Source organism: Kitasatospora sp. NPDC023118, assembly GCF_055560875.1.
In genome coordinates this window covers 1-57,671 of sequence record NZ_JBVHHW010000007.1, presented here as the reverse complement: position 1 = coordinate 57,671, position 57,671 = coordinate 1, and the positions used below count along the sequence as shown (strand labels likewise).

Genomic DNA, 57,671 nt, shown 5'->3' with positions numbered 1-57,671 from the left:
TGCCGCCCGAGGGCTGGACGACCAGCCTCGGCACCCGCCCGTACCGGCTGGAGCCCGGCGGCCACCTGCGCTTCCCGGTCACCCTCACCCCGCCGTCGAACGCTGAACCCGGCCTGCACTTCGCCGCCGTCCGGATCGAGCACGACGGCCAGCAGATCGAGGACGTGGTCACGATCGCCGTCGGCGACCTGCCCGACCTGCTGCCCGTCGCGGGGGACACCCCCGAGGACTGGACCGCCGCCCAGGGCACCAAGGCCACCATCAGCCGCGACACCGGCCTGTCCGTCGACGTCTCCCACGAGACCCTCCGTGTCACCGCCGGCGGCCGCGCCACGCTGAGCCTCACCCTCACCAACCGCACCCGCGGCGAGATCCGGGGCGAACTTCAGCTGGTCTCCCCGTGGGGCACTTGGGAAGCCATCGCCCAGCCGGTCCGGGGCTTCACCGCCCCGGCTGACTCGACCGTGACCGTCGACTTCGACATCACCGCCCCCGAATCCATCGACCCGGGCTCGTACTGGGCCCTCGCCAAGGTGATGTGGTTCGGCCGCTGCCAGTACGCCCCGACCGTCGCCCTGGTGGTGGAAGCATGACTCTCGGCCTGCTCGACGGGCACCCTCTCCCACGGACGGCCCTCGACGACCGCCTCGCCGCCCTCCGGAACGGTCCACGCTCCACCGCGCTTCCCCGGCCCGGCAGTTCGGAGGACCGCCAACTCACCCGCTGGGTCACTCAGGTGCTCCTAACCGAAGCCCTCTGCGAAGCAGTCGCCGCCGAACGCAAGCTGCCCATCGGCCCCGGCGGGCCCGCCCACCTCGACCAGCAAGCCGCTGTAGAACTCGGCTCCATCACGGCGGCCGCCTACGAGGGCAGCGCCGCCGTCCGAGCCGTCTACGACGCCGTGACCGCCGACATCGAGCCCTCACCCGCCGACATCGCCCACTACCGCGCCCTGACCACCCACCCACCGGCCACCCGCTGGCACATCGCGACCCCTGACGGCGGCTTCGAGGTCGACCCCGACACCCTCCCCACAGCCCTCGCCGAAGCCCTCCGTGAAGCACCACCCGGAGAGTGGGTCACCGTGGGCCCCTGGAAGGCCAGCATCCTGGCCACCCTGACCATCCCCCAGAGCCCCGACCCCACCCCCACCCTCCGCGAAGCCGCTCGCCGAGCCGCCTTCGTCCGCTGGATCGACCACGAACGTGCCCAACGCCTCACCCTGGTCGAGGGATTGGAACACCCTGGCGACCCCGCCCAACCCGACAACCACCACCGCCACTGAGCAGCCCGGCAGTTCGCCTGCCGCGCCCCGGATGCCGGGCATGGCAGACCGGTCGGCGCCGCGGGTGTCTCCTCCCAGGACCATGAAGGCCTCCGCCGGCCGACACGCGGGGGCGAATGTGGGTGTGGCCACTCTGCTGGCCGGCCCCCTGCGGATCAGGCGGGGCAGGAGCCGGACGATCACTCGTGCGGCGCCGCCTTCGCCGTCCTCCTGGCGCTCGCGTTCGCTACCGTCGCCCTGGGCGTCATCGCGGCCCTCCGGATGCGGCCCAGGCCCGACGACCGCTCCGACCCGGAACGTCAGGACCACCACCCGACCCGGGGCACACCCGCCTGACCGCGACGCCGCGCGGCCGAGTCGAGTCCCCCGACTCGGCTCGGCGGCAGGGAATCCGCGCCCGCCTGGCCGTACGAGCTCCCGCATCCGCAGTCGACCGAGCAACGAGGGCTTGAGGTGCGGCGGACTCCCGGGGGCGAAGCACCGAGCGAGCAGCGGCATCGATCCTGCTGATGCGCAGTGAAGCAGACCGCATTGGACGTGATCGCGGCCGCGACTCCAGGATGGCCGCATGACCGTTTCCTCTGCCATCGCCTCCTTCGCCGTCGTGGCAGGCATGCTGACCATCATGCCGGGACTGGACACCGCTCTGGTGCTACGCTCCGCCATCACCCTGGGCAGGCGCCGGGCCTTCGCAACGGCGCTGGGGATCCTCTGCGGCGTGCTCGTGTGGGGCGTGGCCGCCGCGGTCGGTGCCTCGGCGGTGCTCACGGCATCCCATCTGCTGTACGACGCACTGCGCTTGGCCGGTGCCGGGTACCTGGCATGGCTGGGGATCGGCATGCTCCGCCGGACGCTCAAGGAGCGCGGCCGGCCCGTGCCGGGGGATGCGGCGGGCGGAGCGGGAGCCACGACCGCGGAGGCGACGTGGGTGCGGTCCTGGGCGCGCGGGCTGGGCACCAGCCTGCTGAACCCGAAGAACGGCGTCTTCTACATGGCGATGCTGCCCCAGTTCATCCCCAGCGGCGCCCCGCATCTTCTGATGGGGGTCGTCCTGGCGACTGTGCATGATCTGGAGGGGCTGGTCTGGTTCAGCGCGCTGATATTCGGCACCCAGCTCGTCCGCCGGTGGCTGAACCGCGGCTCGGTGCAGCGGGTCATCGACGCGATCACCGGCACGGTACTCGTCGGCTTCGGCATCAAGCTGGCACTCGGGGACAGCTGACCGCCGTCAACTCGCCGGGCGGCGTCAGAACTTGGATGTCGGGCCGCGCCGAGCGGGGTAGTGTGACCGAATGAATCTCAGCGGCTTCCCCTTCACCGCGACCGACTGGAGCCAGGTCCGCGAGGAGCGCAAACCGGGTGAGAGCGGGGAGGTGACCAGCCGCGTGCAGCACTTCGGCGGGGTTCGGGTCCGCCGGGTGGACTACAGCCCCGGATACGTCGCAGACCACTGGTGCCACAAGGGGCACGTGCTGTACGTCCTGGAGGGCGAGCTCGTCACAACGCTCGACGACGGCCGCGTCGTGGTCACCGGCCGGGGCGGCAGCTACCAGGTGGCCGACGATGCCGAGGCGCACCGCTCCAGCGCGCCGAACGGAGCTAGCCTGCTGATCGTTGACTGACGAACGGATGGCCTTCTGGCAACTTGTTTGGAATGTGGCAGATCTGCTGAGAAGCCACGCTTTTGAGCGGCCCCTCGCTCCGTGGAACGAGGGACCGCCGAGTCAGTTGGCGTGGTGGTGGTCGAACTCCCCGGCTTGGCGGCTTCGAGGAACCTGGGGAATCTAGCAGGGGAGGTACCTCGCGAGCTCCCGTAGCGCCGAGTGACCGTGGCGGTATCGTCGACCGCATGACTGAACTGAGCGACTGGACGTACGTGGTGACCGACATCGAGGTCGACGGTCCATGGGCGGGCCCGAACTCGATGCGGTCCTTCGCCTCTGTTGCCGCGACGATGGACGGTCGGACGTTCGGCGAGTTCGAGGCCGTCCTCGAACCGCTCCCCGGGTCGGCGCCGAACCCGCGCACGAAGGAATGGTTCGATTCCGAGCCGGGCACGTGGGAGGCCGCGACCGCGAACCCGGAGCCCATCGTCGACGTGATGAGCAGGTACGTGGAGTGGATCCAGTCGCTGCCCGGCCAACGGGCATTCGCCGCGGCACCGCTGTCGTTCGACGGCATATGGATCGACTACTACCTGCGCCGGTTCACCCCGTACGGGCTGCACCAGGGCCCGTACGAGCGGGATCGCCTCTTCCACGGACCGGCGCTGTGTCTGCGCTCGTACACGGCGGCATTGACAGGGCGGCCGGCTGCTGACCTTCCGGCGCCGAAGCTGCCCCCGCACTGGCTCGGCGATGTGGAACACACCCACAAGGCGATCGACGACGCACGCGGCTTCGCCAACCTGCTGCACTTCCTCACCCGGAACGCCGGGACACCCGGGATCACGTTCGACGCGTGAGCAGGCATGCCGCACGGAGTGGTCCTCGAATTGAGCGAGGACCGAGCCGCGTAGCGGAGCTAGGCTGGGACTTGTCCGCCCGATCATGTGGGGAGCCAGATGACGAGGGCTGCTGCGGCGATGGTGCCGAGGTAGACGTAGCCGCGCTTGTCGTATCCGGGGGCGACAGCTCCGGCGTGCTTGAGCTTGTTGATGGCCTGTTCGACGGTGTTTGCGTTTCCGTTCCTCGTTGAAGCCCGGAGGCCGTCCGTCGCGTGAGCCCTTGCGTAGGCGGACGACCCGGCTGTCGGTCTTCTCCGGGATCGTTTGCCGGATGCCCCGCCTGCGCAGATAGGCGCGCCGGCTCCTCCGGTTCCCCGGAGTCCGCCGAAACCCCGCCCCGCCAACTGACCGGCCCGGCTGCGGATCACCCCGGTTCCTGCCATGATGCGCGGTGGAACGACAACGAATTGGGGAGCATGGCAAGTTGACTGACATTCAGATACGTCTCTCCAGCGGTGACGCGATCGGCGAGACCGCCGCCCTGTGGGAGTGGCTGCGCGAGGAGGAACAGCTCCGGGGGCGGGTCAGGGCGGTGACGGCGCCGCCCGGAGCGGGGGAACTCGGCGGCGCCGTGGAAGTCCTGCAAGTGGCGCTGGGGGCGACCGGCGCCGCAGGGGTTCTGGCCCGGTCGCTCACGGTTTGGCTGAGGACCCGTCGCTCGGACGTGAAGGTCACCGTGAGCCGCTCGGCCGAGGGTGACACGACCGCGGTGGAGGTGACCAACGTCGACCCCGGCAGGCTGGAGGAGGTCCTCCGCCGGGCACTCGACGGGACGCCCGACGGCAGGACTGGCGAGAGGCCCGACGGGACGCCCGACCACAGGATCGACGAGGACAGAAGCGACGACGATGCCTAGCCTGCCCGGCCTGCCCCCCGGTCTGACCTCCCGGGCCATCCTCATCGGGACCACCACCTACCGCGACCCCGGATTCACCAAGCTGCCCGCCGTCGCCAAGAGCCTCGACCGGATGAAGACCATCCTCACCGACGAGAAGCTGTGCGGCTGGTCCGAGGACGAAGTGACGGTGATCCAGGACCCGGAGAACATCCAGGAACTCGCCCCCCGACTCCGTCAGCTGATCGAGAGCACCGACGGCGCCCTGCTGCTGTACTACGCGGGACACGGCCTGCTCCGGCCGAATGCCCAGCTGTGCCTGACGCTCACCGACACCAACCCGGCCGAACCCGACGTCAGCAGCCTGACGTACGAGAAGGTCCGCGACAACCTGCTCGGCTGCCCCGCCCGCGTCCGGATCGTCATCCTGGACTGCTGCCACGCGGGCCGCGCCACCCGGTCGCTCTCCGGCCCCGGCGGCGCGGGCATCGGCGCCCTCGGCGACGCCCACCTCGACATCGAGGGCACGTACACCCTGGCCGCCGCCGAAGGCGCGGCCGACGTCGTGCCGCTGGAGGAACAGGACACCACCCCGACCTCCTTCACCCAGCACCTCGCCGAACTCGTCGAGGAAGGCGTCCTCGGCGGCCCCGAACTGCTCAGCCTCGGCTTCCTGTTCCCCCACCTGAAGTCCCGGCTGGCCCGGCACAACCTGCCGCTGCCCACCCAGGGCAACACCAAGTCCTCCTACCTCCTCCCCTTTACCAAGAACGCCGCCTGGGAGGCCGCCACCCGGGCCCTCGACGAATACCGCTCGACCATGGCGGAAACCCTCGCCCACAGCGAACGCCGCGGGCTCGGCCCCGACCAGCTCGCCGACGCCCTCGCCCTCTCCGCCGACGCGGCCCGCGCCTACCTCAGCGGCCACTGGATCGCCTCTCAGGACCTCCTGTGGGACTACTTCGCCATCCTCGAAGCCCACGGCTGCGCCCCGTACGACCACACGAGGGACCGTCTCGCCGAACTCCGCGCCATCGCCGAGGGTGCCACCGCGAACGACCCCCGTGAACTGCCCGCGCTGCTGGAGCGCAACCACGCCCAGGCCCGCGAGATCAGGGAGCTGCGCGGCACCCTGGCCCGCGAGCGCGCACACTCCGCCGAAGTGGTGATCGCGAGGGAGGAGGCGGACCGGGCACGGGCGGAGGCCGACCGGGTCCGGGAGGCCGCGGCCCTGGCCAGGGCCGCGGCCGACGAGGAAGCGGAACGCCGGTCGCGGCTCGCCGACGAGGAACTGGACCGCCTGCGCGAGCAGGTCGACGAGCAGCGCCGACAGCTCGTCCACGCCTCCCGGTACACCCGGGAGCTGGAATCGGAACTGGCCGGAATCCAGCGGGAAGCCGAGCGGATCGAGCACGAACTACGGGTGCTGCGCCGGCAGGTGGGCGCGATGATGAACGCGCCCGTGGCGCCGCCGCGCCGCGTCGCCGGGGATGCCGCGACCGCCGTGACTGCCGAGCCGGTGACCGTGCCGGAACCCGTGCCCGCGCCCGTGCCGGAGCCGGTGGGGGTACCCGTCGGAGCCGGGGTGACCACGGAGGCGGAGACGGCCACGGCGCCCGCGCCGCCGAGCCGACCCCAGCCCGCACCTCGGCCGGTCGAGCCGCCCCGGCGCGTCACCACCACCCCGCGCCCGTCCTGGCGCAACCGGTCCGGGCGCTCTCCGTCCTGGCACTCCCGCAGGAGGTGGGCCCCCGGCCTCCGGTCGGGCTGGTCCTCGGACTGGAGCAGGCCCGCCCAAGTCGTGATCGTCCTCCTCGGGCTGGCCGTCGTGGGGAGCGGAGTCTTCTGGGGCTTCCTCCTGCGGGCCGAAGCGATCGGCGACCTGAGTGCCAAGCCGTGCGTCACCGCGGCCACCCGCGCCTCCGACTGCATCGCGACGGAGACCGGCCGGGTCACGAAAAAGGAACACACCTCATCCGACGACAGAGACTTCTGGACTCTGACGGTCGCCCGCGAAACGGCGGGCAGTGACAGCTACGACGTCAGCGACGCGCTCTACGGCTCGGTCGAGACCGGCGGCACCGTGGACGTCAAGGTCTGGAAGGGGGAGGTGGTCCGGATCGAGCACGCCGGTCACTCCAACCGGGTCAGGGAATCCAGCATCGGGGACCAGCTCCTGGCCGTCCTGGTGGTCACGACGGGAATCGTGCTCACGGTCGCGCTGCTGAAGCGAGCCGGAGTGGGTGAAACGGCGTTCATGATCGTGTGGTTCTCGATGTGGGAGGTCGTACCGGGCCTGCTGTTCATCGACAGCACCTCCTGGTGGGCCCTTCTCGGGCTGGTGTGGGCCGCCATCGGCTTCTTCGGCCTGGAAATGCTCGGCTAGGGTCCGTCTTCAAATCCGATCAAGTGGTGAGAGATCATGTCGGCCGCGGTGCGTCGTCATGAGCTTTCAGATGCCGAGTGGGCTGTGCTGTCGCGGTTCCTGCCCAGTTCGGGGACTGCGGGCCGGCCACCCGGCTTCGACCGGCGCGTCTACCGCCTCCGCAACGTCGTCGAACGCCGATTCAACCGACTCAAGCAATGGCGCGGCCCGCACTCGGCGCTGCGGCCAGCGACACGACCCGCCCGGTCGACATCCAGGCCGTCATCGCCTGGATCCGGAAGCCCGAGCACCGCAGTCACACCGACCACGGCCTGGAAGGCTCGATCCACAGATCCTGACAAATCTGTCGGCCGGCGGGGCTGCCGCTGGATTTCGCGGGTCGGTGCACCGGCCGCCCGTTCAGTGCCAGAGCTGGTCGAAGGTGTGGATCGCCTGTTGGGCGGCGGGGGCGAGGGGGGCGAGGGGGGCGAGGGGGGCGGCCCTCAGGGTGTGCCGGTCGGCCGGTCCGCTCGGGTGAGGGCCTGTTGCCGGAGGGAACGGAGCTGGTCGAGCAGTGGTCCGTCACCGCCGAGGACGGTCTTCTCGACGTCGCTCTGCGCCTGGCTGACGGCGGTGGCGAGTCCGGCCTGCTCCTGGCACCGGGCCGAGGTCTTGGCCAACGAGAGTTCGTCGCCGATCAGTTCGTGGGTCTTCGCCGGGTCGCCGCCGTCCTGCTGCACCCGCTGGTCGATCACGGCGATCGGGTCGCCCAGGTGGCTGGCATGCTGGTGTGCGGCGGACATGCAGTCGCGCCAGCGGCCCTCGGCGGCGGTGAACCGGCCGTCGGCCTGGACGGCGGCGACGACCTTGCCGCTGAGCACCTGGAAGGTGTTGTACAGGCGCAGGTAGTCGGGGCCGTAGAGCGTGGTGTCGGCCTGGATGAGGCAGGAGTCGCTGTTGTAGAAGAACTGCTGGTGGTCGGGCAGGTCGACGGTGACCCGGTGGGCTTCCGTCCCCGACAGCGCGGCCTTCCAGGCCCGGTCGGCGGCGTGGTCCTGGTTGGGGTCGGCGGCCTGCTTCAGGTTCAGCGCCGTGCTGATGACGCCGAAGCCGTCGTCGGCGGCCTGGTCGCCGCTGAGCAGCCCGTACGGGTTGGCGTCGACGCGGTGGTCGCCGGTGCTGAGGCTCTGGGGGCGGTACTCGAAGCCGCGCTCGCGCATGCAGGAGGCGACGAGACCCTCCTCGGCGTCGTGCAGGGCGACGCGCTGCGGCTCGTCGTAGTGGGTGACGCCGCCGAAGGGGCGTGGCTGGGCCCCGGGCGGGGTGGTGCCGCCGGACGAGGAGCATCCGGCGGCACCGAGGCCCAGGAGGACCGCCGCGAGGGCGAGGGTGGTCCTGGTCTTCATCGCTCGATCAGACCGTGCACCAGCGGTTGGAGAGGATCTGCGGCAGGTTGCTCTCGATCGTGGTCCAGCCCGTGCCGCGGTAGAGGATCCAGCCCTGGCCCACGGCGTTCTTCTGGGCGTAGACGACGACGTTGCAGCTGTTGCCGTTGTTGAACGCCGAGCCGCCGAGGCTGTCGTTGAAGTTGGCGTACATGCTCAGGTCGTTGTTGTCCTGGTAGACGGTCTGGACGCTGCCGCTGTAGTTCGATCCCCAGTACACGCACAGGCCGCCCGCGTTGCAGCGGGCCGGCGCGGCCTCGGCGGCCGGGGCGACGACGCCCGCGCCGACGACGACGCCCGCGGCGACGGCGAGCGCGGCGATGGTCTTCTTGAACATGGTGGCTCCTCGAATCGAGTGAAGGTGCCTTACGCCGACCGGATCTGACGTTCCGTCGGCGATCGCCAGCCTGCGTCAGGACCGGGGGCGATCGCCATCGGCGCGGACCGCCTGGGGACGGTGGGACGCCGTCCCGCGCCCTGGCCTGCGGCGTCCCCGGGCGTCCCGGACGAACTGCGGGACGGTGCGCCGGGCGTCGGGGCGCGGAACGCCGACCGGCCCGCCGGGCGAGGGGCTCGGCGGGCCGGGGTGAGGCGGTGGCGGGCCGGTGTGGGGCGGTGGTGGGTCAGGCCCAGGGGTCGGTGAAGGACCGGCCGGGGACGGGCTTGGCGATGAGTGCGATGGCGGTGAAGAAGTTCACCTGGCCGATGGCGAGGGCGAGCGTGGCGAGCGCCTTCTCGTCGTAGTGGGAGGCGACTTCGGCGTACAGCTCGTCGCAGACGCGCTCGCCGTGCGGGTTGGGCTGGAGCGTGGCCTCGACCAGGGCGAGGGCGGCGCGCTCGGGGGCGGTGAAGTACGGGGAGTCCTGCCACGCGGCGACCGAGGCGATGCGCTCCTCGGACTCGCCGGCCTTGCGCAGGAACCCGGTGTGCAGGACGGTCAGGTAGGTGCTGCCGGCGATCTGGCCGGCCCGCAGCTGGACCAGGCCGATGGTGGCGCGCGGGATCGAGCGGTTGCCGACGGCCTTGAACAACGCGGCCGACACCTCGGCGAGTTCGGGGACGAGCTCGCCCGGGTCGGTGGCGAGGCGGGGGTGCAGCGGGATCTCGGCGGTGATCGAGCGGCCAGTGGTCGAACGGGTGGTCATCGCGGTGTTCCTCTCGGGGCGGGTGGTGCTCTCACTGCTCCGACGGATCCCGGCGCGGGTGTGTGACAGCGGGGCGCGAAGTGTTCTGATCGCGTCCCGCGCGCATGCTCGGAGCGGCACCTGTGAGCAGCAGTCCGACCATCGCGGGTAGTCGGCGGCGTCGTCCTGGTGCCCGACGGTTCAGCGCAGGACCGCCGGAGTCGGGCCGTCCGGGCGCACCGTGATGCTGTAGGCGGCCCCGGACGGCCGGGAGCGGAACTCCAACGTCCCCATCGGCAGCAGCAGTTCCAGCAGCGCCGTGGTCTCCCGCACGGCGAACTGGGTGCCCAGGCAGGCGCGGGCGCCCAGGCCGAAGGGCAGGTAGGCGCCGAGCTGGCCGGGGCGGTCCGCTCCGGGGGCGAACCGCGCCGGGTCGAAGCGCGCCGGGTCGGGCCACAGGGCCGGGTCGCGGTGGGTGAGGTACGGGCAGACCAGCACGTCCGTACCGGCGGCGATCCGGTGCCCGGCGATCACGTCGTCCTCGACGGCGTGCCGGGGGAGCAGCCAGGCGGCGGGGTAGAGCCGGAGGGTCTCGCTGACCAGCGCCTGCGGGTCGGCGCCGCGGGCGCCCGGGTTGTCGTCGAGCAGCAGGAACAGCCAGGTGAGTGTGGTGGCGGTGGTCTCGTGGCCGGCCACCAGCAGGGTGACCAGCTCGTCGCGGATCAACCGGTCGGTGTATTCGGGGTGGTGGTCGGCCGCGTCGAGCAGGACGCGGAGTACACCCGGTTCCGCGGAGTCCGCGGTGCGCGCCGTCTCGATCGCGGCCTGCGCGACGGCGTCGATCCGGGCGAGGTCCCGGGCGACCGCGTCCCGGGCGTCCGCCGCGTTGGTCGGCAAGGTCGGCATCGCGGCCACCACCCGTTCCACCGAGCGCAGTTCGCCATCCGTCCGGTCGTCCAGCGGCAGTCCGGTGAGCGCCCGCCAGACGGTGTCCAGGGCGAAGCCGCGCATCTCCTCGCCCACGTCGAAGGTCTCCCCGCTGCGCCGGTAGCCCTCCCAGCGGGCGGCGGTGCGGCGCGCCGCGGCGGCGATCCGCTGTTCGTAGCGGCGCATGCCCGTCCCGGTGAACTGTGACTGCAGCAGCCGCCGTTGGCGCTTCCAGGCGTCGCCGGTGGCGGAGAGCACGCCGTCGCCGACCAGCATCCGGGCCCGGTGCGAGCGCTTGACGTACCGGTCGGGGTGGCGGCCGAGGACGTGCTGCACCGCGGCCGGGTCGGTGACCAGTACGGTCGGGGTCGGGCCGAGCCGGAAGGCGGCGATGCCGCCGATGCCGCGCTGGGCGCGGGCCAGCAGGTCGACCAGCTGGGCCTCTTCGGCCCGCCACTGCTCGACGGCCTCGGGGGCCAGTTCCGGCACGGGGACGGTGTCCGTGGTCACCAGGGTTCTCCTCGGCTCGGTCGACGTCAGACGAAAGGCGGGGCAAGCCCGAGGCCGACTCTACGTCAGACGCGCAGCGGCTCAGGTGGGTCGGCTACCAGTGGTGGATCACACTCGGCCTGCTCGGCCCGACCCAGCTGCCGTCCAGCCGACTGCTGTTCACCGTCCGGGGGGGCCGACTGCCCCGCCTGCGCGCCCGCCTCGCGGCCTACGCGCCGCAGGCCGCCCACCAGTTGGCGGAACTGGCGGGATCGTGAAGCCGGCGGGATCGTGAAGCCGGCGGGATCTTGATGAACGGCGGCGATCACGCCGCTCGCGAGCCAGGTGCGGGGCGTGGAGCAGCGCCCGATCGACGACCTGACCGCACCGCGCTCCGGTATCTCGTGCGCCTGCTGACGAATGCGCCCCCTTCGCGCCGATCTGACGTCAACTTCGTACACTAATGTTCCTCAGATCGGGTCATTTGTGGCGTTAACACGTCGAATGACTGCCCTGACCTACGGCTCCCGCTAGAGTCTCTGATGTTTCCAGTCGTTAGTCCGCGACGAACGAGGGGGGAGCGTGCTGTCCGCCATCGCATGCCGGCTCGCCCGTCCACTTCGGCTCTCAGGGGGGAATTTCCTGATGTCTTTGCCGCGGGGTCCGGGATGTAGCTGACCTCGGGTCCGATTGGCTTATCGGCATATTCAGTGTTCGCAGTCGGAATACCAATTTCGGCGCGGGGGTATTCGGTTCACGCCGCCATCGACGTCCGCCGCGGCCGGCTCGGCCGCGTTCCCGCCCGCCGGTGAGCTCACCGCCGCCCTGCCGCACCCCTGACGCCGGATGAGGGCCACCGGACAGTCCGCCTGACCCCGGCCCGCGAAGCCGCCCCTCCCGCGCCCGCGTCGTCCCGCCACCGACCCCGGATTGGATCATGACCACCTCGCCCTTCGCCGTGCCCTGCGACCGGATCGCGATCACCGGGATCGGCTGCCGCCTGCCGGGACACGCCAACGACCACCGGACCTACTGGCGCAACCTGATCGAGGGTCGGGACTGCCTCACCGACACCCCCGCCGACCGGTACGACACCGGCACCCTGGGCAGCCGGGACCGCGCCAAGCCGGGGCGGCTGATCGGCGGCCGGGGCGGCTACATCGACGGCTTCGACACCTTCGACCCGGACTTCTTCGGCATCAGCCCGCGCGAGGCCGAGCACATGGACCCGCAGCAGCGCAAGCTCCTGGAGGTCAGCTGGGAGGCGTTGGAGGACGGCGGGCTGCTCCCCGGCGAGCTGGCCGGGCGGGACGTCGGCGTCTACATGGGCGCCTTCACCCTGGACTGGAAGATCCTGCAGTTCGCCGACCTCGACTTCGGCACCATCGCCGCGCACACCGCCACCGGCACGATGATGACGATGGTGTCCAACCGGATCTCGCACTGCTTCGACTTCCGCGGCCCCAGCGTCTCGATCGACACCGCCTGCAGCTCCTCGCTGGTCGCGGTCCACCTGGCCTGCCAGAGCCTGCTCCGCGGCGAATCCGAACTCGCCCTGGCCGGCGGCGCGTTGCTGCACATGGCGCCGCAGTACACGATCGCCGAGACCAAGGGCGGCTTCCTCTCCGCGGACGGCCGCTCGCGGGCCTTCGACGCCTCCGCCGACGGCTACGTCCGGGCCGAGGGCGTCGGCGTGGTGGTGCTCAAGCGGCTCTCCGACGCGCTGCGCGACGGCGACCCGGTGCACGCCGTCATCCTCGGCAGCGGCGTCAACCAGGACGGCCGCACCAGCGGCATCACCGTCCCCAGCGCGGACGCCCAGGTCGCCCTGATCGAGCGGGTCTGCGCCGAGGCCGGGGTGCTGCCCGGCAGCCTGCAGTACGTCGAGGCGCACGGCACCTCCACCCCGGTCGGCGACCCGATCGAGGCGGCCGCGCTCGGCCGGGTGCTAGGCATCGGCCGCCGTCCCGGGGACCGCTGCTACGTCGGCTCGGTGAAGACCAACATCGGGCACACCGAGGCCGCCGCCGGCGTCGCCGGGCTGATCAAGACCGCACTGGCCCTCAAGCACCGCCGCATCCCGCCGCACCTCAACCTGGAGCGGCCCAACCCCGGCATCGACCTGGCCGCGCTGCCCTTCGAGATCCCCACCGCCCCCGTCGACTGGCCCGAACACCAGGGCCCGGCCCGCGCGGGCGTCAACTCCTTCGGCTTCGGCGGCACCAACGCGCACGTCCTGCTGGAGGAGCCGCCGCTCCCCGCCCCGGCCCGGCCAGCGCCGCAGCCGGCCCGTACGGTGCTGCCGCTGAGCACCCGGGACCCCGCCGGACTGCCCGAGCTGGCCGGCGCCGTCCGCACCGAGCTGGCCGCCGGGACGGCGCTCGCCGACCTCGGCCACACCCTGGCCCACCGCCGCCAGCACCTGCCCGAGCGGCTCGCCGTGGTCTACTCCGGGCGGCAGGACCTGGACGAGGCGCTGGCCGCCCACGAGCGCGGCGAGGCGCACCCGAGGGTGGTCCAGGGGCGTGCCCGGGAGCGCCGACAGCGGCGGCTGGCCTGGGTGTTCACCGGCATGGGCCCGCAGTGGTGGGGGATGGGCCGGGGACTGTACGAGAGCGAGCCGGTCTACCGGGAGGCCGTGCGGGCCGTCGACCGGGAGATCCGCGAGCAGGCCGGCTGGTCGCTGCTGGAGGAGTCGGGCCGCGACGAGGCGGACTCCCGGATGGCCGAGACCTGGCTCGCCCAGCCCGCCAACTTCGCGGTCCAGGTGGGTCTTTCGGCACTCTGGCGGAGCCACGGCCTGGTGCCGGACGCGGTGGTCGGGCACAGCACCGGCGAGGTCGCCGCCTTCCACGAGGCCGGGGTCTACGACCTGGCCGACGCCGTCCGGGTGGTGCTCGCGCGCAGCGGGCTGCAACAGCGCCTGGCCGGGACGGGCTCGATGCTCGCCGTCGGTCTGCCGGAGGCCGAGGCGGAGCGGCGGATCCGTCCGTACCGTACCCGGGTATCGCTCGGCGCCGTCAACAGCCCCTCCGCGGTGACCCTCGCGGGGGACACCGAGGCGCTGCGCGAACTGGCCGAGGAGGTCAGGCGGCAGGGCGTGTTCGCCCGCTTCCTGGACGTCGAAATCCCGTACCACAGCGTGCGGATGGACCCGATCCGGGACGAGCTGCTCGCCGCGCTGGTCGGGATCAAGCCGCGCGAGGCGCAGCTGCCGCTCTACCTGACCGCCGACGAGGGGCTCGCCCGGGGGCCGGAACTGGACGGCGAGTACTGGTGGCGCAACGTCCGCAACCCGGTGCGCTTCCGGGCCGCCGTCGAGCGGATGGCCGAGGACGGCCACCGGCTGTTCCTGGAGCTCGGCCCGCACCCGGTGCTCGGGCACGCGATCCGCGAGTGCACCGAGCAGGCGCACACCCTGCCCTCGATCCGCCGGCACGAGGACGAGCCCGAGTGCTTCGCCCGTGCGCTGGCCGAACTGCACACCCTGGGCGTCGAGTTGAGCTGGGACGCGATGCAGCCGGCTGGGCGCCCGGTGCCGCTGCCGACCTACCCGTGGCGGCGCGACCGGTACTGGGTCGAGCCGAAGCCGGTGGAGCAGGTCCGGCTCGGGCGGGTCGACCACCCGCTGCTCGGCCGCCGCACCGCGAGCGCCCAGCCCTGCTGGACCACCGCGCTGGACCCGGAGCGGCTGCCGTACCTGGACGACCACCGGATCGAGGGCCAGGTGGTCTTCCCGGCCGCCGGGTACCTGGAGATGGCCGCCCAGGCCGTCCGGGCGCTCACCGGCGGCACCGAGGTGGTGCTGGCCGAGGTCGAGCTGAACCGGGCGCTGTTCCTCTCCGAGAGCGAGCCGGTCCCCGTCCAGCTCGGCTACGCGCCCGAGGACGCCCGCTTCACCATCGCCTCCACCCCGGCCGGCGGCGAACCCGCCGTGCACGCGAGCGGCCGGGTCCGCACCGGCCAGCGCCGCGCCCACCGGCCCGCACCGGACTTCGACGCACTGCGCTCCCGAGTCCGGCACGTCGACGGCCCCGACTGCTACCGGCGCCTCGCCGAGCGCGGCTACCACTACGGTCCCGCCTTCCAGGCCATCGCCGAGGCGTGGACCGGTCCCGACGAGGCGCTCGCCCTGATCCGGCCCACCCCGCGGTTCGGCCCCGGGGCCGCCGACCACCACCTGCACCCGGTGCTGCTGGACGCCTGCTTCCAGACCCTGCTGACCACCCGGCTGCACGCACCCGAGGGCGGCAGCGTCCGGCTGCCGGTCTCGATCGAGGAGGTCCGACTCGACCAGGTCGGCGACCGGCCGCTGTGGGCGCACGCCACCGTCACCCGGGACAGCGGCGAGGAACTCGTCGGCGACCTCGCCCTCTACGCCGAGGACGGCACCCCGCTCGGCCGGATCACCGGCTTCAAGGTCGCCGACGTCGCCCAGGCCTCCGCCTCGGTGGGCCTGGCCACCATCGACGGCTGGCTCACCGAGCTCGCCTGGACGCCGGCTCCGGCGGCGCCGCTCGACCAGCCGACCGGGGACCTGCTGCTGTTCGCCGACGGCGGCGGCCTCGCCGAGCGGCTGGCCGCCCTGGCCACCGAGCGCGGCGCCCGCTGCCACCTGGTCCGACCCGGCAGCTCGTACGCCGTCGCGGACGGGGAGACGACGGTGCGGCCCGGCTCCGCCGAGGACCTCCGGCGGCTGTTCGCCGACCTGGACCCGGCGTACCGGACCGTCGTCCACCTGTGGAACCTCGACCTGCCCGCCCTCGACGCCACCGACACCGGGCAGCTCGACCGGCTCGCCACCCTCGGCGCCTACTCGCTGATCGCCCTCGCCCAGGCGCTGCCCGCCGCCCGCCCGGACGGCCGGCTCCACATCGTCACCCGGGGCACCCAGGCCACCGGGCCCGGCGACCGGGTCGAACCGCTCGGCGCCTCCGCCTGGGGCATCGGGCGGGTGCTGTGGCAGCAGGAACTCGTCGCCCAGCGCGGCAGCCTGGTCGACCTCGACCCCGCGCTCGACGCCGGGGAGCAGGCCGAGGCGCTGCTCGCCGAACTCGGAGCCGGGGACGAGCAGGAGATCGCCCTGCGGGGCGGCGGCCGGCTCACCAGCCGGCTGCGCCGGGCGGAGGGCCTCACCCGGCCGCTGCCGCCGGTCCTGCGCCCCGACGGCAGCTATCTGGTCACCGGCGCCTTCGGCGCGCTCGGCCGACTGCTCTGCCGCACCCTGGTCAAACGCGGCGCCCGGCGGCTGATCCTGGTCGGCCGCACCGCCCTGCCGGAACGCGCCGAGTGGCGGGGGGCCGACCCGGAGAGCCCCGCCGGGGAGCGGATCGACTTCCTGCGCGAACTGGAGGCGCTCGGCGCCGAACCGCTGCTCGCCCCGGTGGACGTCACCGACGAGACCGCCCTGGCCGACTGGCTCGCCGACTACCGGCAGCGCCAACTCCCGCCGATCCGCGGGGTGTTCCACCTCGCCGGGCAGGTCCGGGACACCCTGCTGGCGCAGATGGACCGCGCGGCCTTCGACGCCGGGTACAGCCCCAAGGTGGTCGGCGGCCACCTGCTGCACCGACTGCTGCGGGCCGAACCGCTCGACCACTTCGTGCTGTTCGCCTCGGTCGCCTCACTGCTCACCACTGCCGGCCAGACCAACTACGCGGCCGGGAACGCCTTCCTGGACGCCCTGGCCCACCACCGCCGCTCCGCGGGCCTGCCCGCGCTCAGCCTGGACTGGGGCCCCTGGGCCACCGGCATGATCGAGGAACTGGGCCTGGTCGCCCACTACCGCGACGCGCGCGGCATGAGCTCGCTGCCGCCGGAGGCCGGAACCGCCGTGCTGGAGCGCGTCCTCGGGCAGGACCGGGCCCAGCTGCTGGTCGCCACCGTGGTCGACTGGCCGACCTTCCTCGCCTGGTACCCGGCCCCGCCGCCGCTCGTCGCCGACCTCGCGGCGAGTGCCGCCGAGCAGGCCCCGGCCGAGACCGGCGGCTTCCTGGACGCCTACCGCACCGCCGACCGGCAGGCCCGGCGGGAGCTGGTCACCGAGCGCTTCACCGCCGCCGCGGCGGCCGTCCTGCGGATCGGCGCCGAGCGGATCTGCCCGGACACCAGGCTCGGCGCGCACGGCCTGGACTCGCTGCTCGCGATGGAGCTGCGGGCCCGGGCGCACGGCGAACTCGGCGTCGCCCTGCCGGTGGTGGCGCTGCTCAGCAACGGCACCGTCGGCGACCTGGTCGACCTGCTCACCGAGGGCCTGGCCGAGCGGCTCGCCGCCGAGGGCGGCCCGGAGCAGACCGAGGTCGAGCTCCACACCGACGAGTCCCGCTACCCGCTCACCCACAACCAGCAGGCGCTGTGGTTCCTGCGCCAGCTGCACCCGGACGGCTTCGCGTACAACATCGGCGGCGCGGTCGAGGTGCGCGCCGAACTCGACCCGGAGCTGGTGTTCGCCGCCTTCGCCGTCCTGGTCGCCCGCCACCCCGGGCTGCGCGCCGCCTTCACCGCCGAACAGGGCCGCCCGGTCCAGCGCATCCGCGCCGAAGTCAACGCCGACACCGGGCTGTTCGATGTCGAGGGCCGCCCCTGGGAGGAGATCCACGAGCTGATCGTCCGCGAGTACCGGCGGCCGTACGACCTGGCCGAGGACCCGCTGGTGCGGCTGCGGCTGTTCCGGCGCGGGCCGGACCGCTGGGTGCTGATGAAGGCCGTCCACCACATCGTCTCGGACGCGATCTCCACCTTCACCTTCATCGAGGAGCTGTTCGAGGTCTACGAGGCACTGCGCCGGGGCCGCACCCCCGAACTGCCCCCGGTGGCCGCCCGCTACCTGGACTTCCTCAACCACCAGAACCGCTTCCTGGCCGGGCCGCAGGCGCAGCGGATGCTCGACTACTGGCGCGGCCACCTGCCGGCCGGGATGCCGGTGCTGGCACTGCCCACCGACAAGCCGCGCCCGGCGGTGCAGACCCACAACGGCGCCTCCGAGTTCTTCCGGCTGGACGCCGAACTCTCCGCACGGGTGCACGAGTTGGCCCGCACGCACAATGCCACCCCGTTCATGGTGCTGCTCGGCGCCTACTACCTGCTGCTGCACCGCTGGTCCGGGCAGCCGGACATCGTGGTCGGCAGCCCGGTCACCGGCCGCACCCAGGAGGAGTTCGCCTCCGTGTACGGCTACTTCGTCAACCCGCTGCCGCTGCACGTGAGTCTGGCCGGGGAGCCGACGGTGGCCGAGCTGCTGGCCCGGGTGCGGGAGACTGTGCTCGGCGGCCTGGACAACCAGGAGTACCCGTTCCCGCTGCTGGTCGAGCAGTTGGGGCTGCAGCACGACCCGAGCCGATCCGCGGTGTTCCAGGCGATGTTCATCCTGCTCACCCACAAGGTCGCCGTGGAACGCTTCGGATACCGCCTGGAGTACATCGAACTCCCGGAGGAGGAAGGTCAGTTCGACCTCACCCTGTCCGCCTACGAGGACCGGTCGGACGGTTGCTTCCACTGCGTGTTCAAGTACAACTCCGACCTCTTCGAGCCCGCCACCGTCCAGCGGCTGGCCGCGCACTACCGCAACCTGCTGGACGCCATGACCAGGGCCGCCGAGGGTGAGCCGGTCGGCCGGCTGCGGATGCTGGACCCGGCCGAACGCCGTCGGATCCTCGACGAGTTCAGCGGCGCCGAGCGGCGGATCGACGACGCGGTGCCGGTGCCCGAGCTGATCGCCAAGGTCGCCGCCGAGCACCCGGAGGCCGTCGCGGTGGTGGCCCCCGGCCGGGACGCCGTCCGGCGGGTCACCTACGGCGAGCTCGACCGGCGCGCCCGGCGCACCGCCGTACGGCTGCGCGAACTGGGTGTCGGCGAGGGCTCGGTGGTCGCGGTCTGCCTGGACAAGTCACCCGAGCTGATCACCACCCTGCTGGCGATCTGGCGGGCCGGCGCCGCCTACCTGCCGCTCGACCCCGGACACCCGGCCGACCGGCTGGCGTACCAGGTGGCCGACGCCGGGGCGGCCCTGGTCGTGGTGGACGAGCGGCGCCCGCTCCCGGCCGAACTGCCCGCGCCGCTGATCACCCTGGAGGAGCTGGACCGACCGGCCACCGCTGCCGGGCCGCTGCCCGCCGCGGACCCGGACCGGGCCGCGTACGTGATCCACACCTCCGGCTCCACCGGGCGCCCCAAGGGCGTGCGGGTCGACCACCGCAACCTGGCCGCGGTCACGGCCGGCTGGCGCGAGCAGTACCGGCTGGACACCGAGGCCCGGGTGCACCTGCAGATGGCCGGGACCGCCTTCGACGTGTTCTCCGGCGACCTCGCCCGGGCGCTCGGCACCGGCGGCACCCTCGTCCTGGTCGATCGCGAACTGCTCTTCGACACCGCCCGGCTGCACCGGGTGATGCGCCAGGAGGCCGTCGACTGCGGCGAGTTCGTCCCCGCCGTGGCCCGCGCCCTGCTCGCCCACTGCGAACGCGAGGGCCTGCGGCTGGACTTCCTGCGGCTGCTGATCGTCGGCTCCGACTCCTGGAAGGCCGCCGAGCACCGGCGGCTGCGCGCCCTGTGCGGGCCGGACACCAGGCTGGTCAATTCCTACGGCCTGACCGAGGCCACCGTCGACTCCAGCTACTACGAGGGCACCGCCGAGGAGCTGGAACCGGGCCGGATGGTCCCGATCGGCCGGCCCTTCCCGAACAGCGCGCTCTACATCCTCGACCGCTACGGCGAGCCCGTCCCGGCCGGGGTGCCCGGCGAGCTGTGGATCGGCGGCGCGGGCGTCGCCGCCGGCTACCCGAACGACCCGGAGCAGACCGAACGGCGCTTCACCACCCTGGAGTTCGACGGCACACCGCTGCGGCTCTACCGCACCGGCGACCTCGGCCACTGGGACACCGAGGGCACCGCGCACCTGCTCGGCCGGATCGACAACCAGGTCAAGGTGCGCGGCCACCGGATCGAGCTCGGAGAGATCGAGGCCCACCTCACCGCCCGGCCCGAACTCGCCCAGGCCTGCGTCGCCGTCCGGCAGGACTCCTCGGGCGAAGCCGTGCTGGCCGCCTACCTGGTGGCCGCCGAGGGCGTCGAGCTGGACCGCCGCGAACTGCGCCGCCACCTCGCCGAACACCTGCCCACCGTGATGATCCCCGCCTACCTCACCGAACTGCCCGCCCTGCCGCTCACCCCGAACGGCAAGGTCGACGTCGCCGCCCTGCCGGAGCCCAGGGCCGACATCGGCGCCGAGCGGCACGAACCGCCCGTCACCCTCTACGAGATCAGGGTCGCCGAGCACTGGAGGAACCTGCTCGGCCTGGACGAAGTCGGCCTCCAGCACGACTTCTTCGAGCTCGGCGGCAGCTCCATCCGGCTGATCGAGCTGATCCACCACCTGCAGACCGAGTTCAACATCAGCATCCCGGTCGGCCTGCTGTTCAAGGTCACCACCCTGCACGGCATGGCCCGCACCGTCGAGCAGATCATCACCGGAGAGGTGGCCGGCGGCGAATCGCACCTCTGGTTCAACTCCGAGGCGCCCGAGGCCCGTACGGTCTTCTGCTTTCCGCCGGCCGGCGGCCACGGGCTGGTCTACCGGCAGCTCGCCGCGCACCTGCCCGAGCACCGGATCGCCGCCTTCAACTACCTGACCGGCGACGACAAGACCGCCCGCTACGCCGACCTGGTCGAGGCGCTGCACGAGCCGGGCCCCTACGTCCTGCTCGGCTACTCACTCGGCGGCAACCTCGCCTTCGAGGTGGCCAAGGAACTGGAACGGCGCGGCCGCACCGTCGGCTCGGTGCTGCTGGTGGACGCCTACCGGAGCCTGGCAGCCTTCGACCTGGGCGAGGAGCACGTGGCCGTCTTCGAACGGGAGCTGCGCGAGCACCTGCACCGGCACACCGGCTCGCGGATCGTCGCCCAGGAGACCCTGGAACAGGCCCGGGACTACCTGGAGTTCTGCAGTCGCACCCCCAACACGGGCACCGTGAACGCCCGGCTCGACGTGGTCTGCGAGCGCGAGCGCCTCGCCGTGCACGAGGGCGGCGAGCCCGGCTCCTGGCACGGCGCCTCCACCACCGGCACCGCCGTGTACACCGGCCACGGCGACCACGCCGAGATGCTCGACGGCGAGTTCGCGGCCCGCAACGCCGAACTGGCGGGCGCCATCCTCGCCGGAGGCACCGTCGATGGCCGCGGCTGACCGCGGGCCGGACTGGTCCGCCAGGGAGCGGGCCGACGGCGGCCCGCCCCGGGTGATCGTGATCGGGGCCGGCCTGGCCGGCCTCGCCACCGGCTGCTACGCGCAGATGAGCGGCCTGGAGACCCGGATCTTCGAGAAGCACGTGCTGCCCGGCGGCTGCTGCACCGCCTGGTCCCGGCACGGCTACCTGTTCGACTACTGCATCGACTGGCTGATCGGCACCGCCGAAGGCACCGGCGCCCACCAGGTCTGGCGCGAACTCGGCGCCCTGGACGGCAAGTCGGTGACCCACTTCGACACCTTCAACCGGGTCGTCGACGAGCACGGCCGGGCCGTCACCTTCCACACCGACCCGGACCGACTGGAGGCCCACCTGCTGGCCCTCGCCCCCGGCGACGCCGCGCCGATCCGCGCCTTCTGCAAGGACCTGCGCCGCTTCGTCGCGATCGACCTGCCCTGGGACCTCACCCCGCCGCCGCTGCGCACCCCGGCCGAACGGCTGCGCACCCTGCGCACCGTGCTGCCCGCCTTCCGGCTGTTCTGGCGCACCGCGACCACCCCGATGAGCGGCTTCGCCGAGCGCTTCCAGGACCCGCTGCTGCGGCGGGCCTTCCCCGCCATGTTCCTGCAGGAGCCGGCCGGCTTCCCGCTGCTGCCGTACCTGTACACCCTGGCCGCCGCGCACACCGGCAACGCGGGCTTCCCGCAGGGCGGTTCGCTCGGACTGGCCCGCTCGGTGGAGGAGCGGTACACCTCGCTCGGCGGGGTGATCGGCTACCGCTGCCGGGTGGACCGGATCCTGGTCGAGGACGGCCGCGCCGTCGGCGTCGAACTGCGGGACGGCTCACGGCACTTCGCCGACCACGTGGTGGCCGCCTGCGACGGGCCGACGGTGCTCGACCGGCTGCTGGCGGGCCGCTACTCCAGCCCGGCCACCGACCGGCTGTACGGCGAACTGCTGGACAAGCCCGGCAACCTCTACCCGGCCGTGGTCTCCGCCTTCGTCGGCGTCGACGGACCGCTGCCCGCGGGCGAGCCGCACAGCACCACCTACCTGCTCCCGCCCGAGCAGGGCGCCCGGCTGCCCGGCTCGCTCCAGCACAGCCTGGTGGTGCAGCTGCGCTCCGACTACGCCGAGGGCTTCGCCCCGCCCGGCAAGTCGGTGCTGCACTGCACCTACTTCAGCGACTACCGCTCCTGGAAGGAGCTGCGGGTGCGCGACCGCCGGGCCTACCGGGCGCGCAAGCAGGAAGTCGCCGCGTTCGTCCGGGAGTTCCTGGCCCGGACCCACCCCGGCCTCGGCGGGCGGATCGAACTCGTCGACGTGGCCTCGCCGGTGACGACCGAGCGCTTCACCGGCAACACCTACGGCAGCATCCTCGCCTGGCAGGCCTTCTCCGAGGCCGAGGACGCCGCCAACCGCCTGGTCAACCGGGACCGGATGCGCCTGCCGGGTCTCAACGGCTTCTCCATGGCCGGGCAGTGGACCTCGCTCGGCGGACTGATCCGGGCGGCTACCAGCGGCCGGTACGCCGCCCAGTACCTCTGCCGGGAACTCGGCCGACCGTTCCGGGCCTGGCCCAGCGACAACCGGGAACCCTGGCACGCGGGCAAGTGGGGCCGCCTGCCGCAACTCGACCGGGCCACCGTGGGCCGGATGACCGTCGGAGGGCCGGAATGACGGGGATGAGCAGCGGCCGGCGGAGCATGGTGATCATCGGCGGCGGGCTCGGTGGCCTGTCCACCGGCTGCTACGCGCAGATGAACGGCTACCGCACCCGGATCCTGGAGATGCACGAGCTGCCCGGCGGCTGCTGCACCGCCTGGGACCGCGGCGAGTTCACCTTCGACTGCTGCGTCAGCTGGCTGCTGGGCAGCGGGCCGGGCAACGAGATGCACCGGATCTGGCTCGAACTCGGCGCCCTGCAGGGCAAGCGGATGCGCAACTTCGACGTCTTCAACGTGGTGCGCACCCGGGACGGGCGGGCCGTCTACTTCTACTCCGACCCGGACCGGCTGGAGGCCCACCTGCTGGACCTCGCCCCGGAGGACGCCCGGCAGATCCGGCAGTTCTGCGCCGGCCTGCGCAAGTTCCGTCTGGCACTGGCCCGTTACCCGTTCCTCAAGCCGGTCGGGCTGATGGGCCGGTGGGAGCGCTGGCGGATGCTCGCCTCCTTCCTGCCGTACGTCAACGTGATCCGGCGCTCGATCACGGTGCTGATGAGCGACTACTCGGCGCGGTTCCGCAGCCCGCTGCTGCGCGAGGCCTTCAACTTCGTGCTGTACGAGAAGCACCCCAACTTCCCGGTGCTGCCGACCTACTTTCAACTCGCGTCGCACGCCGGGCAGTCGGCCGGAGTGCCGGAGGGCGGCTCGCTCGGCCTGGCCCGCTCGGTCGAGCAGCGCTACCGGCGGCTCGGCGGCGAGATCACCTACAACGCCAAGGTGACCGAGATCCTGGTCGAACGGGACGCGGCGGTCGGGGTGCGGCTGAGCGACGGCCGGGAGGTGCGCGCCGACATCGTGGTGGCGGCCTGCGACGGGCGGACCACCGTGATGGACCTGCTCAAGGGCCGCTACCTGAACGACACCTACCGCCGGCTGTACACCGAGACGCTCACCGAGCCGGGCATGGTCTTCCCCGGCTACCTGACCGTCTTCCTCGGCCTGCGCCGGCCCTTCCCGGCGGGCGACCCGTGCACCACGTACCTGCTGGAGGAGGAGTTCGCGGCGCGGCTCACCGGCATCCGGCACCCCAGCATCAACATCCAGTTCCGCAGCCGCCACTACCCGGAGCTGTCGCCCGAATCGACCACCGTCGTCTACGCCAGCTACTTCTGCGACATCGCCCCCTGGCGGCGGTTGAGCACCGGCCCCGAGCAGGCGCCCCGGCTGCGGCGCGGCGAGGAGCTGCACACCCTGCCGGTCGGCCGGGGCCGGGAGTACCAGCGGGAGAAGCGCCGGGTGCGCGACGCCGTCATCGAGTTCCTGGACGGGCACCACCCGGGGCTGAGGGACGCGGTGGCCGTCAAGGACGTCTCCACCCCGCTCACCCAGGTCCGCTACACCGGCAACTACGACGGCACGGTGCTCGGTTGGCAGCCGTTCGTGGAGAGCGGCGAGACCCTGGAGGAGGAGGTCAAGCGCAACGGCCCGGGGCTGCCGGGCCTGGCCGACTTCTACCTCTCCGGGGTCTGGGCGACCACCGGCGGCCTGATCCGCGCGGCCGCCGCCGGCCGGCACGTCGTCCAGTTCATCTGCCGCGACGACCGCAGGCCGTTCACCGCTGAGGTGGACGACAGCGCGCCGCCGCCCACCCTGATCACCGAACCGGTCGGACCCGACGACCGGGAGTTTGGAGTCACTTCGTGAGGATCGAGAAGTGGGTCGTCCGGGAGCACCTGGACGGCGTGCCGGACGTGGACCGGATGTACCGGAAGGTCGTCGAGGAGGTGGACGTCCGGCTCGCCGAGGACGAGATGCTGTTGCGCACGCGCTACGTGTCGGTGGACCCGTACCTGCAGGGCATCGCGCTGGACACCCCGATCGGCGACCACATGGGCGCCGACTCGATCATGGAGGTGCTGGAGGCCGGGCCGGCCGCGCGCTTCGCGGTCGGCGACCTGGTCCAGGGCTTCGGCGGCTGGCGCACCCATGTGGTCAGCGACGGCGCTCCGAGCCTGTGGCAGACCGGCACCTTCCCGATGGTCTTCCCGGCCTACCGCCGGCTGGACCGCTCGGACTACGACGAGCGGCTGCCGGTCACCACCGCGCTCGGGGTCCTGGGCGGGCCCGGGATGACGGCCTGGGGGACGGTGGAGAAGTTCCTCGACGTGCGACCCGGCATGACCGTGGTGGTCAGCGGGGCCAGCGGCGCCGTCGGCTCGGTGGTCGGGCAGCTGGCCAAGCACCGCGGTGCGCGGGTCATCGGTACCACGGCGACCCCGGCGAAGGCGGACTGGCTGCGGGAGCTGGGCTTCGACGAGGTGCTGCACTACCGCGACGGCGACGATCCGGAGCGGGTGGCCAAGGAGCTGGCCGGGTTCGCCCCGGGCGGGGTCGACCGTTACTTCGACAGCCTGGGCGGCACGCTCACCGACGCGGTGTTCGGGATGCTCGCGGTGGACAGCCGGGTGGCGGTCTGCTGGCAGTGGGGGAGCCAGGTCGGCGGCGAGTGGGCCGGGCCCAGGCTACTGCCGATGATCATGTTCCCGCGCACGACGATCCGCGGCGTCTTCTCGCTGGAGTGGTTCACCGAGGAGAACTGGGCCGCGCTGCGGCGGGACCTCGGCGCGCTGGTCCGCAACGGGGACCTGCGCTACCGGCAGACCGTCCACCAGGGGTTCGACGGCATTCCGGCGGCGTACCGCAGCCTCTACGAGGACCGCTCGGCGAGCCGGGGGAAGGTGCTGGTCGAGCTCTGACGCACCGCCCGTTCTGAACGGAGTCCTGGCGGGCCTCGACCAGGCCCTGGACGGCTGCGCCTTCACCCTCCCGGCCGGCGGGGTGGTCGCCCTGGTCGGCGCGGCGCGAACGCCGCGCCCGACCTGACGCTGTTCGTGGTGTCGCTGGCGGTCACCTGGTGGCTGGTGCGGCGGGGGCGCGGGCCGCGGCGTAACGGGGGCGAAGCGGGGGGCTATCGGACGGGGTCCGGGACCGGGTCAGCCGGTGATGCCCGCGGCGCGCAGGCGGCGTTCGACCTCCGCCCACTCGGGGGTGACCGGAGTGGTCGGGCGGGTGCCGGCGCCCTTGTCCTTGAAGCCGCTGGAGGTGGAGACGCAGACCACCGGGCCCTCGCCCAGCGCCTCTTCGCCGAGGCTGCGCAGGCCGGCCAGGCCGGCCGCCGAGGACAGCTCCGCCCACAGCCCGGCGCGGGCCAGCTCGCGCTGGGCGTCGGCGAGTTGGCCGTCGTCCACGGTCAGTGCCCGGCCGCCGCTCTCGCGCACCGCGACCACGCCCCGGTAGCCGCTGACCGGGGAGGCGATCGAGTAGGCGTCGCTCGGGCCGACCGTCACGCGGGCGGCCGGGACACCCTGCGCGATCGCCCGCCGCAGCGGGCCGGAGGCCGCGGACTCGCAGGAGAAGACGCGCGGCACCCGGTCGGTCAGGCCGAGGCGGCGCAGCTCGGCGAAGCCCTTCCAGACACCGAACAGCAGCTCGCCGTACCCGGTCGGCACGAACACCGCGCTCGGCACGCCCACGTCCTGGAAGATCTCGTACGCCACGGTCTTGTAGCCCTCGGGGCCGTAGGCGTGGCCGGTGTGGGTGGTGGTCAGGTTGCTGACCGGGTGCAGGCCGAACCGCTCGACCACCTGCCGCAGCAGCGGCCAGCGGGCCTCCCACGGCACCGGGAGCACCACCGCGCCGTAGGCGTTGAGGAACGCGTCCACGGCCGGCGGCACGTCGGGGCCGGTGAAGACGACGCAGGGCAGTCCGGCGCGGGCGGCGTAGGCGGCGGCCGAGGCGCCGTGGTTGCCGGAGGACGCGACCGCGATGCCGGGCGCGCCGACGCCCACGGCGGCGCCGGCGGTGCAGCGGTTCAGCCGGTCCTTGTGGCTCCAGGTGGGGTTGCGGGACTCGTCCTTGATGTGGACGCCCGGCTGGATCTCCACCAGCGGGGTGGCGCCCTCGCCGAGGCCCGGCGCGAGCAGCGGGGGCAGCAGCGGCGCCCACCGCTCCAGGCCGCCGCGGGCCTTGACGGGGGCGAACAGGCCGGCCGGGTCGGCCTTGTCGTAGGCGTAGTCGACCTCGACGGGGTAGGAGACGTCCTTCGAGCCGGTCTGCGGGCATCCTGCGGTGAGCGGGGGCCAGAGCGGGTAGTGGAGGTCGGGGTCGCCGAGCGAGCGCTGTCCGGTCGCGAGGGAGTCGTCTGCTGCCATGTAAGCACCATAGCTGTGTTTCAGGTGCTACAGGGCGGGGTTTTTGATTCCCCCGCGGGCGGGCACACTCACCGGGACGTCGGAGACCGGACAGGAGCTGGGGCGGCATGGACAGCGGCATGCGGGCGATGGTCGACGCGGTGGCCGAGGCGCGGCGGCAGTTGCGGGAGAACGCGCTGCCGAAGGCGCGGGACACCGGCCGGGAGAAGGTTCCGGAGGCGGAGGAGGCGGCGCTGTTGGGGGCGCTCGCCGCCCTGGTGGAGAGCGCGGGGGAACTGGCCTACGCCGTCGCCGATCGGATCTCCCCCGACAATTCCGAAGCATACGTGCAGGCGTACAGGCGCTTGGACCGCGAGGCCCGCAACCTGCGGAGCGAGGAGCGGAAGGCCGACGGGCGGGCGAAGTGACGCCGCCGGCGCCCTCTGCGTGGGCGCCGGCGGACGTGGGCCGACCGCTCAGCGGTGGCTGGCGAACTGCACCACCTGCTGGTACGTCGGGCGGTTCTGCCAGGTGGTCTTGTCGTCCGTCACCCCGCCCAGCGGCCGCTGGATGATGGTGTCGGCGCACCACTGGTCGCCGGCCGAGCAGTCGCCGTCGCCCGGGTAGACCTGGGTGGGCGTCTGGGCGGCCGCCTGGCTCAGGGTGTTCAGCAGTACGTTCCGGCAGGCCGTCAGGTCGCCCCCGCCGCAGAACGGGCGGGCCAGCGGTCCGCCGACCGGGTCGCCGAGGACGGAGCGCAGGTCCTTGTCCAGGTAGCTCCACCAGCCGTACTGGAAGGCCGAACCCTTGTGCGGGATGGACTCGTTGGCGCTCACCGGGCCGCCGCCGGCGGCGCCGGTCTGCCGGCCGGAGGGCGATTCGTTGATCTGCAGCGCGCCGGTCAGGGCGGTGAACAGTTGGTCGCCGAGCCCCGGCCGCATGACGCCGTCGGCGACCAGCGGCCACCAGGCGTCCATCACCCGGATCGCGGCGGCGTCCGCGTAGGTGTGGCTGCCGGCAGACGTCTCCTTCCGCTGGCCGCCGTTGGCGAGCCAGGCCTCCAGCTGTTGCAGCGCGGTGAGGGTCGCCGGGTCGGTGACCGGCCCGCTGCGCAGGACCCGGATCAGGTCGGGGAGGACGTCCTCGGCCCGCAGGTCGGTGAGCGCGGCGCTCTCCATGGCCTGGGTGAGCGAGACCCGGCCGGCCTTGCCGCCGTTCTTGAGCAGCGCCTTGACCCGGTCGTCGAGCAGGTTGGCGCGGTGCACCGAGCCGTTGCCGAAGCCGGCGGTGGTGTAGCCGTCGGCCTGCTTGTTGTTCCAGGAGACGTAGTAGTCCTGGTTGACGGACTGGGGGTGCTCGGCAGGCGGGGTGTACCGGGCGGTGTTGGTGGCCGGGTCGAAGCCGGCCCACTCGTAGGCGGGTTGGGCGAGGACGGGCAGGCCGGCGTCGACGCCGGGGGCGCGCACCGGGTTGCTGCCGGAGTTGTAGTACGCGATGTCGCGGGAGTCGGCGTAGAACCAGTTGAAGGTGTAGTTGATGTCCTGCGCCGCCCGCTGGAAGCTCGGTGCGTCGTGGACCGCGGCGGGGTCGTTCAACTCCTGGAAGCCGATGATGGAATCGGCCTCGTGCCGGTAGGTGGAGCGCAACGAGGTGAACGCGACGGGCGTGCCGCTGACGGTGCCCCGGGCGGTCACCAGGCCGTAGTCGGAGCGGTACATCACCAGGGTGTACGAGCCGGCTGGGGTGGAGTCGGCGGTGGTCGGGCTCCACGCGTCCTTGCGTTCCAGCCGGTCGAAGGGCAGGCACTGGCCGTGCCAGAGGTAGGAGTTGGCGGCGGTGGTGACCGGCGAGCCGTCGGTGGTGCAGAGCGGGACGGCGTAGGTGTCGGTGATGTCCTGCCCGGCCGAGGTGGCGCTCCAGGCGTAGTCCTGGCCGCGGCCGAGCTGCACGTAGAAGCTCAGGCCCGCGAAGGCCGCGCCGCGCGCGCTGATCCCGGGGCCCTGGATCTCCTCCAGCATCAGCAACTGCGGTGCGAAGTAACCGGTTTGCGGGCCGAACACGGCGACCGGGTGGCCGTCGTCGGTATGCGCGCCGGAGACCAGCAGGGCGTTGGACATGCCGTGCTTGGCAGTGAGCAGGTTGCCAGGCAGGACGCCGTTCGCGGTGGTCGTGGTCGACCCCGCCGAGCCGGTGGCGTCGTAGATCATCCGCTCGGGCACCACCGAGCCGGGGTCGGGCAGCGCCTGGCCCTGCGGCTGGTCGGGCACGGTGGCGTACGGGAAGCTCTGCCCGTCGTGCAGGGTCTGCACGGCCTCGGGGTCGTCGGCCTCGCGCAGCGACTTCCAGAGCGCGTCCCCGGCGTCCTTGCCGTAGCGGGCCTCGGCGGCCGACTTGACCTGGGCGGAGGCGAGTTCGTTGCCGCCGCCCGCGCCGAACAGCGCGCCGACCACGGAGGCCAGGGCGACCAGGTCGGTCAGCTTGAACGGTTCGATCGAACCGGCGTTGGTGATCGGGTCGATGTGCCCGGTGAGGTCGTACTCGCCGGGGAAGGTGCGGCCGTTGTACGCCTGCGTGACGTACTGGTTGATGCCGTCGAGGTAGGCGTTCGCGTCGGCCAGCGCCTGGGCGGCCCGGCCGCCGCGGGCGGCGAGCGCGTCGATCTGCTGCTGCAACTCGGCCTCGGTGTACGGCGCGGCCTGCCAGAAGCTCTGCTCCAGCTGGCGGTTGGCGGCGGCGCCGCCCGCGAAGCCGGACAGCTCGCCGCGGCCGACGTGCCGGAACAGGTCCATCACCCAGAGCCGGTCCTGCGCGGCGGCGTAGCCCGCGCCGAACTCGGTGCCGTAGCGGCTGGTGCCGGTGATGTGGGGCACTCCGGCGGCCTTGTCACGCACGATGGTGACGTCCGGGCGCGGGGAGGTGGTGCTGGCCACCTGGTCGGCGGGGACGCCGAAGGAGGCGTCGTTGAAGAAGCTGCGCAGCCCGGCCGCGGTGAGCCCGGGGTACCCGGAGGCGAGCGCCGCGTACGGGCCGAGCTGGTCGTCGGTGTGCGCGGGGCGGCTGCCGAACATCCGGTTGAGCAGGATCTCGGCGAGCGTCGCGTTGCCGTTCTCGCCGGGCGGGAGGATGTCGGTGCAGTGGCCGCCGCAGTAGTCGGCGGCGGCCGTCGTGGTGTCGCTGGGGACGGCGGTGGCGGTGGTGGGGGTGGTCAGGGCGGCGGTGACGAGTAGGGCCGACGCGAGGGCGACGGCCGGGAAGCGGAGGCGGTGGGGGCGTGGGCGCAAGGCGAGCTCCTCCGTCGAAGCCACGGGGAGTCGACGGTAGGGGTGCTACTGGACGGTTGGCTAGTGGCGTGCATGCCATTTCGTCTTTGCTGCGGCGGAGTTGACGGGCGGACGGATGGGGCCGGTTTGATGGTCAGTGGCGTCGGCTATCGCCGCTCGCGTCGGTGGAAGATCGTCCGTCGGCGGTGGGGTCGGGCTGGCTGACGGCCGTCAACAGGTGGGCCACCAGGGGATTCCGGTCGTTCCGGCGCCAGGCGACGGCCACTCGGGTGCGGTCGGTGCCGGGCTCGATCCGGCGGAACGCGACGCCCCTGAGCCGGATGCGACGGATGCTCGCCGGGGCGAGCGAGACGCCGAGGCCGGCCTGCACTAGCGCGCACACGGTCTGCCACTCCACTGCGTGCTGCCCGATCCGCGGGGTGAAGCCCGCCGCGGTGCACAGGCCGGTGATCCGGTCGTACAGCTGCGGGCCGACCGCGCGGGGGAGCAGCACGAACGGCGAGTCCGCCAACTGGGCGAGCCGGACGGTCCGCTGGGCGGCGAGCGGGTGGGTGGACGGGAGTACGGCGACGAAGCTTTCGCTGAGCACGGTGCGGAAGCAGAGCTCCGGCTCGGCCTCGGGCGGTTCGCGCAGCAGGCCGAGGTCGATGCCCCGGTCGTGCAGGGCGGCGAGCTGCGGCGCGGTGGTCATCTCGCGGATGTCCAGGCGCACGCCCGGGTGTCGCTCCCGGAAGGTGTGCAGCAGGCCGGGCAGGACGGTGAGCGCGAGCGAAGCGGAGAAGCCGATCCGCAGCCGGCCCGTCTCGCCGCTGCCGACGGCGCGGGCGGCGGCCAGGCCGTCCGCGAGCTCGGTCAGTACCCGGCGCGCGGTGGGCAGCAGCTCCCGGCCGGCCGCCGTCAGCGTGATGCCGCCGGGTTCGCGGTGGAACAGCGGATGCCCGACCTTCTCCTCCAGGCGGCGGATCTGCTGGCTCAGCGGCGGTTGGGCGATGCCCAACCGGGCGGCCGCGTGGCCGAAGTGGAGTTCCTCGGCGAGGACGGTGAAGGTGTACAGCTGGGGGAGGGGGAGTTCGGGGCGCTGCTCCATACGCCCAGGGATATCACGTCATGACTCATGGTGTATTGGACGTATCGGTGCAGGCCACCTAGCGTTCCGCGCATGACAGAGCGACGTGCGATCCTCAGCGGTTCGATCTTCGAGGAGCAGATCGGTTACGCCCGTGCCGTGGTGGACGGTGACTGGGTGCATGTGTCCGGCACGACCGGGTTCGACTACGCCGCCATGACGATCTCCGAGGACGTGGTGGAGCAGGCCGAGCAGTGCCTGCGCAACATCGGGGCCGCGCTGGCCGAGGCGGGGTGCGGCTTCGGCGACGTGGTCCGGGTGCGCTACCTGTTGCCCGAGCGCGCGGACTTCGAGCCCTGCTGGCCGGTGCTGCGCCGCTGCTTCGGCGACGTCCGGCCGGCCGCCACCATGATGGTGTGCGGTCTGGCCGACCCTCGGATGAGGATCGAGATCGAGGTGTCCGCGCGGCGGGCCGCCTGACCGCAGGCCCCCGGTTCCGGCGACGGGCCCGGATCCGACGGCGGCCGTCGGATCCGGGCGCGCGGTCCACGTGCCGTCAGGCGAGGCCCGCCAGGCGGGCGGAGAGGGCCTCGGTGTCCGGGAGGAACCAGATGTGGTCGGCCGCGTTGGACTCGTGGACCAGCGAGCGCAGCGCCGAACTGGCCTCCAGCTGGCGGGAGATGTCGCCGATGACGGCCAGCCGGACATGGTAGTTGACGAACTTCTGCATGACCTCGCCGGCGAACCCGGTGCTCAGGACGAAGAACTTGTCGTCCAGTCGCTCGGCGGGCACGGCGACGATCCCGGCGCCGACGTAGGTCGCGCCGATGAGATCCAGTGCGTCCTGCACGGTGGTGATCGCGGGCCCGGCCGCGTCGCACACGAGCACCTTCACCCCGCTCAGTTCCTGCACTGTGTCTGCCATGGCGCTCTCCTGCCGGTCGGGCGTGATGATCCGGATGCGATCACCGTGTACGAGCCTCAATGTAGGCGGACGGGCCCGGCGCCCGGAACCGATTTACCGGCCCGCCGCGGGTCGCGTACCGGGTGCAGCCGCGGCTACCGCCCGGACCGGCTGCTGCCCGTGGGCGCGGAGATGCGCACCCGCTGGGTGGCGGGAGCCTTCTCGATGTCGTCGAGCTGGGCGAGGATGGTGGCGCGCAGCTCCTCGTCGCTCTCGAAGCTGTGGTCGTTGAACAGCGTGTAGCCCGTCCACATCAGGTTGGCGCACACCCGGGCCGGGACCCGGCCGGTCCGGGCGCCCATGCCGACCAGCGCCACCGACCGGATGCTGCCCGGCGCCAGCCGGTTCTGCCGGTGCACGGCCTGGAAGGCGGCGGCGCAGGCGAGCGCCACGTTCAGTGTCTCGCTCACGTTCTGCGAGGAGGTCTGCATCGTGGGCGCCGAGATCAGGAACTTCGGGTTGACCGCCCCGGACGGCACGCAGACCGCGCCGCCCACCGGCAGCGTGCCCGCGTAGCGGTCGCGTATCGCCCGCTGCACCCGCAGCTGGATGCCCGCCCCCAGGTGCCGCTTGATCGCCGCGTCCGTCCCGCCGTCCATCCGGCCACGGGAGTTGGTCGGGCTGACCCAGGCGTCGACCTCCTCGGCGAGGATCGAGCCGTGCCGGATCTCGATGCCGGGGGTGTCGGCGAAGGCCGCCCGCCACGACTCGACCACCGTCGTGTTGAGGTCGGCCAGCACCACCCTCAGCGGGGACTGCGTGCGGTCCGTCGTCATGCTGCAACTCCTGTCGTTCGTCGAGCTGTTTCCCGGTGTCGATCAGGACGTTAGCGCGCAACACCGACAATCAGCCCGCCGCCGACCGGCCGCCCGGATTGTCGGTCCCGGCTGCTAGGAATGTGCTGTCCGCCGGGAAGCTGACGGACAGTCACCGTCCGTTTCCGTGATCCGATCCAGCCGGAGTACCACCATGAGCGCTGCCGACACCCCCGCCGCTGCCCAGCCCGAGCCGAACGACCCGAACGACCCGCTGGCCCTCGCGGAGCTGTTCCGTGGCGGTGGCGAGCCGTGGCTCCCGCTGCTGAAGCCGGTCATCGAGGCACGGCCCGGCGCGGCCTCGTTCATCGGCCCGGGCCGTAGCCCGGAGGTCGTGCCCGTCCGCGAGCTGACCTTCCAGGCGCTCAAGCCGCACGCGCCGCACAAGTGGAAGGTCGTGGTCTTCGGCCAGAACCCCTACCCGCGGCCGGAGAGCGCCACCGGCATCGCCATGTTCGACAACACCTTCCACGACTGGAAGGACAGCCAGTTCGGCCGGGTGATCAGCATCCGCTGCATCATCAAGGCCGCGGCGATGTGGAAGTACGGCATCCCCAAGAAGACGCCGATCGCCGACATACGGGCGCTGCTGAAGGAGCGGGAGACCGTCCAGCCGCCGGAGTGGTTCCAGGCGATGCTGACCCAGGGCGTGCTGCTGCTGAACGCGGCCCTGACCGCCAGCGCCGACGGCGCGATGGGGCCGGACCAGCACACCGGGTTCTGGCGGCCGGTGGCCGAGCGGATCATCGAGGAGATCCTCCGGGCCAAGCAGCAGGCCGACGAGGAGGACCGGGGCGTCGTCTTCGCCTGGTGGGGCGCGCACGCGCGCAGCCTGAAGAACGTGGTGCTGCGGCTGCAGAAGAAGTACCCCGAGGTCGAGGTCCGCCACATCGACCACGCCAACCCGGCCGCCCAGGGTGACATCTTCTGCGACGGCGACCACTTCGCCACGGTGAACGCCGCGCTCGCCTCGCTCGGCTCCGAGGAGGTCGACTGGCTCCCCAGCGCGGGCTGGAACGCCGGTGCGGCGCAGGGCGGGGGTGCGGACGGCGGGGTCGCCGAGCGGATGGGCGCGTTCATCGCCTCGACCATGGAGCTGCACCAGCTCTACCTGGACCGACTCGCGAGCGTCAAGGACGAGGGCCTCGAACTCCCGGCGATCAGCGGGGTGTTCGACACGCCGCTGATGGACTTCCGGGGGGCCGTGGCCCCGGTGGCCGAGCTGCTCCGGGGCCTGGACCGGCACGTCGCGCTGTCGCACGACTTCGGCAAGCGGCGCGCCGACGAGGGGGAGTCCGGCCTGTCCGCCGACGCGATCGCGGCGCTCTACCTCTACACCTGTGAGTCCGCGTTCTACCGGGAGATCAACGCGGTGCTGCGCTCGCCGGACCGCGGCCGGCTGGTGCCGTACCTGCCGTACCTGCGGCTGCTGTTCGCGGCGGTCTCGCAGCTTCCGGTGCGCACCGAGCCGCTCTGGCGCGGGGTCTCGCTGGACCTGCGCAAGCAGTACCCGCTCGGGCGGACGGTCACGTGGTGGGGCGTGTCCTCCTGCACCTCCAAGCTCGGCGTGGCCCAGTCCTTCCTGGGCAGCCGGGGCAAGCGGACGCTGTTCGAGGTGCGCCCGCTGCGGGCCGCGGGCATCCAGCGGTTCTCGGCGTTCACAGGGGAGGAGGAGTTCATCCTGCTGCCGGGCACCCAGCTGAAGGTCACGGACGTACGGGCCCAGCGCGGCGGGCTGTGCACCGTGACGCTGACCGAGGTCGAGGAGGCGCCCCTGGTGTCCTGAGTCGACCACAGCTTCCAATGTGTGACTCAGTTAGGAGATTAACTGGGTTAAGTTATGATGGCTCCTCCGAACAGCAGCCGAGCCGACCACGGGGGAAGCGATGACGTCCGAGATCTTGGGCCTCGATGGCGAGTTGGCACGTGAGCGGGACCATGTCGAGGCCTGCCGGACGGCGATGGCCCGGCAGGTGGCGGACGCCGGCCACCAGGTCGTCGCGGGTGAGGACGTATCGGGCGACGGCGCGAGCGCGGAGGCGCTGGGCCGCTACCTGCGGACCCGCGCCAAGCGGATGCGGGAGCTGCCGGACAGCCCGTCCTTCTTCGGCCGGCTCGACTTCGACGACGCGCCCGGGGCCGGGGACCACCGCGGGCAGCGCTACTACGTGGGCCGCCGGCGCATCTCCGAGGACCCGACCGTCCCGCCGCTGGTGGTCGACTGGCGGGCCCCGGTCTCCCGGGTGTTCTACCGGGCGAGCGCCCACGAGCCGCTCGGGCTCGCCCGCCGCCGCCGGTTCGGCTGGGCGCCGGGGAGCCCGGGCCTGCCGGAGGACCTGACCGGACTGGAGGACGAGCACCTCGACCGCGCCGAGCCGGGCAGGCCCAGCGGCATCCTCGCCGCCGAGATCGAGCGCCCCCGCACCGGGCCGATGCGCGACATCGTCGCGACCATCCAGCCCGAGCAGGACGAACTGGTCCGCGGCGAGCTGAGCGAGTCGGTCTGCGTCCAGGGCGCGCCCGGCAGCGGCAAGACCGCCGTCGGCCTGCACCGCGCCGCGTACCTGCTCTACAGCTTCCCGCAGCGGATCCAGCGCGGTGGCCTGCTGGTCATCGGTCCCAACCGGACCTTCCTGCGCTACATCGCCGAGGTGCTCCCGGCGCTCGGGGAACTGGACGTCGCCCAGCACACCGTGGAGGACCTGGTCGCCGCCGGCTGCACCGTCTCCGCGACGGACGACGAGCGGGCCGCCGCCGTCAAGCAGGACGCGCGGATGGCGGAGGTGCTGCGCCGGGCACTGTACGGCCGGATCCGGGCCACCGGATCCGAGCCGCTGGTCGTCCCGGACGGCTCCTACCGCTGGCGGGTGTCCGCGGACCGGCTCGACCGGATGGTCACCGAGATCCGGGAACAGGCGCCGCCGTACGCCGTCGGCCGGGAGAAGGTCCGCACCCGAGTGGTGGCGATGATCCAGGACCAGGCCGAGCGGCGGTCCGGCGTTCAGCACTCCGCCTGGCAGCGGAAAGTCGGCCGCTGCAAGCCGGTCGCGGCCTTCCTGGAGGCCGCCTGGCCGGCGCTGCGCCCGGAGGCCGTGGTGGCCGCCCTGCTCGGTGACCCCGCCGTACTGGCCGAGGCGGCCCGCGGCCTGCTCGCGCCCGAGGAGCAGGCGGCGATCCGGTGGCGGAAGCCGCCGCGCTCCGAGCGGAGCGCCAAGTGGTCCGAGCACGACCTCGTCCTCCTCGACGAGGTGGCCGGGCTGATCGAGCGCCCGGCGAGCTACGGCCACGTCGTGGTGGACGAGGCCCAGGACCTCTCCCCGATGCAGTGCCGGGCGATCGCCCGCCGCAGCACCTTCGGCTCCCTCACCGTCCTCGGCGACCTCGCCCAGGCCACCACCCCCTGGTCGGCCCGCAGTTGGGCGGAGCAGCTGGCCCATCTGGGCAAGCCACAGGCCGCCCTGGTGCCGCTGACCACCGGCTTCCGGGTCCCGGCCGCCGTGATGGCGCTGGCCAACCGGCTGCTCCGCGCGCTGGACGTGGACGTGCCACCGGCGGTGTCGCTGCGCCAGGACGGCGAAGTGACGATCCGGGAGGCGGGCGACCTGGACGGGGCGGTGGTCGCCGCGGTGCGCGCCGCGCTGGAGCGGGAGGGCTCCATCGCGGTGATCGCAGCCGACGGCTCGGTGGCGGGGGTCACCGCCGCACTGGATGCCGCCGCGGTCCCGAGCGCCTCGGTCGAGGAGGTCGGCAACACCGCCCGGGTGACGGTGCTGCCGGCCACGCTGGCCAAGGGACTCGAGTACGACCATGTGATCGTCCTGGAGCCTGCCGCCATCGCCGAGGCGGAGCCGCGCGGACTGCACCGGCTCTACGTGGTGCTGACCCGGACGGTGTCCCGGCTGGACGTCCTGCACTCCCGGCCGCTGCCGGTTCAGCTGAGCTGACGGTCAGTCGGTTCATCGGCGGTGGGTGAGTTCCGAGTGGGTCGCCGCGGTCGCCCGAAGGGCCCGGCGGCCACGGCGGCACCAGGCGGCCCGACCGGGGAAGATCAAATCTGATCAACTGTCAAATGCTGTGCGACGGCACTGTTTTGCTGAGATGAATCCTGCTAGTTTCGCTGTGTGTCATCGCCCTACCGGTCGATCCTCGCGGAGCTGTTGACGCGCTCCGACCCCGCTGCCGACTGGCGCGTCTACCACGCCGAACCGTGGTGGATGGTGACCCCGCCGGGCCACCGCCCGCGCCGCCAGGGCTGGAAGCTCCACGTCTCGGCGACCCCGGCCTCGGCGCCGCAGGTGCTGGAGGGCGCGGGGCGGGTGCTGATCGCCCACGGCTGCGCCTTCAAGTTCGCGGCCACCCCGCGCGTCACGGCCGAGCTGACCGCCGCCCGGGCGCCCCGGGCGCAGTCCGGCAAGTTCCTCACCGCCTACCCCGACGACGACGACCAACTCCGGCTCATCGCGAAGGAGTTGCACGAGGCGACGGCCGGGCTGCCCGGCCCCGCCATCCTGTCCGACCGCCGCTACCGCCCGGACAGCGTGGTGCACTACCGCTACGGGTGCTTCGCCCGGCCCCGGGTACTCAACGACGAGGGCTTCTACGAGGGCCGCCTCACCGCGCCCGACGGAAGCACCGGCAAGGACGAGCGCAACCCCTGGTTCTCGCCGCCGCCCTGGGCCGAGGACCCGTTCCGGGCCCCGGCCGCGCCCCGCCGCCGTCGCGGCGGCCCGGTCCTGCTCGCCGACCGGTACCTGGTCAAGGAGGCGATCCGGCACTCCAACCGGGGCGGCGTCTACCGCGCCGAGGACACCCGCACCGGCGAGACCGTCCTGCTCAAGGAGGCCCGGCCGCACGTCGCCGCCGACCCGTCCGGCCGGGACGCCAGGGACCGGCTGCGCTACGAGGCGGAGATCCTGGACGGCCTCGCGCCCCGGGGCATCACCCCCCGGGCGCGGGAGCTGTTCGAGTCCGGCGGCCACCTCTTCCTGGCCGAGGAACTGATCGCCGGCCGGAACCTGCAGCAGTGGACCGCCGAACACCTGGAGCGCGGCGACGGGCGGATCCCCGCACCGGCGGCCCACCGGCTCGCCCGCGAACTCGTCCGGCTGATCGGGGAGGTGCACGCCGCAGGGCTGGTGCTGCGCGACTTCAAGCCCGGCAACGTCGTGATGACCCCGGAGGAGCGGCCCGTCCTGGTCGACCTGGAGCTCGCCGTCCGACCCGGCACCACCGCCCACCCCGCCGGCACCCGGGGCTTCACCGACCCCGAGTACCTCGACGCCGCCGACGGCCCGGCCGCGCGCCCCGCACCCGGCCCGGAGGCGGACTGCTTCAGCCTCGGCGCCACCCTGCTGCACGTCACCACCGGCATCAGCCCCGTACTCGCCGCCGACAGTGCCCCGGCCCGCCCGCCCGGCGAACGCCTCGCCGCCCTGGTCGCCGCCGCCGACGACCAGCCCGCGCTGCGCGCCCTCGCCCCGCTGGTCGTCGGGCTCACCTCGGCCACCCCGCACCGCTGGACACTGTCCCGGGCGGCCGAGTACCTCGGCCGGGAGCCCGCGCCGTACCAGCCCGGACACCCGCCGACCCGGCCGATCCGGTCGGCCCCGCCGACCGCCGAGCGCCTGATCGAGGACGGACTCGCCCACCTCGCCGCCACCATGGACCGCTCCGCCGAGTACCTCTGGCCCGCCCCGCGCTCCCTGCCGTACGGCGACCCCTGTAACGTCCAGCTCGGCGCCGCCGGCGTGCTCGCCGTCCTCGCCCGCGCCGTCCGCTGCGGGTACGAAGCCGCCCGGCCCGCGCTGCGCGAGGCCGCCGACTGGCTGGACGAACGGCTCACCGAGCCCAGCCGGATCCTGCCCGGCCTCTACTTCGGCCGCTCCGGCACCGCCTGGGCCCTCCACGACGCGGCCACCACCCTGGACGACCACCGCCTCGCCGACCGGGCCCTCGGCTACGCCCTGCGTATCCCGCTCCAGTCCCGGAGCACCGACGTCTGCCACGGCCTGGCCGGCGCCGGCCTCGCCCAGCTCCACCTGTGGCACCGCACCGGCGACCAGCGCTTCGCCGACCGGACGGCCCGGTGCGCGGACGGGCTGCTGCACCTGCTCAAGGCCGGCCCCGGCGTGCACTGGCCGCCCGGCCCGGACGTCCGCGCCGAACTCGCCGGCTCCACCCACTACGGCTTCGCCCACGGCGTCGCGGGCAACGCGGCCTTCCTGCTCGCCGCCGGCCGCGACCTCGGACGGCCCGAGCTGACCGACATCGCCCTCGGCGGAGGCGAGGCGCTGTGCGCGCTCACCGACCGGCGCGGCGGCGCCGCGTACTGGCCCAAGGGCCCCGGCCGCACCGAGCGCCCGGGCCTGAACTACTGGTGCCACGGCTCCTCCGGCATCGGCACCTTCCTGCTGCGGCTGTGGCGGGAGACCGGCGACGAACGCCACCTCGCCCACGCGGAGGGCGCCGCGCTCGCCGTCCACCGCGACCGCCACCGCCTCGGGCCCGGCACCTGCCACGGCCTGGCGGGCAACGCCGAGCTGCTCCTCGACCTGCACGACGCCACCGGCGAGGACCGGTACCTGACCCGGGCCGACGACCTCGTCCACGCCATCGCCCTGCGCGCCGCGCGCCGCGAGGGCCGCTACCTCGTCCCCGACGACACCCTGCGCGAGGTCACCGCCGCCTACCACGTGGGCCTCGGCGGCGTGCTCGACCTCCTGCTCCGCCGCCGCCACGGCGGCCCCCGATCGTGGCTGGTCGACCGGCCGGCCACGGGCCCGCACCACCACCCGATTCCCGGAAAGGGGGAATGACCATGGAGAGCGCCGTCCTGGAGCTGCAGGAGCTGCCCGAGACCGAGGAGCAGCCGCTGGAGCCGATGATGTGCTGCGACACCGGCCACCACAGCTTCGAGCCGACCGACCTCTGTCTCAACGACTGACGGTCGACCCCGTGGTGCTGTGAGCCGCTACCCGCGCTTCACAGCACCCACCAACCCGGCACCCCCTCGCCCCTGACGGGACCGATGCCCGAGGACACCCGCTGGACCGCCCTGCTCGACGGCCCCACCGCGCGGGCGGCCCGCCGACTGATCGACGCCATCGCCGGCCGTCCGCGCCCGCTGCCCCACGCGATCCGGCCCGACCTCGGCGCCGGCGGCGCGGGCCTCGCCCTGGCCTACCACCAACTCGACCGCTGCCGCCCCGGCGAGGGCTGGCACACCATGGCCGTCGGCCACCTGGACGCCGCCGTCCGGGGCGCCGAACGGACCGGGCTGTCAGCCCCGGGGCTGCTCGGCGGCCTCGGCGGGCTCGCCTTCGCCGCCGCCCGGCTCGGCCGCCCGGCGGCGTTCGGACCGGACCGGCTCGGCCCCGCGGCCGCCCTCGAACCGGACCGCCGCCGCACCTTCGACCTCAGCTCCGGCCTGACCGGACGCGGCGCCGTCCTCCTGGACCGCCCGCAGGACCCGGCCGCCGCAGCCCAGCTGGAGACCGTCCTGACCGCGCTCGTCCGCCGGGCCGGAGCCGTACCCGGCGACCCGCCCGGACTGGCCCACGGCCCGGCCGGTCCGCTCGCCCTGCTCTCGCTGGCCCGCTCGGCCGGCGTCGAGGTGCCGGGACAGGCGGAGGCGATCCGCTGGACGGCGCAGCGCCTCCTGGCCCACCGCCGGGACGACGACTGGGGCCCGAACTGGCCGATGCCCGCCTCCTGGTGCCACGGCAGCCCGGGCATCGCCCGCGCGCTCCGGCTGGCCGGCACCGCCCTGGACGACGCGCCGCTGCGCGCCCTCGCCCGCGAGACCCTGCTGGCCGCGCTGCGCCGACCGCCCGAGGCACGCCGGATCGACCGGCAGGTGGGTCTGTGCCACGGCCTGGCCGGGCTGCTGCTGATCACCCTCCGCTTCGCCCACGAGACGGCGGACCCGGCCGACCCGGCCTTCCGCCGGGCGGTCCCCGCCCTCGCCGAGCGCCTGCTCGCCCGCTACGCCGAGGCCCCCGCGACCACCCCCGGCCTCCTCGACGGCGCCGCCGGCGTGCTGCTGGCCCTGCTGGCCGCGACGACGCCCGTACCGCCCTCATGGGACCGGGCCCTGCTGCTCTCCTGAGGCGTCAGGAGAGCAGCAGGGCCCGGTCAGGAGAGCAGCGGTTCCGTTACAGCGGTTGCGTCACAGCCGCTCGGGCACCGGGTTGCCCACGGCCTCGATGGCCCGGCGCAGCGGCACCTTCACCAGCACGGCGAAGCCGATCACGAAGAACACCAGCAGCGAGATGATCGCCGAGCGGTAGCTGCCGGTGAGCTGGTACGCGAGGCCGAAGACCAGCGGTCCCATCCAGCTGGTGCCGCGGTCGCTGACCTTGTACAGGCTGAAGTACTCCGCCTCCCGGCCGGCCGGGATCAGGTGGGAGAACAGCGAGCGGGAGAGCGCCTGGCTGCCGCCGAGCACCAGGCCGATCATGCAGGCCAGGGCGTAGAACCAGGCCGGCTGGTGGGCGGGCATGAAGTAGCCGAGCGCCAGGGTGAGCACCCAGCCGACCAGCGAGCCGAGGATGGTCCGCTTGGCGCCGTAGCGCTGGGCGATCCGGCCGAGCAGCAGTGCGCCGCCGATCGCCACGACCTGGACCATCAGCACGGCGGTGACCAGTGCGGTCTGGGTCATGCCGAGCTCCTCGCTGCCGAACAGCGAGGCCTGCGAGACGACGGTCTGGATGCCGTCGTTGTAGCAGAGGAAGGCGGCGAGGTAGAGCAGCGTCAGCGGGTGCTTGCGCATGCCCTTCAAGGTCCGGCCGAGTTCGCGCAGGCTGCCCGCGGTGGGTTGGCCGGCCGCGGCGGCGGCGCGGCTGGGCGCGACGCCGGCCCGGGAGGGCAGCCGCAGCAGCGGCACGACGGTGAACAGCGCCCACCACAGTCCGGCCGAGGCCAGGCAGATCCGCACGGCGGTGCCGGAGGACAGTCCCAGCGAGTCGCAGTTCTGGAACAGCGCCAGGTTGGCGATCAGCAGCAGGCCGCCGCCCGCGTAGCCGTAGGCCCAGCCCTTGGAGGAGACCTTGTCGCGCTCGTCGGGGGAGGCCAGGCCCGGCAGGTAGGCGTAGGAGAGGGCGACCGACACCGCGTACGCGATGTTGGCAACCACCAGCAGCGCGCCGCCGAGCAGGTACTTGTCGCCGTCGAGGAAGAACATCCCCGTCGTGGCGAGCGCGCCGACGTACGCGAAGCCGCACATCAGCTCCTTGTGCCGCCCGGTGCGGTCGGCGACCGTGCCGGTCAGCAGCATCACCGCGACCGAGATCAGCACGGAGAAGGAGACGGTGTAGGGGAAGAACGATCCGGCGCGGATCGACAGGCCGAGCGGGTGCACGTCGCCGGACGCGTCGGCGGCGTTCTTGGCCACCCCGGTCAGGTACGGCCCGAGGAACACCGTCAGGACGGTGGCCGAGAAGGCGGCGTTGGCCCAGTCGTTGATGTACCAGCCGAACTGCATCCGGCGCAGGGCGCGGCCGTCGTCGGTGGTGCGCGGCGGGTCGTCCGCCACGTGGTCCTTCAGGTGGTCCGTGGTGCTCATACGGCTCCTATCTCCCCGTGCTGGAGCCGGTGCTGCCGTCAGTCCAGCAGCCGCGCTCGCTGAGGACGTCCCGAAGGACGTCGATGCGATCGGCCATGATGCCATCCACACCGAGGTCCAGGAGAGACCTGATCCGTGTGGGATCGTCCACAGTCCACACGTGAACCTGCAGGCCGAGCCGGTGCGCGGCCCGGACGAAGGCCCGGTCGACCACCCGCACGCCCCGGTGCCGCTCCGGCACCTGCGCGCACATCCCGGCGTACGGCGCCCCGCGCCCCGGCCCGCCCAGCCCGGCCAGCTCGCCCAGCGAGCGCAGCCGCAGCCGCGCCACCTCGCGGGGCCCGAGCGAGGTGGCCAGCCGGGTCCCGGCGGCGGTCCGGACGGCGGCCAGGCGGCTGTCGGAGAAGCCGCCGACGCAGACCCGGTCCCAGGCGTTCGTCCGGCGGATCGCCTCGACCAGCGGACCGACGGCGGGCGCCGCCTTGACGTCGATGTTGAACCGGGCCGCCGGGAACGCCCCGAGCAGGTCCTCCAGCAGTGGCACCGGCTCCGTCCCGCCGATCCGGGCCCGTCTGACGCTCTCCCAGGGCAGCTCGGCCACCGCCCCGCTGCGGTCGGTGACCCGGTCGAGCCGGGAGTCGTGGAAGGCCACCAGCATCCCGTCGGCGGTCGCGTGCACATCCGTTTCGAGGTAGCGGTATCCGAGCGCCACGGCGGCCTCGAACGCGGCGAACGAGTTCTCGGGATGCCCGAGCTCACCACCCCGGTGCGCGAAGGCGAGCGGCCCCGGATGGTCGAGGAAGGGGTGCATGTGGTGCTCCGAGCTGCGGGGAACAGGAGGCAGCGCTGCCCGTTCCGCGGCCGTCCCGGATCGCGCGCGTTACAGTATTACGCACCCTGTCAAGCAGTAACGATCACTGCCCCGCCCTCCCCCCGGGGGAGAGGGGGAGGGCGGGGCAGTGGCGCGGGGCGCCCGGGGGTAGTGGCTCAGGGGTTGGTGATGAGCACGTCGTTCGGCCGGCCCAGCGAGCTGCCGTCGCGCAGGATCACCTCGTCGGTGAGCATGGGGACGGTGACCGGCGAGGGCGGGAGCGGCGCCGGCTGGGGCACGGGGCTCGGCGCCGGCGGCAGGGTGATCTGGCTGCCGAACGCGGGCGGCTTGGGCATGGTGTTGCCGGTGCCCGAGAGATCGACCAGGTCCGCGAGACCGCCGTCGTCGTCCACCCGCCGCACGCCCAGCGGCGGCAGGCCGAGCAGCTGGAGGGCGGTCTTGGGCAGGCTGACGTGGGAGCACCAGCGCGAGTCGATGCCGGGGCGGACCCGGCCGCCGAACATCAGCAGCGGCACCCGGGGTCCGAAGGCGAGCTGGACGCCGTCGGAGGTGTACTCCACCTTGGGGGTGTCGACGTGGTCGTCGAAGCCTCCCCAGTCGTCCCAGGTCAGCATGAACACCGTCTCGTCCCAGGAGCCGGCCTGCACCACCGCGTCGACGGCCTGCCAGACCGCGTCCATGCCGAGCGACACGTCCGCCTTGGGGTGCTCGTCGTACGGGCCGTCGTGCCACACCATCGACAGGGCCGGCAGCGAGCCGCCCGCCGCGTCGTCGAGGAACTGCTGCGAGGGCTTGGCCGAACGCACGATGTTCGCCGACCCCTTGAGCTGCTGGTAGAACTCCACCGGGTACCCGGTGGCGCCGGTGTAGGCCTTCCAGCTCAGGTTGTTGTCCTGGACGTGCCCGGGCAGCGAGGGCAGGTCCCACACCGGCTGGCTGTTGTGCGGAGGGTTGCGCAGCGTGGGGGACTGGCCGCCGGTGATGAGCAGGTGGTTGGGCGTCGAGTTGGTGCCGAAGCCCGAGCAGTGGTTCTCCAGGAACGCGCCGGAGGCCGCGAGCCAGGCGTAGAACGGCAGATCGGTGGCGGTGTCGAACTGCACGTGGGCGGCGGTGCCCTGCTGGGTGAGCCAGCGGTAGTAGGCGTGCCGGTCGTGCGGCGGGTCGGCCACCGGGGGGTTGGGCGAAACGGGCCAGCCGGTGGCGATGTTGGCGCCGTAGGGCGCCATCGAGAGGAAGTAGTTGTCGGTGGTGTGGTTCTCCTGAACCATGATCACCACATGTTTGATCAGGCCTGCCGGGGACGACATGGGTACCTCTCCAGACAACGGACCTATGTGGACGACCTATTGACGCATGCTCAGCCGCCGCCGACCCGGCGCACCGGGCCGTCACTCACCGCAACGGCCCAAGACGCCCCCGCAGTGCGCGGGCTGCCGTCCGGAAGCCCGATTTTGCGATCACCTGGTTCTCGCATATGGTGGTCACACCGACGCGGGGTGGAGCAGCTCGGTAGCTCGCTGGGCTCATAACCCAGAGGTCGCAGGTTCAAATCCTGTCCCCGCTACTACAGAGGCCGGGGTCGACGCTTGATCGCGTCGGCCCCGGCCTCGTTTCGCTCCGTGTGGCCCGCCGTGAACCGCGGGTCGTATGTCGTATGAGGCACCGTCAATCCGCCACCGGCATCTAGGCTGACCCCCGTGTGCCGGGTGGGCCGACCCGTTCGCCCCCCGATGGCCCCGGCGAGAGGTGGGCTGACGGCATGACGACGGCCGTGGTGGTCGGCAGCGGCCCCAACGGGCTCGCCGCCGCGATCCGCCTCGCCCAGGAGGGCGTCAGGGTACGGGTGCTGGAGGCGCGGGAGACGATCGGCGGCGGCACCCGGTCCGGTGAGCGGACGTTGCCCGGGCTGATCCACGACGACTGCTCCGCCTTCCACCCCACCGGCGTCGCCTCGCCGTTCCTGCGGTCGCTGGGCCTGGAGGAGTACGGGCTGCGGTGGCTCTGGTCCCAGGCGGAGCTGGCCCACCCCCTGGACTCGGGCGCCGCCGGGGTGTTGTGGCGCGACCTGGACCGGACGGCCGAGCTCATGCCGCCGGCGGACGGCAGGACGTGGCGGCGCGTGTTCGGTCGGCTGTCGGGCCGCTTCGACCGGCTCGCGGACGACGTCCTTCGTCCCGTCCCGCACGTGCCCGGTTCGCCGCTCGCCTTCGCCGAGTTCGGGGCCCAGGCCCTGCTGCCCGCCTCGTGGACGTCCAGGAGGTGGAGCGGCGAGCAGGCCCGGGCCCTGTTCGGCGGGGCGGCGGCCCACGCCTTCAGCTCGCTCCGCACGCCGTTCAGCAGCGCCATCGGCCTGATGCTGATCGCCGTCGGCCACGCCCACGGGTGGCCGGTGGCGCAGGGCGGCTCGCAGGCGATCACCACCGCGATGGCGCGGTTGCTGGAGCGGCTCGGCGGCACCGTCGAGACCGGGGTGGAGGTCCGCGAGCTCGACCAGCTCGACCGGCCCGACCTCGTCCTGCTGGACACCGGCCCGCAGGCCGCCGCCCGGATCCTGGGCAGCCGCCTGCCGTACCGGACCGCCCGCGCCTACCGGCGGTACCGGTACGGCCCCGCGGCCTTCAAGGTGGACCTGGCGGTCGAGGGCGGCATCCCGTGGGCCAACGAACACTGCCGGTCCGCGGGCACCGTCCATCTCGGCGGGACGTTCGAGGAGGTCGCCGCCGCCGAGGAGGCGACCTTCCGCGGCAGGATGCCCCGCAGGCCCTTCGTGCTCGTCGGTCAGCAGTACCTGGCCGACCCGTCCCGCTCGGTCGGGGACCTCCACCCGGTCTACGCCTACGCCCATGTCCCGCACGGCTACCGGGGCGACGCGACCGAGCCGGTCCTCGACCAGATCGAGCGCTTCGCCCCCGGGTTCCGTACGCGTGTCCGCGCCCGGTCCGTCCGTACGGTGGCGCGGATGGGGTCGGACAACGCCAATCACGTCGGCGGCGACATCGTCGGGGGAGCCAACACGGTGCGCCAGCTCGTCCTGCGACCCCGCCTCGCCGTGGACCCGTACGCGACCGGGGTGCCCGGCGTGTACCTGTGCTCCGCCGCCACCCCACCGGGCGCGGGGGTGCACGGGATGGCCGGTTTCCACGCGGCGGAGTCGGCCTTGAGGTGGCTGGCGAAGCGGTGACGGCGACCGCCCCGCCGAGTTCTCCGCGGCACTCACGGAGGAACCGTCCCGCCTGATCTCCACCGATCACCCGCTCGGCGTGTCGTCGTTCGCGACCGTGCCTCGATTCATGCGAACCGGAACGCGCGTGTTCACCGGTGCAGGATGCGTCGTAGCCAGCGGGTGCGGGCGGCGTGGGCGTCCCGGCTGACGGGCGCGTGCGGGGCGAGGGTGTCGAAACCGTGGCAGGCGCCGGGCCACACGTGCAGTTCGGCCTCGCCACCGGCCTGCCAGATCGCGTTGGCATAGGCGACCGCCTCGTCCCGGAAGGTCTCGGCCGACCCGGCTTCGACGTAGGCGGCGGGCAGCCGGGAGAGATCGGTGGCGCGGGCCGGGGCGGCGTAGGGGGAGAGGTCGGCGGCACCGTACCGGTCGCCGAGCAGGGCCCGCCAGGCGGTGGCGTTGGAGGCGCGGTCCCAGGTGTCGTGGCCGGCCATCTGACGGCTGGAGAAGGTGTCGCCGCGGTCGTCGAGCATCGGGCTCAGCAGCAGTTGGCCGAGCGGCGCCGGGCCGCCGCGGTCGCGGGCCAGCAGGGCCAGGGCCGCGGCGAGCCCGCCGCCCGCACTTTTGCCGCCGACGATCACGCGCCGCGCGTCGACGCCCAGCACGGCCGCGTGCTCGACCGCCCAGTCGAGTGCGGCGTAGCAGTCCTCGACCGCCCCGGGGAAGCGGGTGCGCGGCGCCAGCCGGTACTCGACGGACACGACCGCCAGCCCCAGCGGCAGCGCCCACCCGCGCAGCAGCCGCGGCAGGACGGACCACGCGTTGCCCGTCACCATCCCGCCGCCGTGAAGGTAGTACAGCAACGGCAGCGCCCCGCGGACCCCGGCGGGCCGCGCGCTGACCAGTGTGACGTCGCCCTCGCCCTCGCCGTCGGCCTCGCCGTCGGCCCGAGGAACGCGCAGCTCCGCCACCTCGAACCGGCCGCCGTCGCGTAGCCGTTCGAGCGTCGGGCGGGGTCGGTTGGCGCGATCCCGCTCCTGCCACGCCGCCAGACCCTCCGGGGTGAGCACCTCCCGCGCCCCCGCGCCGGCGGCCGCCACCGCCGCCCCCACCTGCGGGTCCAGCGGAGGCACCTGCCACGCCGCCGATCCACCCGTCATCCCGAACCCCCCATGCCCGATGAACGCCCTGGCCCCGCCCGGCCATAGCCTGCCAGTCTCGCCGACTCCTGCCCACCAGGCGAAGGCCACAGACGCGATCGCCGGTAACTGAAGTTGGGCTCACCTCGGGGTGATGCGCGACGCAACGGCCCGCCGGGGCACGGGCGGTCGCGATGCCCCTGGCGGGCCGCGCCGGTATCCGGGGGCGATCTACCATGAAATGCAAGGTTCTCTTGATCCCCGCACCTGCCCACAGTGAAACGGTAGGGAGGCCGGTATGGAGTTCGGGAACGGATCCGGGCGAGTGGACGGCTCGCGCTATCTGCCGATTTCCGAGCACGGCCTGATCGGTGACCTCCGCACCGCCGCGCTCGTCGGCACCAACGGCACCATCGACTGGTACTGCAGCCCGCGCTTCGACGCACCGAGCGTGTTCGCGTCCATCCTCGACGCCGACCGGGGCGGGTCGTTCGAGCTGGCCGCCGACGTGCCCGCGCGTACGCGCCAGTTCTACTTCCCCGACACCAACGTGCTGATCACGAGGTTCTACGCCGCCGACGGGGTGGCGGAGATCCAGGACTTCATGCCGGTCGTCGACGAGTCGCGCGAGGCCTCCCGGCACCGGCTGATCCGGCGGGTGGTATGCGTTCGGGGAACCCTTCCGTTCGGAGCGCGGATAGCTCCCCGCTTCGGCTACGGCGCCGAAGCACACACCGCACGCGTGCAGGCCCACGAGGCCGTCTTCGAGTCCCCGTCGATCTCACTGGCGCTGACCTCCACCGCGCCGCTCGAGTGCGACGGCACGGACGTGTGGTCGCACTTCAAGCTCCTCGAAGGCGAGTCCGTGGTGTTCGCCCTCGACCGGATCGGCGATGACGTCCGCCCGCGGGCCTGTCCGCACGCCGAGGCGCAGGAGCAGTTCGAGGCGACGGTCCGGTTCTGGCGTCACTGGCTGGGCCGCTCCCGCTACCGCGGCCGGTGGCGGGAGATGGTGCACCGCTCGGCGCTGGTGCTGAAGCTGCTCACCTACGTGCCGACCGGTGCGATCGTGGCCGCGCCGACGACCAGCCTGCCCGAGCGGGTCGGTGGTGAGCGCAACTGGGACTACCGGTACGTCTGGGTCCGCGACGCCGCCTTCTGCGTCTACGCCATGCTGCGGCTGGGCTTCACCTCGGAGGCCGAGGCGTTCATGGGCTTCCTGTCCGAGCGGGGGCTCATGCGGAGCGGGGGCCCGACCGGACCACTGCAGATCATGTACGGCATCGACGGGCGCAGCGAGCTGCCCGAGTCCGAGCTGCGCCACCTTGAGGGGCACCTGGGGTCCGCTCCGGTGCGGGTGGGAAACGCTGCCACCAAGCAGCTCCAACTGGACATCTACGGCGCGCTGATCGACTCCATCTACCTGTACGACAAGTGGGGGCAGCCCATCAGCAGCGGCCACTGGGACGAGGTCGGCGCCGTGGTGGACTGGCTCTGCGACCACTGGGACCAGCCCGACGAGGGCATCTGGGAGACCCGAGGCGGTCGGAGGAACTTCGTCTACTCGCGGCTGATGTGCTGGGTGGCGATCGAACGTGCCATCCGGATGGCCAACCGGCGCGGCCTGCCGGCCGATCTTCCGCGCTGGCGGCAGAGCCGGGACGCGATCTACCGGCAGATCATGCGACAGGGCTGGTCGGCCGAGCGCGGGGCCTTCGTCCAAGGGCTGGGCGACGACGTACTCGACGCCTCCGTGCTGATGATGCCGATGGCCAAGTTCATCTCGCCCACCGACCCCAAGTGGCTCGCGACCCTGGACGCGCTCACCGCGGATCTGGTCTCCGACTCGCTGGTCTACCGCTACGATCCGGAGGCCAGCCCGGACGGCCTGCACGGTTCCGAGGGCACGTTCTCGATCTGCTCCTTCTGGTACGTCGAGGCGCTCACCCGCGCCGGACGCCTGGAGGAGGCCCGGCTGGCCTTCGAGAAGATGCTCACCTACGGCAACCACCTCGGTCTCTACGCCGAGGAGATCGGCCGGACCGGAGAACAACTCGGCAACTTCCCGCAGGCGTTCACCCACCTCTCGCTGATCAGCGCCGCCTTCAACCTCGACCGCGCCCTCGGCTGAGTCCCACGGCCGACGGCTGAGTCCCACGGCCGACCTGGCCGTACGTCGCGGACCACGTCATCCCGGGCCGCCCGTGATCCCGCCACGGCGGGCCGTCGCGCGCGCCCACGAGCAGACTGGAAGGGCCGTCCCCTCCGACCCTGCGACGATCCCGGGTGGTGAACCATGGCAGAGGCCACCGACGCGGCGCGGACCGTGATCTTGACCGTGGACGACGATCCCGCCGTATCGCGTGCTGTGGCCCGGGACCTCCGCCGCCGCTACGGGGACCGGTACCGGGTGGTCCGCGCCGAGTCCGGCGCGTCGGCGCTGGAGGCGCTGCGCGAGCTGAAGCTGCGGGGCACGCCGGTCGCGGTGATCCTGGCCGACTACCGGATGCCGCAGATGAACGGCATCGAGTTCCTGGAGGAGGCGCTCGATCTGTACCCCGGGGCCCGACGGGTGCTGCTCACCGCCTACGCCGACACCAACGCCGCCATCGACGCCATCAACGTCGTCGACCTCGACCACTACCTGCTCAAGCCGTGGGAACCACCGGAGGAGAAGCTCTACCCGGTGGTGGACGACCTCCTGGAGTCGTGGCTGGTCACCGGCGGTCGCGCCGTGGACACCACCAAGGTCGTCGGCCACCGCTGGTCGGCCCGGTCCTCGCAGATCCGGGAGTTCCTCGCCCGCAACCAGGTGCCGTACCGGTGGTACTCCAGCGAGGAACCGGAGGGCAGGCGGCTGCTGGCCGCCGCGGGGCAGACGGGGCTGCGGCTGCCGCTGGTGGTGACCCCGGGCGGCACCGCGCTCGTCGAGCCCACGGAACGGGACCTGGCCGCCCACGTCGGGCTGTCGACGACGCCCGCGGCCGACTTCTACGACCTGGTCATCGTCGGCGGCGGCCCCGCCGGCCTCGGCGCGGCCGTCTACGGAGCCTCGGAGGGGCTACGCACCGTCCTCGTGGAACGCGAGGCGACCGGCGGCCAGGCCGGCCAGAGCTCCCGCATCGAGAACTACCTGGGGTTCCCCGACGGGGTCTCCGGCGCGCAGCTCACCGAGCGGGCCCGCCGCCAGGCCACCAAGTTCGGGGCGGAGCTGCTCACGGCGTGCAAGGTCACCGGCCTGGAGGTGAACGGGGCCGCCCGCACGCTGCGCTTCGCCGACGGCTCCGCCGTCTCCGCCCAGGCCGTGATCCTCGCGACGGGCGTGTCGTACCGGCAGCTGGACGTGCCGGGGACGGCCGAGCTGACCGGACGCGGGGTCTACTACGGCTCGGCGCTGACCGAGGCGGCCGCCTGCCAGGGGCAGGAGGTGTACATCGTCGGTGGGGCGAACTCCGCCGGCCAGGCCGCGATGTTCCTCGCCCGGACCGCCCGGCGGGTCACGCTGCTGGTGCGGGCGCCGCAGCTGGCCGCCTCCATGTCGTACTACCTGCTCCAGCGGGTCCAGGAGGCCCCCGCCATCACGGTGCGCACGGACACGGTCGTGGAGGCCGCGCACGGCAAGGACCACCTGGAAGGGCTGACCCTGCGCAACCGGGCGACCGGGCGGACCGAGACCGTCGACGCCCAGTGGATGTACGTCTTCATCGGCGCCGCCCCGCTGACCGACTGGCTGGAGGGCACCGTGCTCAGGGACTCGCACGGCTTCGTGCTGACCGGGCCCGACCTGAGCGCGGACGGGGGCCCGCCCGCCGGATGGGTGCTTGACCGGCCGCCCTACCACCTGGAGACCAGCGTGCCGGGGGTGTTCGCGGCCGGAGACGTGCGCGCGGAGTCCGCCAAGCGAGTCGCCTCGGCGGTCGGCGAGGGCGCCATGGCCGTCATGCTCGCACATCGCTATCTGGAGCAGTCATGATCACCGGCCCGGCCAAGTGCGAGGAGCAGGAGCTGCGGACGCTGTTCCTGTTCGAGAGGCTGGCCCCCGGCCAGCTCGCCCGACTGTGCCGGGACGGCCGTGTGGAGTGGTTCGACCCGGGACCGGTGTACCGGGAGGGCGATCCGGCCGAGAGCTTCTACGTGCTCTTCCAGGGAACGGTGGTGCTCTCGCGCCGCGTGGGCGGCCAGGAGGTGGACGTCAGCCGCACGTCCGTGCCCGGGGTGTACGCCGGGGCCTTCCAGGCCTACCTCGGCGACCAGGTGCCGCAGGTGTACAACAACTCGCTGCGGGTGACCGAACGGTCGAGGTTCTTCGTCCTGCCCGCGGAGGCCTTCGCGCAGATGATGCACGAATGGTTTCCGATGGCCGTCCATCTGCTGGAGGGCCTGTTCTTCGGGTTCAAGAACACCCAGGAGGCGATCGGCCAGCGGGAACGGCTGCTGGCCCTCGGCTCCGTGACCGCCGGACTCACGCACGAGCTCAACAACCCCGCTGCCGCCGCCATGCGCGCCACCTCCGCGCTGCGGGAGCGCATCGCCCGGGCACGCCGCGAGTTCGGCGAGCTCGCCGCCGAGCCGCACCGAGGCGAATACCTGGCCCATCTGAGCGAGCTTCAGGACATGACCGTCCGCCGGACGGGGCAGGCCCCGCCCCTCAGCCCGCTGCAGGCCGCGGACCTCGAGGACGAGGTCGACGACTGGCTGGAGGAGCACGACATCGCCGACGGCCGGCAGCTGGCCCCGGTCCTCGTCCAGGCGAGCCTGGGCACCGACTGGTTGGACGACATCGCGGGCGCGGTCCCCGAGCACCTGTTGGGCGGCGCACTGAACTGGCTGGGCTGCACGGTCGAGGCCGAACTGCTGCTGGGCGAGATCGAGGACGCCACCCACCGCATCTCCGCGCTCGTCGGCGCGGCGAAACAGTACACGCAGCTCGACCGGGCCCCGTACCAGAACGCGGACGTGCACGAACTTCTGGACAGCACGCTGCTGCTGCTCGCCGCGAAACTCGGCCCGGACATCACCGTCGTGCGCGACTACGACCGCACGTTGCCCGGCGTCCCCGGCTACCCCGCTGAGCTGAACCAGGTCTGGACGAACCTGATCGACAACGCCGCCTGGGCCATGCGCGGTGACGGAGGCGGGGGCGGCACGCTGACGGTGCGCACCGCACGGGACGGGGACCGGGTGCTGGTCGAGTTCCGCGATACCGGCCCCGGCGTGCCCGCCGACGTCCAGAGCCGGGTCTTCGACCCGTTCTTCACCACCAAACCCGTCGGCGAAGGCACCGGACTGGGCCTGGACATCGCCTGGCGCATCGTCGTCAACCGGCACGGCGGCGACCTACGACTCGAGTCCGCCCCCGGCGACACCCGCTTCCAGGTCCGACTCCCGATCAACCCCGCACAGCCCGACACCCCGCAGGAGTCCCCATGAGCACCGAGAACCCGATCGACCCCACCGTGCCGCCGAGCGGCCTCGGGTGCGTCGAATGCGACGCCGCGGGCGGCTGGTGGTTCCACCTGCGGCGCTGTGCCCGCTGCGGCCACATCGGCTGCTGCGACGACTCTCCGTCCAAGCACGCCACGGCGCACGCCGAGGCGACCGGCCACCCGGTGATCCGCAGCTTCGAACCGGGCGAGAGCTGGTTCTGGAACTACGACACCTCGGAGCTCTACGAATCGGGGCCCGAGCTGGCCGCGCCCGTCAGCCACCCACTGGACCAACCCGTCCCCGGGCCGGCCGGCCGGGTGCCGGCCGACTGGGCCGAGCGCATCGGCTAGCGGCCGGGCGCCGCCGCGGCCGCACCCGGCGCGGTCGGGCCTGACGTGAGAGAGGCCGGGATCGGTGTGAGACTGGGCACGGAAGGGGTGATCCCCGTGTCGGACCCGCCGCACGTGTCCGCCGGTTCCGACACTGCCGTCGACGAGAACCGGCTGGAAGAGCTGATCGTCGAGTCGCAGACGGCCCTGCCGGTCGAGCTGCCCGCCCTGGCGAACCGGTGCGCTGAGGCCCTCTGCCTGGACGCCGCGCTGATCTACCTCGTCGACCTGCAACAACGGCTGCTCATCCCGCTTGACGAGGCCATGGACCCGCTGCCGGTGGACGACTCGTCGGCCGGCTGGGCCTACCGCACGGTCTCCCCGCAGGTGGCCGACGCCGACGACGGCGTGATCGTCTGGATACCTCTGGTCGACGGTTCGGAGCGGCTGGGCGTACTGGCGGTGCGGACCGCCTCGCTCGACGGAGTGCTGATGCGCCGCAGCCGGATGCTGGCCCATCTGTTTGCCATGCTGATCACCTCCAAGCGCGCCTACAGCGACTGGCTGGCCGCCCGCACCCGCACCACGACCATGCGGTTGCCCGCCGAGATGCTGCGGGCCTTCCTGCCCTCCCACACCGTCGGCACCGCCAGGTGCGTCTCGACCGCGGTCCTGGAACCCGCGTACGACGTCGCCGGTGACGCCTACGACCACTCGGTGGTCAAGAACGTGCTGCACACCATGATCCTCGACTCCATGGGTCACGATCTGGCCTCCGGCCTGACCACGTCAGTCGCCATGGCGGCGGCGCGCAACGCCCGCCGTGGCGGTGGAGACCTGGTCGACGTCGTCGGCTCCGTCGACCAGGCACTCGCGCACTGGCTGCCCGACCACTTCTCCACCGGCGTGCTGTGCCGGCTCGACGCGACCACCGGGGTGCTGCGCTGGGTCAACTGCGGTCACCCGCCGCCGCTGCTGATCCGGGCCGAGCGGGTGCTCGACGGGGTGCTGGACAGCCCCCCGCAGCCGCCGATCGGCCTGGTCGGCCAACTCGCCCCGGCAGCCCGGCAGGTCCACGAGACGGCCCTGGAACCGGGCGACCGCGTCCTGCTCTACACCGACGGCGTCGTGGAGGCACGCGACACGGACGGTGCGGAGTTCGGCCTCGACCGGTTCACGGACTTCATCATTCGCTCCTCCGCCGCCGGCCAGCGCCCGGCCGAGGTGCTGCGGCTGCTCATCCACGCCGTCCTCGACCACCAGCGCAACCGCCTGCGGGACGACGTGACCATCCTGCTCTTCGAATGGCACCCGCACGACCGGTGACGCGGTGTTGCGTCGTGTGCCTCGTTTCTGACGGACGGTAAGGCGCCCCCCCGGGGGGCCGAGCGCCGTGCGTGGCGCGGCCGTCGATGCGGCGGGCCGACGGTTCAGGGGACGGTCCTCACCGACTCGTCCCGTGGGTGGTGGAGCCGGTGGAGGCCGGCGTAGGCGGGGCTGCCGGCGAGGAGTTCCTCGTGGGTGCCGTGGGCGGCGACCCTGCCCTGTTCGAGCAGGACGATCTGGTCCGCGTCGCGGACCGTGAGCAGGTTGTGGGAGATGATGATCGTCGTGCGGCCGGCCATCAGCGCCCGCAGCGGGCCCATGATCCGCCGGGCCGACTCGGCGTCCAGGGCAGTGGTGGGTTCGTCCAGGACGAGGACGGGCGCGTCCCGGACCATCGCACGGGCGATGGCCAGACGCTGGCGTTGGCCGCCGGAGAGAAGTCGTCCGCGCTGGCCGACCACGGTGTCGTAGCCGTCGGGCAGCAGGCTGACGAACCCGTGGGCGTCCGCCGCCCTGGCGGCCGCCAGGATCTCGGCCTCGGTCGCCTCCGGGCGCCCGTACGCGATGTTGTCCCGGACGGTGCCGTGGAAGACCAGGGTCTCCTGCAGGACCACGGCGACGTTCTCGCGCAGCTCGGTGAGCGACAGCTCGCGCAGAGCGACACCGTCGAGCCGGACCGTGCCGCCGGTCGGGTCGTAGAAGCGGAGCAGCAGCTTGGCGACGGTGGACTTCCCCGCACCGCTGGCACCGACCAGGGCCAGCGTCTTGCCCGGAGCCGCCGTGAAGGACACCCCGGACAGTGCGGGCGCTGCCGCCTCCGGGTAGCTGAAGGTCACGTCGTCGAACTCGATCCCGCCCTGGGCCCGGCCGATCACCCGCGGGGCCGGCGGGTCGGTGACCTGCGGGCGCTGGTCGAGCAGTTCGATGATCCGCTCGGCGGCGGCGGAGGCGCCGTAGAAGGTGTTGCCGAGCCCGGACATGCCCCGGATCGGGCTGTAGAGTCGGCTCAGCAGTGCGAGGAAGACCATCAGGCCGCCGAGGGTGAGCCGGCCGCGGACCAGTTCCCAAGTCCCGAGGCCCATCACCGCCAGGCCGCCGAGCAGCTCGATGAACTCGACCGTCGGTGCGTAGAGCGCTCCGATCCGGGTCGAGGCCATCGCGGCGTGGTACCGGCCGATGCTCTCGCGCTGGAACCTGGCGTGCTCCCAGTCCTGGCGGTTGTACGCCTGGACGAGCGCGATGTTGCCGAGCGCCTCCTCGGTGACCGCGCTGATCGAACCGCCGCGCCGGCGGCGTTCGCGCGAGGCCGCCCGGATCAGCTTGGCGAAGCGGCGGGCGGTGAGGACGAACAGCGGTGCGGCGACCAGCGCGGTCAGCGTCAGGTCCCAGCGCAGTGCCAGCAGCAGGCCGACGTAGATGCCCAGCCGCGCCACCTGGCCGATCGCGCTGACGATCCCGGAGAGCAGGAAGGTCTCGACCGCGTCGACGTCGCCGGTCACCCGGGACAGCACGTCGCCGAGCTGCCGCCGCTCGAAGAAGCCCAGTGACAGGCCCTGGATGTGTCGGAACACGTCCGATCGCAGGATGATCAGGAAGCGCTCGCTGACCCAGGTGGAAGTCACCCGGCCGGCGAAGCCCAGCACTCCGGAGAGCAGGGCCAGCCCGGCGTAGGCGAGGGCGATCGGCAGGAACAGGCTCAGCCTGTGCGGGATGAGCATGTCGTCGATCACGATCTTGAACAGCCAGATCTCCGCCGCCTCGATCGCCGGGCCCACCGAGACCAGGACGAGCAGCACCGCCAGCCAGCGGCGGCCGCCCTTGGTGTAGGGCCAGAAGCGCCGGAAGACCTCCCGGAGCGGGACCGGCGGTGCGGCGGCGACCAGGGCGTCGGAACCCTCGACGACGAGCAGCCCTCGCAGAGCCTCGCGGAGAGTCCGTTTTCGCGTCATCTCACGGTCTTCCCGCTTGCTGCCCGGCACCGGTCACCTCGCTGAACCCTGCCACCGAGCCTGGAACCCGCTGGGTGGCGCGAACCGGACGGACAGGGCGGGCGAACGGCAGGCCGGGCACGAAACATGCCCGGCCTGCTGTCGCAACGAATTGGAAGCGTTGAGCTACTGCGGACGTCAGTGGCCGTAGCCGCCGCCGTAGCCGCCGCCGTAGCCACCGCCGCGGCCGTCGCCGCCCCAGTCTCCGCGGTCTCCTTCGCCGAAGTCACGGTAACCGAAGTCGCCGCGGTCTCCTTCGTCGAAGCCACGGTAACCGTAGCCGCCGCCGCGGTCGTCACCATGGCCGCTACGGAACCTGCCGAGGTCACAGAGGTTTGCGAGGAATCCCATGATCAAACCTTCCTACGATTCCCCCTCAGACCATCGTCAATCCGGGCCCATGGCATCGGCAAGCAGAATCCGGGAAAAAGATGAAGAGTTAAAATTTCGTCAGAGTACCACGGTCGGCCGAGCATGTTAGTGACATCGTCGGCAAAATAAAGCCAAATCCTGGTTGATCTCAAGTCAACAGCGTGCGCGGCGAGCCGGTGTGCTGCGGCCGTGGAGCGGGCGTGCCACCCCGTGGGGTACGGCGCTGTCGTGGCTGGGTTGCCTGCGTCGCGTCAAGTCCGCCCCGGCCGGTGCCAGGGTGGGTGGCCGGAACCGCGAGAGGGCCCGTGCCACGCGGATCGCGCGGGCACGGGCCCTGTCGGGGTCATCCTGGTGGTCCCTGTCCGGTCCCCAGGGTGAGGGGGAGGGTGGTCA

General features: G+C 72.7%; 41 protein-coding genes, 1 tRNA gene and 1 pseudogene (1 of these 43 running past the window's edge). 27 read left to right on the top strand and 16 right to left on the bottom strand.

What is annotated here, in order from left to right:
- From ACZ3UD_RS11050 to ACZ3UD_RS11010, 9 genes and pseudogenes are all read left to right on the top strand, one after another.
- Positions 1-593, top strand: the 3' portion of a protein-coding gene (locus tag ACZ3UD_RS11050; protein WP_465585163.1) for a glycoside hydrolase family 38 N-terminal domain-containing protein. 3,595 nt of this gene lie to the left of the window's left edge; 593 of the gene's 4,188 nt are visible here — the last part of the coding sequence; its start codon lies beyond the left edge, outside the window; the stop codon is at positions 591-593.
- Positions 590-1,285 carry a DUF7158 domain-containing protein gene (locus tag ACZ3UD_RS11045; protein ID WP_465585161.1) on the top strand — a complete coding sequence of 232 codons (696 nt, stop codon included), beginning with the start codon at positions 590-592 and terminating at the stop codon, positions 1,283-1,285. The genes ACZ3UD_RS11050 and ACZ3UD_RS11045 overlap by 4 nt, the downstream gene beginning before the upstream one ends.
- 568 nt (positions 1,286-1,853) lie before the next feature.
- Positions 1,854-2,507: a LysE family translocator gene (locus tag ACZ3UD_RS11040; protein ID WP_465585160.1), complete on the top strand. Its 654-nt coding sequence runs from the start codon at positions 1,854-1,856 to the stop codon at positions 2,505-2,507.
- 70 nt (positions 2,508-2,577) lie between these two features.
- A complete protein-coding gene (locus ACZ3UD_RS11035; RefSeq protein WP_465585158.1) occupies positions 2,578-2,907 on the top strand; it encodes a DHCW motif cupin fold protein in 330 nt (109 codons plus the stop codon).
- A 257-nt stretch (positions 2,908-3,164) separates the two neighbouring features.
- A complete protein-coding gene (locus tag ACZ3UD_RS11030) occupies positions 3,165-3,749 on the top strand; it encodes a hypothetical protein (protein WP_465585157.1) in 585 nt (194 codons plus the stop codon).
- Between the two features lie 466 nt (positions 3,750-4,215).
- The gene (locus ACZ3UD_RS11025; protein WP_465585155.1) at positions 4,216-4,647 is read left to right on the top strand and encodes an effector-associated constant component EACC1; all 432 of its coding nucleotides are present in this window, start codon (positions 4,216-4,218) and stop codon (positions 4,645-4,647) included.
- On the top strand, positions 4,640-7,012 hold the full coding sequence (locus ACZ3UD_RS11020; protein ID WP_465585153.1) for a caspase family protein: 2,373 nt from the start codon (positions 4,640-4,642) through the stop codon (positions 7,010-7,012). Before ACZ3UD_RS11025 ends, ACZ3UD_RS11020 begins: the two co-directional genes overlap by 8 nt.
- Positions 7,013-7,132: 120 nt before the next feature.
- Positions 7,133-7,216: pseudogene (locus ACZ3UD_RS11015) on the top strand (IS5/IS1182 family transposase); the annotation flags it as partial.
- Entirely contained in the window at positions 7,210-7,350 is a 141-nt protein-coding gene (locus ACZ3UD_RS11010) for a hypothetical protein (RefSeq protein WP_465585152.1), read from the top strand. The pseudogene ACZ3UD_RS11015 and the gene ACZ3UD_RS11010, both read left to right, overlap by 7 nt.
- 144 nt (positions 7,351-7,494) lie before the next feature.
- Here ACZ3UD_RS11010 and ACZ3UD_RS11005 read toward each other — a convergent pair whose 3' ends face one another.
- The 5 genes from ACZ3UD_RS11005 to ACZ3UD_RS10985 all read right to left on the bottom strand — a co-directional run bounded on the left by ACZ3UD_RS11005 (position 7,495) and on the right by ACZ3UD_RS10985 (position 11,437).
- On the bottom strand, positions 7,495-8,397 hold the full coding sequence (locus ACZ3UD_RS11005) for a hypothetical protein (protein ID WP_465585151.1): 903 nt from the start codon (positions 8,395-8,397) through the stop codon (positions 7,495-7,497).
- 7 nt (positions 8,398-8,404) lie between these two features.
- The gene (locus ACZ3UD_RS11000; RefSeq protein WP_465585149.1) at positions 8,405-8,773 is read right to left on the bottom strand and encodes a peptidase inhibitor family I36 protein; all 369 of its coding nucleotides are present in this window, start codon (positions 8,771-8,773) and stop codon (positions 8,405-8,407) included.
- Between the two features lie 286 nt (positions 8,774-9,059).
- Positions 9,060-9,581: a carboxymuconolactone decarboxylase family protein gene (locus ACZ3UD_RS10995; protein WP_465585147.1), complete on the bottom strand. Its 522-nt coding sequence runs from the start codon at positions 9,579-9,581 to the stop codon at positions 9,060-9,062.
- Positions 9,582-9,761: 180 nt separating this feature from the next.
- Positions 9,762-11,000, bottom strand: coding sequence for a cytochrome P450 (locus ACZ3UD_RS10990; RefSeq protein ID WP_465585472.1), 1,239 nt, complete (start codon positions 10,998-11,000; stop codon positions 9,762-9,764).
- A gap of 62 nt (positions 11,001-11,062) precedes the next feature.
- Positions 11,063-11,437, bottom strand: a complete 375-nt coding sequence (locus ACZ3UD_RS10985) for a hypothetical protein (RefSeq protein ID WP_465585145.1) — start codon at positions 11,435-11,437, stop codon at positions 11,063-11,065.
- A gap of 476 nt (positions 11,438-11,913) precedes the next feature.
- Here ACZ3UD_RS10985 and ACZ3UD_RS10980 point away from each other — a divergent pair, with 476 nt between their 5' ends.
- Genes ACZ3UD_RS10980 through ACZ3UD_RS10965 form a run of 4 tightly spaced genes read left to right on the top strand, consistent with a single transcriptional unit; the run spans position 11,914 to position 25,580 of the window.
- On the top strand, positions 11,914-21,156 hold the full coding sequence (locus ACZ3UD_RS10980; protein ID WP_465585143.1) for an amino acid adenylation domain-containing protein: 9,243 nt from the start codon (positions 11,914-11,916) through the stop codon (positions 21,154-21,156).
- Positions 21,143-22,837 carry a phytoene desaturase family protein gene (locus tag ACZ3UD_RS10975; RefSeq protein ID WP_465585141.1) on the top strand — a complete coding sequence of 565 codons (1,695 nt, stop codon included), beginning with the start codon at positions 21,143-21,145 and terminating at the stop codon, positions 22,835-22,837. The genes ACZ3UD_RS10980 and ACZ3UD_RS10975 overlap by 14 nt, the downstream gene beginning before the upstream one ends.
- Before the next feature lie 26 nt (positions 22,838-22,863).
- Positions 22,864-24,528: a phytoene desaturase family protein gene (locus ACZ3UD_RS10970; protein WP_465585470.1), complete on the top strand. Its 1,665-nt coding sequence runs from the start codon at positions 22,864-22,866 to the stop codon at positions 24,526-24,528.
- The gene (locus ACZ3UD_RS10965) at positions 24,525-25,580 is read left to right on the top strand and encodes an MDR family NADP-dependent oxidoreductase (protein ID WP_465585139.1); all 1,056 of its coding nucleotides are present in this window, start codon (positions 24,525-24,527) and stop codon (positions 25,578-25,580) included. The genes ACZ3UD_RS10970 and ACZ3UD_RS10965 overlap by 4 nt, the downstream gene beginning before the upstream one ends.
- Before the next feature lie 237 nt (positions 25,581-25,817).
- Here ACZ3UD_RS10965 and ACZ3UD_RS10960 read toward each other — a convergent pair whose 3' ends face one another.
- Entirely contained in the window at positions 25,818-27,035 is a 1,218-nt protein-coding gene (locus ACZ3UD_RS10960; protein ID WP_465585138.1) for a threonine synthase, read from the bottom strand.
- A 107-nt stretch (positions 27,036-27,142) separates the two neighbouring features.
- Between ACZ3UD_RS10960 and ACZ3UD_RS10955 the strand changes: the two genes are divergently transcribed.
- Positions 27,143-27,442 carry a hypothetical protein gene (locus ACZ3UD_RS10955; protein ID WP_465585136.1) on the top strand — a complete coding sequence of 100 codons (300 nt, stop codon included), beginning with the start codon at positions 27,143-27,145 and terminating at the stop codon, positions 27,440-27,442.
- A 48-nt stretch (positions 27,443-27,490) separates the two neighbouring features.
- On the opposite strand, the gene ACZ3UD_RS10950 is transcribed toward ACZ3UD_RS10955, so the two are convergent.
- On the bottom strand, positions 27,491-30,295 hold the full coding sequence (locus ACZ3UD_RS10950) for a penicillin acylase family protein (RefSeq protein ID WP_465585134.1): 2,805 nt from the start codon (positions 30,293-30,295) through the stop codon (positions 27,491-27,493).
- A gap of 133 nt (positions 30,296-30,428) precedes the next feature.
- Complete coding sequence (locus ACZ3UD_RS10945; RefSeq protein ID WP_465585132.1) at positions 30,429-31,382, bottom strand: LysR family transcriptional regulator; 954 nt, start codon at positions 31,380-31,382, stop codon at positions 30,429-30,431.
- A 72-nt stretch (positions 31,383-31,454) separates the two neighbouring features.
- On the opposite strand from ACZ3UD_RS10945, the gene ACZ3UD_RS10940 reads away from it, so the two are divergent.
- Entirely contained in the window at positions 31,455-31,841 is a 387-nt protein-coding gene (locus ACZ3UD_RS10940; protein ID WP_465585130.1) for a RidA family protein, read from the top strand.
- 76 nt (positions 31,842-31,917) lie between these two features.
- Here ACZ3UD_RS10940 and ACZ3UD_RS10935 read toward each other — a convergent pair whose 3' ends face one another.
- Positions 31,918-32,286 (bottom strand): DUF4180 domain-containing protein, encoded by a 369-nt coding sequence (locus tag ACZ3UD_RS10935; RefSeq protein ID WP_465585128.1) that lies wholly within the window; start codon positions 32,284-32,286, stop codon positions 31,918-31,920.
- A 134-nt stretch (positions 32,287-32,420) separates the two neighbouring features.
- On the bottom strand, positions 32,421-33,101 hold the full coding sequence (locus tag ACZ3UD_RS10930) for a macro domain-containing protein (protein WP_465585126.1): 681 nt from the start codon (positions 33,099-33,101) through the stop codon (positions 32,421-32,423).
- A gap of 193 nt (positions 33,102-33,294) precedes the next feature.
- Here ACZ3UD_RS10930 and ACZ3UD_RS10925 point away from each other — a divergent pair, with 193 nt between their 5' ends.
- The 5 genes from ACZ3UD_RS10925 (at position 33,295) to ACZ3UD_RS10905 (ending at position 41,247) form a co-directional block, all read left to right on the top strand.
- A complete protein-coding gene (locus tag ACZ3UD_RS10925) occupies positions 33,295-34,926 on the top strand; it encodes an ADP-ribosyltransferase domain-containing protein (protein ID WP_465585125.1) in 1,632 nt (543 codons plus the stop codon).
- Positions 34,927-35,026: 100 nt separating this feature from the next.
- Entirely contained in the window at positions 35,027-37,084 is a 2,058-nt protein-coding gene (locus tag ACZ3UD_RS10920) for a HelD family protein (RefSeq protein ID WP_465585123.1), read from the top strand.
- 177 nt (positions 37,085-37,261) lie between these two features.
- Positions 37,262-39,955 (top strand): class IV lanthionine synthetase LanL, encoded by a 2,694-nt coding sequence (lanL, locus tag ACZ3UD_RS10915; protein WP_465585122.1) that lies wholly within the window; start codon positions 37,262-37,264, stop codon positions 39,953-39,955.
- 2 nt (positions 39,956-39,957) lie between these two features.
- Entirely contained in the window at positions 39,958-40,083 is a 126-nt protein-coding gene (locus tag ACZ3UD_RS10910; RefSeq protein ID WP_465585120.1) for a hypothetical protein, read from the top strand.
- Positions 40,084-40,167: 84 nt separating this feature from the next.
- Positions 40,168-41,247 (top strand): lanthionine synthetase LanC family protein, encoded by a 1,080-nt coding sequence (locus ACZ3UD_RS10905; RefSeq protein ID WP_465585119.1) that lies wholly within the window; start codon positions 40,168-40,170, stop codon positions 41,245-41,247.
- Between the two features lie 60 nt (positions 41,248-41,307).
- Here the strand turns inward: ACZ3UD_RS10905 and ACZ3UD_RS10900 are convergent, their stop codons facing one another.
- The 3 genes from ACZ3UD_RS10900 to ACZ3UD_RS10890 form a co-directional block, all read right to left on the bottom strand.
- The gene (locus ACZ3UD_RS10900) at positions 41,308-42,702 is read right to left on the bottom strand and encodes an MFS transporter (RefSeq protein WP_465585117.1); all 1,395 of its coding nucleotides are present in this window, start codon (positions 42,700-42,702) and stop codon (positions 41,308-41,310) included.
- A gap of 7 nt (positions 42,703-42,709) precedes the next feature.
- Positions 42,710-43,513, bottom strand: coding sequence for a glycerophosphodiester phosphodiesterase (locus ACZ3UD_RS10895; protein WP_465585115.1), 804 nt, complete (start codon positions 43,511-43,513; stop codon positions 42,710-42,712).
- A gap of 176 nt (positions 43,514-43,689) precedes the next feature.
- Positions 43,690-44,841, bottom strand: coding sequence for an alkaline phosphatase family protein (locus ACZ3UD_RS10890; RefSeq protein ID WP_465585114.1), 1,152 nt, complete (start codon positions 44,839-44,841; stop codon positions 43,690-43,692).
- A gap of 183 nt (positions 44,842-45,024) precedes the next feature.
- On the opposite strand from ACZ3UD_RS10890, the gene ACZ3UD_RS10885 reads away from it, so the two are divergent.
- Together ACZ3UD_RS10885 and ACZ3UD_RS10880 are read left to right on the top strand one after the other, a co-directional pair.
- Positions 45,025-45,098, top strand: a tRNA-Met gene (locus ACZ3UD_RS10885).
- A 195-nt stretch (positions 45,099-45,293) separates the two neighbouring features.
- A complete protein-coding gene (locus ACZ3UD_RS10880) occupies positions 45,294-46,715 on the top strand; it encodes a phytoene desaturase family protein (RefSeq protein ID WP_465585112.1) in 1,422 nt (473 codons plus the stop codon).
- Positions 46,716-46,846: 131 nt separating this feature from the next.
- On the opposite strand, the gene ACZ3UD_RS10875 is transcribed toward ACZ3UD_RS10880, so the two are convergent.
- Positions 46,847-47,857: an alpha/beta hydrolase gene (locus tag ACZ3UD_RS10875; RefSeq protein WP_465585111.1), complete on the bottom strand. Its 1,011-nt coding sequence runs from the start codon at positions 47,855-47,857 to the stop codon at positions 46,847-46,849.
- A 277-nt stretch (positions 47,858-48,134) separates the two neighbouring features.
- Here ACZ3UD_RS10875 and ACZ3UD_RS10870 point away from each other — a divergent pair, with 277 nt between their 5' ends.
- The 5 genes from ACZ3UD_RS10870 (at position 48,135) to ACZ3UD_RS10850 (ending at position 54,918) form a co-directional block, all read left to right on the top strand.
- A complete protein-coding gene (locus ACZ3UD_RS10870) occupies positions 48,135-49,967 on the top strand; it encodes a glycoside hydrolase family 15 protein (protein ID WP_465585110.1) in 1,833 nt (610 codons plus the stop codon).
- A 165-nt stretch (positions 49,968-50,132) separates the two neighbouring features.
- Positions 50,133-51,809: an NAD(P)/FAD-dependent oxidoreductase gene (locus tag ACZ3UD_RS10865; protein ID WP_465585108.1), complete on the top strand. Its 1,677-nt coding sequence runs from the start codon at positions 50,133-50,135 to the stop codon at positions 51,807-51,809.
- Positions 51,806-53,266 (top strand): ATP-binding protein, encoded by a 1,461-nt coding sequence (locus tag ACZ3UD_RS10860; protein ID WP_465585106.1) that lies wholly within the window; start codon positions 51,806-51,808, stop codon positions 53,264-53,266. Before ACZ3UD_RS10865 ends, ACZ3UD_RS10860 begins: the two co-directional genes overlap by 4 nt.
- Entirely contained in the window at positions 53,263-53,613 is a 351-nt protein-coding gene (locus ACZ3UD_RS10855; RefSeq protein WP_465585104.1) for a UBP-type zinc finger domain-containing protein, read from the top strand. Before ACZ3UD_RS10860 ends, ACZ3UD_RS10855 begins: the two co-directional genes overlap by 4 nt.
- Positions 53,614-53,700: 87 nt before the next feature.
- Entirely contained in the window at positions 53,701-54,918 is a 1,218-nt protein-coding gene (locus ACZ3UD_RS10850) for a PP2C family protein-serine/threonine phosphatase (RefSeq protein ID WP_465585103.1), read from the top strand.
- A 104-nt stretch (positions 54,919-55,022) separates the two neighbouring features.
- On the opposite strand, the gene ACZ3UD_RS10845 is transcribed toward ACZ3UD_RS10850, so the two are convergent.
- Both ACZ3UD_RS10845 and ACZ3UD_RS10840 read right to left on the bottom strand, forming a co-directional pair.
- Complete coding sequence (locus tag ACZ3UD_RS10845; RefSeq protein ID WP_465585102.1) at positions 55,023-56,867, bottom strand: ABC transporter ATP-binding protein; 1,845 nt, start codon at positions 56,865-56,867, stop codon at positions 55,023-55,025.
- Between the two features lie 177 nt (positions 56,868-57,044).
- A complete protein-coding gene (locus ACZ3UD_RS10840) occupies positions 57,045-57,257 on the bottom strand; it encodes a hypothetical protein (RefSeq protein WP_465585100.1) in 213 nt (70 codons plus the stop codon).
- Positions 57,258-57,671: the final 414 nt, after the last annotated feature.

Bases quoted from the DNA above. Each gene is read 5' to 3' on its own strand.
- ACZ3UD_RS10980 (WP_465585143.1), top strand. From the start codon at position 11,914: ATGACCACCTCGCCCTTCGCCGTGCCCTGCGACCGGATCGCGATCACC.
- ACZ3UD_RS10860 (WP_465585106.1), top strand. From the start codon at position 51,806: ATGATCACCGGCCCGGCCAAGTGCGAGGAGCAGGAGCTGCGGACGCTG.
- ACZ3UD_RS10940 (WP_465585130.1), top strand. From the start codon at position 31,455: ATGACAGAGCGACGTGCGATCCTCAGCGGTTCGATCTTCGAGGAGCAG.
- ACZ3UD_RS11010 (WP_465585152.1), top strand. From the start codon at position 7,210: ATGGCGCGGCCCGCACTCGGCGCTGCGGCCAGCGACACGACCCGCCCG.
- ACZ3UD_RS10935 (WP_465585128.1), bottom strand. From the start codon at position 32,286: ATGGCAGACACAGTGCAGGAACTGAGCGGGGTGAAGGTGCTCGTGTGC.
- ACZ3UD_RS11005 (WP_465585151.1), bottom strand. From the start codon at position 8,397: ATGAAGACCAGGACCACCCTCGCCCTCGCGGCGGTCCTCCTGGGCCTC.
- ACZ3UD_RS10890 (WP_465585114.1), bottom strand. From the start codon at position 44,841: ATGTCGTCCCCGGCAGGCCTGATCAAACATGTGGTGATCATGGTTCAG.
- ACZ3UD_RS10870 (WP_465585110.1), top strand. From the start codon at position 48,135: ATGGAGTTCGGGAACGGATCCGGGCGAGTGGACGGCTCGCGCTATCTG.
- ACZ3UD_RS10875 (WP_465585111.1), bottom strand. From the start codon at position 47,857: ATGACGGGTGGATCGGCGGCGTGGCAGGTGCCTCCGCTGGACCCGCAG.
- ACZ3UD_RS10930 (WP_465585126.1), bottom strand. From the start codon at position 33,101: ATGACGACGGACCGCACGCAGTCCCCGCTGAGGGTGGTGCTGGCCGAC.
- ACZ3UD_RS10855 (WP_465585104.1), top strand. From the start codon at position 53,263: ATGAGCACCGAGAACCCGATCGACCCCACCGTGCCGCCGAGCGGCCTC.
- ACZ3UD_RS10905 (WP_465585119.1), top strand. From the start codon at position 40,168: ATGCCCGAGGACACCCGCTGGACCGCCCTGCTCGACGGCCCCACCGCG.
- ACZ3UD_RS10900 (WP_465585117.1), bottom strand. From the start codon at position 42,702: ATGAGCACCACGGACCACCTGAAGGACCACGTGGCGGACGACCCGCCG.
- ACZ3UD_RS11000 (WP_465585149.1), bottom strand. From the start codon at position 8,773: ATGTTCAAGAAGACCATCGCCGCGCTCGCCGTCGCCGCGGGCGTCGTC.
- ACZ3UD_RS10925 (WP_465585125.1), top strand. From the start codon at position 33,295: ATGAGCGCTGCCGACACCCCCGCCGCTGCCCAGCCCGAGCCGAACGAC.
- ACZ3UD_RS11035 (WP_465585158.1), top strand. From the start codon at position 2,578: ATGAATCTCAGCGGCTTCCCCTTCACCGCGACCGACTGGAGCCAGGTC.
- ACZ3UD_RS10920 (WP_465585123.1), top strand. From the start codon at position 35,027: ATGACGTCCGAGATCTTGGGCCTCGATGGCGAGTTGGCACGTGAGCGG.
- ACZ3UD_RS10995 (WP_465585147.1), bottom strand. From the start codon at position 9,581: ATGACCACCCGTTCGACCACTGGCCGCTCGATCACCGCCGAGATCCCG.
- ACZ3UD_RS11040 (WP_465585160.1), top strand. From the start codon at position 1,854: ATGACCGTTTCCTCTGCCATCGCCTCCTTCGCCGTCGTGGCAGGCATG.
- ACZ3UD_RS10845 (WP_465585102.1), bottom strand. From the start codon at position 56,867: ATGACGCGAAAACGGACTCTCCGCGAGGCTCTGCGAGGGCTGCTCGTC.
- ACZ3UD_RS10840 (WP_465585100.1), bottom strand. From the start codon at position 57,257: ATGGGATTCCTCGCAAACCTCTGTGACCTCGGCAGGTTCCGTAGCGGC.
- ACZ3UD_RS10970 (WP_465585470.1), top strand. From the start codon at position 22,864: ATGGTGATCATCGGCGGCGGGCTCGGTGGCCTGTCCACCGGCTGCTAC.
- ACZ3UD_RS11045 (WP_465585161.1), top strand. From the start codon at position 590: ATGACTCTCGGCCTGCTCGACGGGCACCCTCTCCCACGGACGGCCCTC.
- ACZ3UD_RS10975 (WP_465585141.1), top strand. From the start codon at position 21,143: ATGGCCGCGGCTGACCGCGGGCCGGACTGGTCCGCCAGGGAGCGGGCC.
- ACZ3UD_RS10895 (WP_465585115.1), bottom strand. From the start codon at position 43,513: ATGCACCCCTTCCTCGACCATCCGGGGCCGCTCGCCTTCGCGCACCGG.
- ACZ3UD_RS10880 (WP_465585112.1), top strand. From the start codon at position 45,294: ATGACGACGGCCGTGGTGGTCGGCAGCGGCCCCAACGGGCTCGCCGCC.
- ACZ3UD_RS10865 (WP_465585108.1), top strand. From the start codon at position 50,133: ATGGCAGAGGCCACCGACGCGGCGCGGACCGTGATCTTGACCGTGGAC.
- ACZ3UD_RS10910 (WP_465585120.1), top strand. From the start codon at position 39,958: ATGGAGAGCGCCGTCCTGGAGCTGCAGGAGCTGCCCGAGACCGAGGAG.
- ACZ3UD_RS10960 (WP_465585138.1), bottom strand. From the start codon at position 27,035: ATGGCAGCAGACGACTCCCTCGCGACCGGACAGCGCTCGCTCGGCGAC.
- ACZ3UD_RS10955 (WP_465585136.1), top strand. From the start codon at position 27,143: ATGGACAGCGGCATGCGGGCGATGGTCGACGCGGTGGCCGAGGCGCGG.
- ACZ3UD_RS11020 (WP_465585153.1), top strand. From the start codon at position 4,640: ATGCCTAGCCTGCCCGGCCTGCCCCCCGGTCTGACCTCCCGGGCCATC.
- ACZ3UD_RS10945 (WP_465585132.1), bottom strand. From the start codon at position 31,382: ATGGAGCAGCGCCCCGAACTCCCCCTCCCCCAGCTGTACACCTTCACC.